Origin of the sequence: Domibacillus sp. 8LH (assembly GCF_038806185.1) — a bacterium.
GTDB classification, from domain to species: Bacteria; Bacillota; Bacilli; order Bacillales; family Domibacillaceae; genus Domibacillus; species Domibacillus indicus_A.
Window position 1 is genome coordinate 1 of the sequence record NZ_JAVJNG010000026.1, and the last position, 48,449, is coordinate 48,449.

Genomic DNA, 48,449 nt, shown 5'->3' on the forward strand with positions numbered 1-48,449 from the left:
CAACTAAATAACACAAAACCTTCCAACGCATGATTAAAAGAAGGTTATTTGTCATGCTTGTTTTTAGTATATCATGCGATTTTCAAGATTTTTATTGAAAAATATTGACAAACTATTAGCTGGTTTAGTTTAACAAGAAAATTAACAATACTCTCTAACAAGGCTTTCTTCTAAGTCAGTTATCGAAAGGAGCCTTTTACTTAACAATTCCGGTCAAGTGCTGACTAATTATGCAGGTACACCTGTTAAGTAAAAAACTATTTGTTTTTCCATTTATCCATTAGTAAATATGAAAATGTTTATCAGCTAATACATGAAACCGCACTCCCTCAATTGTCATAAACTATACAAAATCTTCGTTATTATACACACAAAGAGCAACTCTTTTACCACGATTTTATACCAAAAAAAGCGCCGGCTCTTCTAATAGAAAACCAGCGCTTTTTTGAGTGTATCCCAATCTTATCTTTTTTGAATTTTCATCATGGCATTCGCATTTTTCTGGAACTCAAAAGGCACCGGAATTTCTTCTACATAGTGTCCCTGTTCCTCTAATCCCGAGATCATGTCATCCAGGTGCTTATACCGGTTACCGGACAAATCAACAAGTGGGAAAAGCCGAATTTCTTTTTTAGCCACCCGCAGTAATTCTTTGATCACCTCGAGATGAAACGACTGATCCAGCCGATCACCATATGTAAACAAAAAATGAGCAGAAAGAATAAGGTCAAATTCATCGTCTTCAAATGGAAGAACTGGCAGTTCAGCCGGGACATAGTGCTCCGGATCAGCTTTCATTCCAGCTGCACACTCATCAAGAGCTCGTTTTCGGTGCCGGACAAGGTCATCGATATCACGAAAATAGTTAAACACATAATCTTGTTTAACTTTCTCCATGCCTTTCATCACATGTTCAATATCTTTCTTCCCCTTGCCAGTAAGTGTGTCGGCCGGGTAATAATACGCAATATCACAGGCTGTGACGTCCAGCCCTTTTTGACGTCCGATGGCTGTAAAGGAACAGGCGCCTGCCGGGCAGTCCAGCACTTTTTGTCCTTGCAGCTCTTCTATGGAAAGATCAAACATCGACATATACTCTTCAAATGTCCGTCCAATAAATACAATCCGCCCTAAGTCCAGCCCTGATTTTGTCACCGGATTCCTCCCTTTTCCTTTATCCCGCACTCGGTGCTTTTTGTTTCAGCTTTGTCATCCATATGGAGCATAAAATTTATTGGTTATTCAGCATATCAAACACCTGCTCCACGTCTTTATCGCCCCGTCCGGAAATGTTGACAATTACACTTTCTTCTTTCGGCAGTGTCGGTGCCAGTTTCATCACATACGCGACTGCATGCGCACTTTCAAGAGCCGGGATAATGCCTTCTGTTTTAGATAGATGCAAGAAGGCTTCTAACACTTCTTCCTTGTTGACCGCTACATAATCGGCGCGGCCTTCTTCTTTCAAGTGGCTGTGTTCAGGGCCGCTTCCAGGATAATCAAGTCCAGCCGCGATGGAATAGGTCGGCATCGGATTTCCTTCCTCGTCCTGCAGCACTAAGCATTTAAAGCCGTGCAGCGTTCCCGCTGTTCCTTTCGTTAACGTAGCCGCTTCACTTGGTTCCACGCCGATTAGGCGGACATGTTCATCAGATAGATATTCTGCAAAGGAGCCGATCGCGTTGCTTCCTCCGCCTATACACGCAATGACCGCATATGGCAGGCGCCCTTCTTTTTGGAGAATTTGTTTCCGGCTTTCTTTACTGATGACTGACTGAAAATGTCGCACCATCATCGGGAAGGGGTGCGGTCCTACAGCGGAGCCGAGCAGATAAAATGTATGATCATAGTTTTGGACCAGATCAGCAAATGCTTCATCTACCGCGTCTTTTAAACGCCCCTGTCCTTTTGAGACAGCCACCACTTTAGCGCCTAACAACTCCATTCGAAACACATTTAACGCCTGCCGTTTTGTGTCTTCCGCCCCCATATAGATCACGCATTCCATCCCGAACATGGCACAAGCTGTAGCCGTTGCCACACCGTGCTGCCCCGCCCCGGTTTCCGCAATGACCCGCTTGGCGCCCATTCGCTTAGCCAGCAGGATTTGTCCAAGTACATTATTGATTTTATGGGAGCCGGTATGATTTAAATCTTCACGCTTTAAATAAATTTTGGCACCGCCTAATTCCTTCGTCAGCCGCTCCGCATAATAAAGCGGACTTTCACGCCCGACGAATTCTTCTAAATACTCTGTAAATTCTCTTTGAAATTCGGGATCATCTTTATAGGTGTAGAATTCTTTTTCGAGTCTGTCCAGCACAGCCTGAAGATTTTCCGGTACAAAGCTGCCTCCAAATTCTCCGAAATATCCTTTTTTCACTTCTGATCCATTCATTACAAACACTCCTTCATTCCAATTTTAAGTATAAAAAAAGGCTTCTCATCCTATAAAAAAGGACGAGAAACCCGTGGTGCCACCTTTGTTCGTTTATTTATAAACGCGCTCGATGTACAGAAACCAGCAAGACTGGCTCGATACATAGTCTCTTTTATCGGTGAGACGCTCCGCCCCGGCCTATTCTCTTGTTCAGCCAGGTTGCTCAGAAGCCCATTCAACAAAATTTCCACGCTGATTTCCACCACCCATCAGCTCTCTGAAGTGTCCGTTTTGCTTACTTTTCTTCGTCATCGCAGCGAATATTTACAAGTGTTTTCCATTTGTTAATTTCTATCATTCTATTATAAACCGAAGGACGGGTCAAATACTTTTTGCTTTTCATTGGCTGGAATTTTTCTTTTTCCACACAAAGGTTACCGCGCTTTGAGAGGGCAGTGTATAAGTAAATGACTTTTCTCCGTCTCTTACCTGGAATTGCTGCTTCTCTTTACTTGGATTGGAGGCAATCAAAACCATAGAGCTGTCCGGATTTTGATAAGCGACGGTTTCGATCGCTCCCTTATACGTATCCGAGCCAATGCGGAGCGCGCCTGGCTGTACAAATTTACTGGCGTGCCCAAGCACATAATATTCAATGTTTTTCGTTACTTCCCTGGTTTGCTGGTTGATGGTGACGACCCCGCGGCACTCCTGGCATCCTCCATTTGCCGGACCGCTGTTTTCATCCAGCGCCACATTCCACATCAGCACACTTTTTGCCCAGTTTCTCGGACTTTCGATCATTAAATGGCTCATTTGCCAGCTTAAATTTTCACCGAAATCCCGGCTCCACTCTCCGCCACTGCATTCGCTCACATGCAGGTTCTTATTCGGAAAACGGACATGTACCTCGTTCATGGCATCCGGGCTGCCTTCATAACAATGAAACGCCGCACCGTCTGTATAGCGGTTTGCTTTTTCATTGCTAAATAGGAAAGACGTATACGCTAAAGCATCTTTCCAATTATGGTCGTACGCAATAATGTTCGTATCGATCCCGTTTGCTTCAAAAGCCGGCCCCAGGTACTCACCAATAAAGGCCGCCTGTTCTTCTGCTCCCATGCTCATCGTTGGATAATCCGGAGATGTATGGCCCGGTTCGTTTTGAACCGTTATACTGTCGATTGGAATTCCTTTTTGCGCATACGCTTGAATATAGCGGATAAAGTATTCCGCATACGCCAGATATATTTTTTCGTTCGTGTAATCCAAATACCAGCCATTGTGTATACGTTCACCATATTTCATCCAGGGCGGGGCTGTCCAGGGTGTTCCCATAATATTTAATTGGTGCTGCTTGTCTAAAATCGACCGCAGCACGGCGGTTACATCCTCGTCTTTTTCGATTGAAAAATGGTTCAGGGAAAAGTCCTGCTCTCCATCTGTATCGTCATACGTATAAGTGCTCGGGTTTCCCTGTTCATCTACAGAAAAGTCGGATGATCCGATTGTATGGCGAATGTGCGTAAGATTGATTCCCTTATTCGTAAATAAGTCTTCCAATAGCGCTTCTCTCGCCTCTTGATCCAATTTCTGATTGATTAAATAAGCGGATGACCCCGTCAGCGCCGCCCCAAATCCGTCCATCGTCTGATAGGTTTTTTGTCGGTCAATCACAATGAGCCGCTCATTTGATTTTTCTGCAGCTGAAAAAGAAAGCGGCGGCTGTTTCGTTAATAAGCTTGTTTGATCACCTGTTGTCAGCCAGGCAGAAACCGTCGCTCCTGTTTCCTCTTTCTGATGGTTTTCTTCGGTTGATCCCCACTTAACAAACAAAACGACTAGCAGTACACATATGAGTAAGATGAAAAGCGCTCTCCTTTGATACTGGTTCATTTCTCTTCACCTCCCTAGAAAAATTCCCCACCCGGTGGTATCCGGTGTGGGGAAAAGGAAATCAGTATTCATCGTTTATTGGATGAACGCACGCTTTCATGGTGTTCTTTTTCTATTTTGCTGCGTCGCTTATTGGTTAGCTGGCACCTTAATGCTGCCTGTTAAGCGAATGTCTGTCGACGAGCTTCCCACATAAACCGGCACGCTGCCTGAAGGCATTACCCAGTCATGTTTTTCTTCGTCATAGTAAGAAAGTGCTTTTGAATCAAGCTGAATGGTAACTCTTTGCTGCTTGCCTGGCTCTAATTCAATCTTTTGGAATCCAGCAAGCTGCTTCGGTGCTGTTTCTACATCCGTCGGCAATTTGCCTGTGTATACCTGCACCACTTCTAAACCGGCTTTGTCGCCTGTGTTGCGTACGTTTAATGATACTTCAAACGTTGTTTCTTTGTTCTTGCCTGAAGACTGTACTTTTGTTTTTAGATTTTCATAGCCAAACTCTGTGTACGATAAGCCATGTCCGAATGAGAAAGCTGGCTTAATCCCGTACCCTTCAAATCCTCGGTATCCAACAAAAATACCTTCTGAATACTTCGATACATCGTCTACACCAGGATATTGTTCATCAGATGAAACAGGCGTTTTGTCTTCATCTACTGGGAACGTAACCGGTAATTTACCAGATGGGTTAACATCTCCAAACAGAACATCTGCAATAGCATTTCCTTGTTCTTGTCCCGGGTACCAGGCTTGAACAATAGAATCAACGCTGTCTTTCCAGTCTCCCATTTCAACAGCCATGCCGCTTTCGTTGACAACGACAACATGTTTATTGACTTTCACTACTTCTTTAATCAGCTGTTCCTGGTTATTTGGCAGTTCCATATCAGAACGGTCAATGTTCCCTTCACTGTCATATGTTTTAGTTACAATGACAGCTGCATCTGATTTTTTCGCCAGTTCAACGGCTTTTTTGATATTTTCATCTACTACGTCATCAGCCGCTTCCCATCCAAAGCGTAATTTCGCACCATTGTCACGGCCAGGGTTGTACGGATAATCTGTTTTGTATTCAATTTTCAGGTCATACTTTTGATTGGCATCCAATGTAACCGTTTTTTCTACCGTGCCAAACGTTTCTCCCGTATTGTCTATGACCAGCTTTCCATCCAGATAAACTTTACTTGAGCCGTAGCTTGAAGTAGAAAGCTTGTATTCACCTGACTTTGGTACCTGAATAACGCCTGTGTATCGCGCTGACATCATGCTGTTTAAGCTTGTTGGAAGCTTATCGAGTTTTGTTGACTGCGCATTAAAGCCTTCATAATTATAAAATCCTAGGTGAAGATTGACCTGCTTGGCTGTATGCTCATAAGCAGGATTGCCTTCCATTTTGGCATTAGACCAGTACTCTGCTTTCAAGCCGTTTTCTTCTGAATCTGCAGATGGTGTCAAGAATGAAGATGGTACGGCATTTGGTCCAGGCAGCAAGTCTCCTGCACTAATTGGATCCGTTCCGGCTGCATATTCTACTTTTACATCCTTGCCTGCCCGGTTCTTGATTCCTTCCAATGGGCTGACTGTGTACGTTGGATTGACAAGCGAGCTTCCGCCGCCAGCCGCAGAGGCATTATCGGCATCTGGACCGATGACTGCAATCGAATCTAGTTTATCTGTATCCAGCGGTAATGCCTTGTCGTCGTTTTGAAGCAGAACCATAGACTCTGCCGCAATTTGACGGGCAATGGCACCATGCGCTTTGGCATCAATCTTATTGTTTTGTGCCGGATTATCAAATAATCCTTTATCAAACATTTGATATAAGATGCGATATGTACTTTGATCAATCGTTTCTTCACTTACTTCTCCGTTATGAACGGCCTGTACGAGTTTGTCCCCCCATAAACCGCCAGGATCTCCTGGTGTTTCTAAATCCATTCCCGCTTTAATCGAGTTTGACGTACTTACGTTGGCTCTGTAATCACTCATGACAAACCCTTCAAAGCCTAATTTATCTCTTAATAGATTCGTCAGGATCTCTTCCTTATCACATGCATAAACACTATTGACTTTATTAAAGGAACACATCACACTGCCCATCTCGGCATCTTTAATCACACTGGCAAACGGTTTCGCGTAAATTTCATTGATCGCACGCTCACTTGCCTGTGAATCGCTGACAAAGCGGCTTAATTCCTGATTGTTTAGCAGATAATGCTTGGCTGTTACTAATACGTTATTGCTTTGAATGGCTTTAACATACTCTGTTGCCATTTGAGACTGCAGGTATGGATCTTCTCCTAAAGATTCAAAATTTCTCGATCCAAATGCATTTCTGGCAATGTCCAAGCCTGGGCCAAGGAGTACATTATGGGTTGTATTAAATGCTTCATCCCCAAGCAAATCTCCGTACTTTTCGGCTGTTTCTGTATTCCATGTTGCAGCAAGCCCGATTGCAGCCGGCATTGCTGTTGATTTTTTATCTTGTACATCCGGGTTGGCAATTCGAACACCGACAGGACCATCTGCCATCGTCAGGGCAGGAATCCCGTATTTCTCGACTCCGTCATTGTAAAACCCGTAGTAGTTGTTTAAATTACCCGTGATAAAGTCCACTTTATCTTCGAGTGTCATTTTGTCCACTAACTGGTTCGCTCTTTCTTCAGCGGAAAGAGCTTTGTCCATCCACGGAAGCGTGTCTGCTTCTGCAGATGAAGCGAGTGGTACAGCTGCTGTACTCAGTGCCATCGTCAAAGCGAGACCGAGCATAGCGGGCTTTTGTTTTTTTCTTAAAAAGCCGATCATTTCTTCAACTCCCTCTTTTATTTCAAACAAAGCGGCTTTGTAACATTTCTCTTTACTTTTGCGCTTCGTTCCTTGAACACCAACATCATAACGAATATAAAAAAGAAGACCATAGAGAGAATGTTTTAATTTCGAGATAATAAAAAAGAAGCGTTTGGGGCTACAAAAAGGAGATTATTTGAAAAAGACAGCCGCTATTTTTCTTTTGTTTATATTTGGATAAAATCGCTCGCCGCCTTTGTAATAAGCTTGAAATAAAGCTCTAATTTTAGGATCATAACAGCCTCTTTCTCCTTTAAAAAGCGCACTGATCCAGCACCGTGTGAGAAGCATTTTTCAAAAAGCACGGGCAGCAAGAAGACATAACACAGCTTCTTCCTCCTTCTGCAGGCATCACCGCTGAAGAAAGGAATAGTTTATGGTAGATTATGAAAGGAGCAGATAAAAAGGAGAGATTACTTGCGACAAATCGATTTTACAAACGGAAATATTTTCAAGCAATTGTTTTTCTTCTCGACGCCTGTTATGGCAGCGAATCTGCTGCAGGTGTCTTACCAGTTTGTGGACTCCTTATGGGTCGGCAACCTGCTTGGCGCGAATGCACTGGGAGCCGTCAGTATTGCCAGTACGGTGATCCTGACCGTCCTCTCTTTTATTCTCGGGATTAACAATGCCGCCCTCACCATATTATCTCAGCAGCGGGAGAGCGAGAGTACTGCAGGGTTAAAAAGCTACCTCAATGCTTTTGTTGTTCTTTTAACGTGCTTATCTCTTTTGATGGGTGCTGCAGGATATTTGTATGCGGAAGAGATGTTAAAGTGGCTGGACACGCCAACTGAGATGATTCCTGACGCTGCTGTATACTTGCAGATTAACTTTATCGGTATTCTTTTTTTGCTTGGCTACAATTTTATCAGTACAGTGCTGCGGGCACTCGGAGACAGCCAGACGCCGCTTTACTTTGTTTTGGCTGCTGTTCTTTTAAATATTGTGCTCGACCCTGTGTTGATTTCCGTCTTCGGGCTCGGCATAAACGGCGCTGCCTGGGCAACCGTCATTTCGCAGGGACTGGCTTTCATCATGGGTGTTGCGTATACACTCCGGGGGAAAGCCGTGCCTTTTTCCATTCCGGTCCTTCCAAAAAGAGAAGAGGTTCTGCTTATTTTAAAGCTGGGCATACCAGCCGGCTTACAAATGACGGTTATTTATGCAGGGGTGACGGCAATCATGACGGTCGTGAATTCCTTCGGAAGCGCGATGCTGCTGCAGGGTTCGGGGCGGCGCAGCGCTTAGACAGCTTGATTACGCTTCCGGCCATGGCACTCGGAACAGCTGTCAACAGCATGGCCGGACAGAATATAGCGGGCCATCACTGGAACCGTGTTCGCCAAATTGCTCTTTACGGTGCTCTTTATAACTTCATTACCATGCTGGCCATTGCTGTCATTGTCTTTTTGCTGGCACGGTTTGCAATCACCTTATTTATCCAGGAGGAAGAAGCCGTCGAGTTCGGCACCTCTTACCTAAAGACAATCGCTTTTTTCTATCCATTTATCGGGCTGAATTTTATTTTAAATGGGATTGTGCGGGCATCCGGTGCCATGTATCAGGTGCTTGTCCTGAATATCCTCTCTTTCTGGGTACTGCGTTATCCGCTGACCTATCTTTGCTCGGCTTTTTGGGGAGAAAATGGGATTGCCCTGGGGATGGGAATTGGCTTTGTGATCAGCAGCGCCTTCTCTTTTGGCTATTACCGGTTCGGCAAATGGCGCCGAATTGATTTGTTTGCCTCCAAATAAGCCTGTATGAAAAAGAACCTGCACTCCTCGGGAGGCAGGTTCTTCCGTGTTTACTGCATAATATTTGAAGCCGCACCAGGCCGTCTGGCTACTTTCTTTTTCGGGGTCTTTTCTTCTTTTTCTTCTTTTTCTTCTTTCGGTTCTGCCGCCTCTGCTGCTTCTAAAGATACCGTCTCTTCATTTTCTTTTTCCTTGCCCTTGCTGCTTTTTTCTTTTACGGCAGGCGGATCTGTTTTAGCCGTTTCGCTTTGAGTGATTGTTTTTGAATTTAAATCATTTACAAATTTCAGCTCGACAATATCTTTATTTGCGATCGGTTCTGTTTTCTTTTTCGCCGCTGGTTCTTTTTCCACTGTGACTCCCGGCGTTTCTTTTATTTCCTGTCCAATAACGGGCTTACTGCTGTCCTCCTGTCCGGTGGAGAGCTGCATCCGCTCCGCTTGATTGCGGGTCAGCATGGCATTTAATGTGTTGATAATAGCAGGATCAAAAATGTCGGTGTTTCCGAAATGGGCAGCCAGCTGAATAATCAAGTATTTCACTGATTCATTCGGATTTTTTTGCCCTGCGGCCCAGTCCCCAACAATATCGGGGCAGGCGGAGCTTGCAGTTTTTACATAGATGGTCGGCTTTTTGTCTTCCTGCATATGGATCCCTCCCCTCCTTCTGCCGTGCCTTTTTTATGAGACAGGGGCAGTCAATTCATCCATATAGATGTCATTAAATGTATTTAATCCGTTTACGTTCATGTCCACTGCATATTGCGGTGGGATCCACAGCAGCTTAAACCGTTCTTTCTTGGCAATCGCCATTAATTTGCTGTACAAGTGATCTTTTAGCAGAATCGAGCCGCCTCCATACACGACCGCAATATGAATTTCTTTGGAACGCATATTATTTACGAAGCTCTGCACATCCTCTGCAATATCAAACGATAAGTTCTCCAGCGGTTCTCCGTTTAAATCCGTTAAAATATCTTCTTTAAAAGCATGAGATTTTGATTTGATAATTTCAGAGATGTCCTGTCGTGTATACGACTTTTTCTCTTTCCAGATACTCACGACCGACTCAAGTGCAACGCCAAGCCCGTACTCCAGACCTTCACTATGTTTTAATTCGTACCCGTTTGTAATGATCAGCTCGGTCGTCCCGTCGCCAATATCAATATGCATTAAGTTTTTATCCTGAAAATATTGACCGTCTAAATCCGGCTTCATATTATACTGCTTAATAAACTCATCAAACATATCCCCGGAGCGGTAGTTTCCTTCTCCGTCTTCAATAATTTCGAATAATGGCGGCGTTCCTTCGGCGGACACACCTACATATCCAAATGTAACTTTCACGACTACTCTTAAATCACTTTTAATGTTTACAGTGACCATATGCGTTCCTTTTTGGAACCGCTCTTTAAAGATTTTTGCGTTTACTTCATTATAAACAGAAGCCGGCAGGCATGTGGACATGTTAACCGTTACTTCTAACACATCGTTGTTTTCAATTGCTTTCTTTTCTGAAAAATGCTCTTGTACTGTTTTTACGGCTACAATGCCGAGTGTATTGATAATAGGCAGATCCTGTTCATGCTTTTTTCCTTTTTCTAAATTCATATTCTTTACTTTACTGGCGGCTACCCCTGCCATTGCCGCATGCCCTACCAATACTCTTGTATTGTCTGCGAGCTTTATAGCCGGACTTGAAATCGTAATGTCAATATTGTTATGCAGTTCGTTTATTGCTTCTATCAATGTGGTTTTCTTTTCAGACCGTGGTTTGGAAATGCGGGCGAAAACATTCGGGTGCTTTACCGGAATTCCGTTTATAACCAACTTGTGTTCGCTGTTTCCATTATCGTTTGAAACAATCAAATCATACGTTTTCTCCATTTTAATCTCTCCTTTTTAGTAAGTAGGCCAATAGAGATAAGCAGCGTGTTTCTTTTTAAAAATTAAGAGAATAATATAGGATATTACGCAACACTAGTAATTATTCTTTTAAATTACCGTTCTATGAAATTTTTTTTAAAAAAAGAATGATTTTTTTATAGACTGAGCAGCTGCGCGCTGTATTGTCCCGTGTATAAAAAGAAAAAAGCTGTTTTGAACACAAAAACAGGGCTGCTCCAGAAATCGATGTTCATCGACTTTTGGAGCAGCCCTGTTTTCTTATTTCCAGACATCTTTTGCAATATGTACAATGTGGCGTACCTTTGCCATTATGCTTCTTCTGTCAGCAAATTTGTCAAACTCAAGAAATAAACCATCGATATGAAAACCGCCGAGAATCACTTCAGCTGCTGTGTACGTTGAGCGGCACATGTAATAAAAACCTCCATTCATATGGGCAGGTTTATGGTTATTCATCGTGTATTTGCTGAAAAAATCACCCAAACTTTTTCCCTGTTTGGTTCTTTTTGCTTCTCTCTTCTATCGCTTTTAAAAATTGATTAATATGATCTAATTCTTCTTCGTTTAAAGGAACACCATCCCAATGAAGCTCTCCAGTGAGCAGGTTTTTCGTATTAAAGCCTTCATTCCAGTCTTTTCTTTCTCTTTGGTCCGTTAAGCACAAGATGTAATCCACTGAAACATTATAATAGTGGGCAAACAATGTCATTTTTTCTAAAGAAGGCTGCCGGAACTCAGACTCGTATCCAGCATAGGTTGATTTTGCAACACTGACAATTTTAGCAGCATCATCCATGGTGAGATTTTTTTCTAACCGAAGTTCTCTTAATTTTTCTCCATATCCTATAATGGTAATCACCCCTTTTCGATTACTTATATAGATTGGCGTATCTTATTTTGCGTTTTTAAGAATAGGGAGTAAATGATTTTTAATTTCCGCTAATTTCTCCTCAATGAATGTCATATACATGCTGAACATGTTGATTTCCTCCGCTGTAAACATTCTTTTTGATTCGGAATACATCACAGAGTGGCCAATGATACGGCCTTTATAGGTAAGCGGCGAGCAGCAGACCGCTTGGTACCTATTTTTTAAAAGTGCTTTTTTATGGTTAAGAGAGATAATGTCTTCGCCTCTTTCCAGGTCCGGAATGGCAACGATTTGTTTGGAATATACAGGGATCTCATCACCATCTAGAATATCATTTACAGTGGATAAACCGCTGGAATATTCATTGTACCCTGGTGAAACATTAGTCACTGCTCCATTCCACATCTTCTTCTCATTTTCATCGTGTATGTATATGCCGCAGCTTAATTCTTTAAAATGATGCTCCATTAAAGAAGTGAACTGGTTTAACATAAATTTTGTTTGAAGTGCTGCCAGCTCATCCTCACCAATGATCCCTTTTTCATACAGACTAAAAAAAACCGTTGATAAATCCTGATGATTCTTTAATCTAGGTTCAATGTGGGAGAGGGTCTTTTTTATTTCTTTTCTATATATGAACTTTTCTAGTGATTGAGCAATGTTGATCTCGTCCATAAATCTCCATACCCTTTCATTAGTGTACATGATTTTTCAGAAAAATAAATTATTCAATATGTTTCTATAAAAGAAACATTGCTTTACCTACTTCAATTTAGTTCTTTTTCCAGTAAACAAATCAATTTGCCAGGTTCCATTATATTGAGGGCGGTGATTTATTTCCGTTATCGTGAGGGTACAATCCTGAACAGTGAAATCCACTTTCCCTCCCCCTCTTGTAATCGAGGCCGATAAACCATCCACTACTTGAAATAATCGATGCATCGGGCGCAGCCGCCATGGAAATGTATCAGGAAGCTCATGCTCTCCATGGTGATGGTAATAAATAATGTCGACAATATCTTGATGGACGGAGTAAAATTGTTTGGCAATTTCAGCCCCCCGATAAGCATGCAGTTTGCTGTCTTCAAAAACTTTTTTTGGATCGACTACATCGCCAATAGACAGAATAGGCTGTGATTTACCCAAGTCATGAAAGATAAAAGCCTGTACTAACTGATCTTTATCAATACCAATGATTTTTGCAATACCCTGTTGATACAAATTAGAAAGAAGTTTAAGGCAATTCACTACATGGCGGTACCCGCCATCCGGTATAATTCCTGTGATGGTAATCATCTTTGTTTCAGGATCATAAATATCATTATACTCTACTGTATTCTTCAATTTATATTCCACTCTAGTATTTGGAAGTGTTAAAGCAAAAGCCATATCGATTTCATTTTGTATGTCTACAATATCCGTTACATCTTTTCCCGTAACCAAAACGCCTTTTTTCACGCCTTCTTCCACTAAAGGAACGGCATTCATCGATAAAATCCTGTTTGTAAATGTTTTTCTTAAAACGTTTTTTCGCGCTTCCCCTGTTTTTAAAACTTCTTCTAATACCTTATTATTGTAATCGATAGGCAGGTGTACAAAGTTTGCTTCGTTATAAATATGCTTGCCTTCGTAGTCAACTTCTTCGAGCCCAAATAAGCGCTCCCCAGAAGGGTTAATATATTGAATCTTTAGTTCCTGGTCAATCAAAATAAGCGTTTCATCCATTGAACTTAAAATGTATTCTAAAAACTTCTCCTGAGATACTAAATTTTTCATCCCTTTCGCTCCTTTAAGCAAGCCATAATCTACTATGTTATATCGATTAAAAATATTTTTCTCTGGCTCTTTGGACTTGGCTGTTCATAATAAATCTATGATAATGACTGGCCGCTTTTCTTTACTATTTTTTACAGTGTGCAACAAATCCTCTATGTCTACATAAAAGTGAAGCTTCCATTCTATATCTTGGTTAGGCTTTATAAAAAGCAACACATCATCCGTTTCTCCATACACGTAGTGTCCAAAAGAATCTTTTGCCAGGCAGTACCGGGTTTTTTCCATGTTATTCTCCCCGAAAGTTCTCGAAACGAGAACTTTATTTTTATTATATAGGTTACCAAGGGAATATTAAACAGAAAATCACTCAAACATGTTAGAATCCCTGCAAATTAATGGCACAAGAATTCACACAAACGTACGAAACCGTTTTAGGGAATAGCGGGATTAGCTGCTTTATAAAGAGAGAAAGGGTAAATACCTGTTCGATCACTGATACACCCCTATCTTCAGAGTCGGGAAGTGACAATCTCCTAGAAAGGATAAAACCCAATAAGTAACAGAGGCATTTTTTATGGTCAAAGAAAAAGTAAATTTCTAACTTTCCCTAAACGAATAGGTCTATAAATATGTAAAGGATAATGAAAGGAAATTTATCTGTGAAGTAAAAATCGGTGTCAGTTTATCATCTTAGCTTAACAGCCATTTTAAAAAGCGTGATTATTTTTTAAAATAGAACACTTCTACATCATATTATGTTACTTTTTAATAAAGACCTGATTAAATAATTCTTATTTTTCTGAATACACAGCGATTATCTAAGATCCTTTTGCAGTTTCTTTTCAATTACAGCAGCTTCAGTGTATTACAACCTTATTAAACAGAAGGGTTTAATCACTAGATGAAATTGAAAAACCGCTATACTATTTAATTGGGAGTGAACTATATGAGTGAAAACATTTCAGATATCGATTATAAACAAGTAATTGAGTATGCCTTGGAACCATTAATTATTCATTCACAGCTAAAAATTATTGATATCAATCGTGCCGCAGAAATATTTTTTAGAGCCTCCAAAAAAGATATTATCGGAGCAAGTCCTTTAGATATTTTCAAAGATACATCCAAATCAGCAATAGAAAAAAGAATACAATCGGCTTACGAACAGCCAGCAAAGGTAATTGAAGAAACAATCTACAGAATGGATGGTACAACCATTGAGGTTGAATTATATTGTCACCCTGTATGGATAGGTGAGACAAAAGCGATTCAGACATATGTACGAGATATAACAGAAAGAAAAGCAGCGGAGAGTGAGCAAAAACGGATGTTAGAGCAAGTAAATGAGTTGTCTTCATCCCTCGTTCCTCTTTTAGATGGAATTGCTGTACTTCCTCTGGCAGGTTCTATAGATGAACAAAGAGCAACGCAAATATTAGAAAGTGTTCCGATAAAAGCACAAAAACAAAATATAAAATTCTTAATTATAGATTTCTCTGGTCTTTATAACTTAGATTCTGTCGTAACAGAATACATTTTTAAAATGAATCAAGTATTATCCATGCTTGGTGTACGTTCTCTCTTAACAGGGATAAGACCAGAAACAGCACAAATGGCCGTACAGATAGGAACAACTTTTAAATCCACCCCAACTGTTTCGACCGTCAAAGATGCCCTTCAGTTATTAGGCGTCGAGCATAATAAAAGCCTGCTAATTTAAATCAAAGAAAATAAGCGAATCTAAGTGAACAATGCAGTCAGCATTGCTTTTTTATTTTAAATTTATCCCTTGTTAAAACAGTACTCTATGTTTATTTAATAGTCCTATCATAAAAAAATGCAGGCATTATGATTTGCCTGCAAGTTAAAAACGCTTTAAGTCATCCCTCAAAAGGTATCAAGATTATCTAAATTGTTTTCCTTTGTGCCATCCGGTTCACTGCGAATAATTTCCCGCCCGTATCGCTCAAAAACGTCCACATGAGCGAGCCGTCCTGCTTTTGCTTCTTTCAGCGCTTCCATATAATCCAGCTCTCGGCCGTTGCTGGTTTTAAATGCTATAATATCTCCTTCCTCATTTTTCCGAACTGCGGTGATTTGTTCCTGGCCATCCGAAGAAGAATTTTGAATTACCTGGGAAGCCATCTGCTGACTTTGCTGTTTGTACTGATCGTATACTTGTTCAAACCGATCTTGTGACATGCCATCCCCTCCTTTTTGGATAGTATGGCGAGCTTCTGACTTTTTAATCATGACTCTGCTTAATGAAGGTCTATTTGGTTAAAAAGAACTTTCTTTTTCTGCCACGTCCGGTGCATCAATAAATGATTTTGTGCCACCTTTTCTGTAAAGCTGAGCAGCCCCAGATTATTATCGGTTTCCATGATCGATCCACCCGTTGTGGCTATATACTGGAGCGTTTCTTTCCATAAGCAGTTCTTGGGTACAGCAGCACCGGGTTCTTGGCAAACAATCCGCCCCTGCTCGTCGCAATAGCGGATGATGCTTTTCTTTTTTCGTTTGAATGCATTGATCCGGGCCACAGACTCCATCAGCCGGCCCCATACGCCTGAGAAGCTGGCGTTATTGATCGGGCTGCTCGTGCATTGCATAATATGCGCGCTTCGTCCGTCATTGGATTCGACGGCTGTGTAAACCGAGGAGGCGTAGTGAACATCTCCCGAAAGAATAAAGCAATGGTGCGGCGCCCAGTTAAAGATTTGCTCTAAAAAAGCCGTAAAACCTTGCCCATTGTACTTCCAGGCTTCGAAATCAAACAGCTCATGAACAGGAATGCCGATTAGCCGAAGAGAATTGGTGTATGTGTGCAAAGCGGATTCAATTAAGCCAATTCCATAGAGCGGAGCAGGTGAAGCGACCATTAACATTTCCCCTCTCTTCCAGCCGCTCTCTTTCAGCAACGCAGCAATAGCCGGCCAGGCGCTTTGGCGCACGAGCTCCGGGCTTTGCAATTTCTCCTGCATGATCCGGCCGACCCTCCCAGGAGCAGATGAAACCTCATACCCTCTTTTCGTCCGCGTGTCTAAAAAAACGGTTTTCGGCTCAGTAGGAGCGATAAAATGCCAGGATGGATAATTCCATAAAGTGTGCAGCCAGTTCCCATAGCTTTCCGATTCCACATCGAAGTGCCGGGCGTATCGCTTCATGGTTTTTAAAAACGGCTGATCAAACGAATCGGGTGCGTTTCCCCAGCCTTGAAAAGCCCAATACGCTCCTAAACCGTTGGCTACAACATGAGATCCAAGCGGCGAGTTTTTGACGTTTTCTTTCCATTCCTCTGACAGGTTCCAATCATCGGTGATGTCATGGTCATCAAAAATCATATAAGACGGGACATTCGCCATCAGGCGCCTTACGCGCTTTAACGAAGCAATGAACTCTCTCAGCTCTTCTGTTTGTTCTGCAAAACGCTGTTTATGCTGCAGAAGTTCCAAATCGTGTATTTTTTGAAAAGCGGGCTCTGTAGAAAACACAAAGTGAATCCGGTCATTCGCTAACTCTTCTTCAAAAACAGGAAGCCCCCCGTTTTCCTGAATATACTCCCATACTTGCGGGCCCCAGGATAACACGTATAGGGCTGCATATTCGGAAAATTGAATAAGATGATTATGTGACTGGTTAGATGTAAACCGGCATAGATGATCCATAATTAACTTTCTTCCATGAATTTTATAAAGAGAAGAATACCTTTCCAGGCGTTTATCTATTTTATGAAGCGGTTCTTCTTGGCCCACCAGCTGCCTGCCAAGAGACGTAATCACCGGGAACAGCGGGTCTGCCACATGATCCGCATAAATCTGGTCTCCCAGCAAAAAAAGTGCCTGCGGTCTTTTTTCCAATACATGAGCGGTTTCTTCCATATGCATATCTCCTGCCGCCAGGGCATCTTCGCCTTTTCCGTGAAATTTTCGGCATGAACCATATAAAACGCTTGTATGTTTTCCTTCCGAAATGAAAAAGGATGGATAGGGAAGATTTCCATAGACAAGTGAGTCCGCACCGGGGTCGAGCAGGCCAAAATGGCTCAAATCGACGGTGTCTGATCCCTTTGTAAAGAAAAGGTTGTAACCGAGGAGGGTTTGAAGTGGAAAAGTACCTGAGGCAGGAGTGATTTTAACCATATAAACAAACAACCGCTTTCCAAAACGGACACACTCCATCTCGCTTTGGCCGCTGATTAGTCCATCGTCTTTTCCTGATGGCTCGAGCTGGTACAGTTTTGCGCTGATCTGAAAAGGCTTGCTTGTGGCGATCCAGATAAAAACATTGCTTTGATCCACTCTTCTTAAAACAGGGCCAGATAAAATAATAGGAAGGTCCATCGGCCTCCATTCCTTTCTTTTCGGGCTGTTTTATAAGATATTCAATAGTAGAATAGAATGTGAGCTATCGGGGAAGACCTGTTTTTTCAGATGGATGGCTTTCATACAAAAAAGCTCCGCCTACGGCGGAGCTTCAGTGGGAGACTGATGGCATTCTGTGGACTTACTTGATTTTTCCTAAAGAGAGCCTCCTTCATCTCCTTCAATAAAGATTTCAACTTCTTCCCATTCACCTATATCGATGCTGCAAAACCACCGGGGCGCTCATACATGCTTCTGATTATCTTGATGGTTCAGCGGCTGGGATAATCTAAGTTTCTGTGTCCAATCTTGGCCCAAACGAAAAAGTCTGTTCCGCTGATGTGAGTGAAAATGGCTCATGGATGCCTCCTTAAAAGCTTTGCTTCATTACTTGATGAGAGCTGCGTATGCACTCTGTTTCGTCCATTTTGCTTGGCTCGATACAACGCTTGATCAGCCTGCTTGAATAAAGCCGTAAAAGAATGCGAGGCGCCTGGGATCAATCCGGCTGCTCCTATGCTGACCGTAACCCATGGGGCTGCCGGCGAGTTCTTATGTTCGATTCTTTCCTCTTCTATGCTTTGGCATAGCGCTTCTGCCCGCAAAAGAGCTTCTTCCGGGCTGCACCCGAGAAGCGCAATAAGGAATTCTTCTCCTCCGTACCGGCTGATACAAGCGCCGCTTTGCTCCATTGTTTTTTGAATGACACCCCCTACCTTAATAAGGCAGCTGTCTCCCTTTAAGTGGCCATAATGATCGTTGTAATGTTTAAAATAATCAATATCGATGATCATAAACGAAATAAAATGGCCGTTTTTCCGGGCATTCTCCCACTCTGTTTCTAAACGTTTTTCGATTCCTCTTCGATTAAGGAGGCCTGTTAAACTGTCTGTATGGGACATTTTCTCCAATGACTCATTGGCTTCCTTCAGCTTTCTTTCCATCATTTTGCGCTCCGTAATATCGACTACAACACCAATAATCAATGTTTCCTGCTCGTCTTCCTCCACCATTAAAGAAGACGTCACTTTTCCCCAAATCGTCCGGCCATCCTCGCAAATGTATCTTTTTTCAAGCTGGTAATACTCAATTTCCCCGCTTACAAGCTTGTCGAGCAGGTCATTATTCGGCAGAACATCTTTCGGGTGGCTAAAATCACGAAAAGTCATATTTAAGAATGCTTCTTTTTTGTATCCAAACATTTCAGTCATTTTTGGATTTACAAAAACAATTTTCCCGCCAGGCTCCATTAATGCGATGCCGACTCCTGACTTTTCAAAGATCAGCCGGAATCGATCGTGATTGTGCTGGAGTATGTCTTTTTGTTTTTGCTGCCGGTCATATAAAGCACCTGCTCCCCAGATAACGCCTATGTATATAAAAAGAATAATGAGTTCAGAAGCCCCGAATCCTTTCTGTGCAAAACCCTGCGGGTACGCAAATGCGAACCATACATTCCCTGCTAAAAAGAGTGCAGCCAACAAGCGCCCTTTATACAACTTGATTTTTGTCCATTTCGGCCCCACTTTATATCCCCCATATCGCTGACTTTCTTTTTCTGTAACTCTATTCCCAGCTTCTATTTTTGTACATAATTAACGACATTAAAGCCTGTTCTTCACCTATACATTTTACCACATTTATACAAAAATAACTAAGATGGCTGCTGTTTTAAGTATCCACTAATTTTTCCTCAAACGCCGGGCTCTTATCTTTTTCTGGCCCAAATCCATACCTTTCTTTCCCTTTCGTTTTTGTATAAATGTCCTGTAAACCGTTTAAACTGGTACTGTTAAATTCCCAAATTTCATATGATACAGCTCGAAACCATTTCTGCAGCCAGGCTCCCCTCGCCTGGCTGTTTTTTATGATTCGTTTTTCAAGTGAAAACTCCAGCCATTCACTTTTGTGCTTCAACGATCCGGTTCTCGTATCTTCCTTTTATTGAAAATTAAGTCTATGTATTATCTTTACTTATCATCCAACTGGTGTATAATAATGGAATAAATGTTAAGGGGCCCTAAATATGTTTGAATTATTTCTTTATATTATTGGATGTATCTATTTAATTTTCGTTGCTCTCTCTTAATTTCTGATTATGTTTTTGAAATGCGCTGTTTTCCTTCATACTCGGTTTGAAGCAAACTTCATTTTTTGAAAAGGAGGCGGCCTGATGGCTGGAGATGCTTTTTTTGCCATTTTTCCAATTTTGACTTTTTTCTTTTATATTGCTCCTATTGTATTTCTTATTTGGTTTCTCATTCGATTTCTTAAAATACAGCAGGAAAAGAATCAAATTTTAAAAACGATTTCTGACAAGTTAGACAAGCTGGTTAAATAACTAGGAAATCTTTCTTTTTATGTTACGCCTACGGCCTGCAAATGGAAAGAACCTCATTGCAGAGATTTTCATCAACTTCCTATTCATTCTATTTAACCTTCTCACTCCCTTTCTCTCATTCTCTTTATTTCTGCACTTATAAACTTTCCTTTTATTACTATATCCCCCTCGTGACAGGCCTTGTTCGGCGATCTTCTTTTCCTGACATAGCTATTTTGTTTTCTGCTTGATATCCGCCGCCCAATATCAGCAGCATATAGTTTCCTTCTGAAGATTAGGCGCATATGCTGATAAGAAATCACAATTCATAAAGGAGCGGTATTAATGAGCGATTCTTCCAAAAATCCGAAAATCCTGTCCGATAAGGTCATTGATCTACTTGTAAGCACGACACTTCAAAAAAACGGTGTGAATATCGAAAAAGCGAAAAGCAAACTGTCGGATGAGCAGAAAAAAATGTTTAAAGATCTGGTGGAAGACCTGACGAAGCAAGTGGATTCATTTATGAAAAAGCCGCCTGTCGACAAAAAAGAATCAAAATAACGATTTTGCCCTGAAGCCCCGTCTTTGGGGCATTTTTTATTTTCTAAAACAGTTACAGATGCCCTTTCCGAAAGACTGATAACTTCATATGGTATGGTATAACGCAAAAAAGGAGGGTTATAACTATGTCAAAATGCTATGACGATTACGAGTCCAACAGAAGAAAACGGAAGCGCCGTGAGGAAGAGAAAGATCGCAACAAGCACGAGGATGCGGAAGTGGTACAAGACGGAGTTCAAAAATCATTTGTGGATCAAGAATCAGATGAATTAATTTGGATTAAAGATTCCTGCAACGTTGAGGTGCACTCTACTGATACACAGGCCGCTGTATCTCTTCAAGTAGGCTTGCAGCTGGCGATTGCGCTCGTTGTCAGCATCACAATTGGCGACTCAGATGAAGGTGAGTCCGTTGCACAGGAGCTGTTCCAGCAATTTGATGCGGAGCAGACGAACAAACAAAAAGTGGTAATCGACAACTCAAAAGATGTCAGAATTACAACAACTGATACCGATCTGGCTGTTAACATCCAGGCACTTCTGCAAGTGCTTGTGGCACTAGTTGTTAAATTAGACGTCTTGTAACCAAGTTCAGTAAAAAATGAAAGAGGTGAACAACATGAGTGAGAAAAAGTGGAGAGCTTTGGATCATTGCGATGATGATAAACAAAAAGATGCGGACGTACTTCAAGAAGGAGATCAGTCCGTTTCTAACGATCAAGAGTCCTTCGAGTGGATTATTGTAAAGGATTCTGAAGATGTCGAAGTTCAAACAACAGATACGCAGGCTGCCGTATCATTGCAGTTGGGCATCCAGGTTGCCATCGCGGTTGTTCTCAGCATCACAGTCGGTGATTCAAATCAAACAAAAGCTGTGGTGCAGGACTTAAAGCAATTCATTAAAACAAAGCAAAAAAATACGCAGAAAACCGTGATCGAAGGTTCCAAGCATGTTAAAGTGACAACAACGGATACTGACTTGGCCGTGAACATCCAAGCCCTTCTTCAAATCCTCCTGGCTATTGTGGTAAAACTGGATGTTCTTTAATTGTTAAGCTTTATAGAAAAAGAGGCTGCAGACATCATGAGTCAAAAATTGTATGGTGTTCTCCTGCTTCCATATACTTAAAGATTTGCTCGATACAGGCGCACCTTCTTGCGCCTTTTTCCTTTGAAAAACGGCTGGAGTGCACGTGAATCTTTTTGTCATGCTCGGGCTGTCCTTTTATTACAGCCGTTTAGCCGGCTTTTATGAAACAAAGCGGCTTTGTTGAAAAGCCGCTTGCTTGCGTACCAACCCTTACCTTTTTCGAACCCTGAAGAACTTCCTTAAAAGCCAAGGACCTTGCGGGAAACCGAGCGTGAGCTGCCAGGCTCCGAGACCCTGCAGGCCATTTTGACGAACAGCAAGCATTTTAGCGCTGATGCTTCTCACATCTTCAAACCATACTTCATGTGTAATGCCCTGTTCATCCCTATATCGGAAAAAGGGTGTTTCATTTTCCCTTGAATATTGAATAGGAGACTGATATCTCATCGCTGTGGCAATGGCATCTTGATTGGAAATCGCCCGTGCTGCTGTACCAGGCGTGTATGGAACAACCCAGTCATAGCCATACAGCGGCATGCCTAAAATAATCTTGCTTAGCGGAAGCCGGCTGGACGCAAATTCAATCGTTCTTCTTACTTCGGTAATGGGAGCTCCAGGACCCGGTTCGCTGCCGGCGTGATGCCAGTCATAAGCCATGATAAACATGTAGTCCACTACCGCCCCAATTCCGCCGTAATCGTACCCTCTTAACCATGGAATATCTTCGCTTGTTTTAGCCGGGACCGCTACCGTCACAACAAACCCTGCCGGCTTCAATCGTTCGGACAACTGCCGAAGAAAGCCTGTGAAAAGATCACGGTCCTCTTCCCGCACCTGTTCAAAATCGATATTGACCCCGCCATATCCTTTTCTGGAAACGAGTGAAAAGATATTATTGATCAGATTTGTTCTTGCAGTCGGATTGTTTAATACTTGATGAGCAAGCTCCGGGCTGAAGCCTTGCGCTGTTAAATTCGTAACTGTTACAATGGGCGTCACGCGGTTTTGCCAGGTCGTTTGAACGGCTGTTACATCGTTTAAATCATTGGCGATATCCCCATTTGCCGCAAAATGATATTCAAAAAGAGAGATAATGGAAGCATATGGCGCAAAGTCCGTGATGAGTGCCTGGTCCAAAGCAGGGCTTCGAACCACATAAAAACTTAACGTAGTGGCTAAATAGGTAGATGTATTGGGTATTTGTATACGTGCACCAGCCTGCAGAGAATCCGGACCAACTGAAGGATTAGCGGCTCGCAGCTGTGCGACGGTTACATACGATTTTCTGGCAATGGTAAAAAACGTGTCTCCCGGCTGAACAATATAGGTGTATAAAGGGATCAGAAGTGCCTGCCCAGGCACCACATTAGTTTCGACCAGCCCATTAACCATTCGTAATTGATCAACTGACGTTCTGTATCTGCTGCTTACTTGAAATAAAGATTCACCGGATTGGACCTCGTGAATAAACATAATTTTCCCCCATTCACTATTTCCGCCTTTCCATAAATATGATCCGCAAACAGCGCTTATTCACTTGTATCACGGACCGCTCCTCTATTTTAAAAAAGGTTTTTCCTCTTATTTTTATAAGCAAAAAGATAAAATTGGCTTTTTTCAATTACAATCGTTTGCCTACTTATGTAGCATTGACGTTATAGATTGATTTGTTATAGTTTTAGCATGTTTTAAATAGGAAGGAACGCGTTCTGTGAAAAGTATTCGACGCCGCTTATTGTTATTGTTACTTATCTTCATTCTTCTGCCTTATTTTCTCTCTGTTTTTTTAATTTATGGCTATACAAAAAACAGTGTGGAGCGGCAGGAGCTTCAAAACAGCCGGGAGCAAATTCAAAGAAACGCCGAAGAGCTGGAGCAATACGCCGAAGATATTGTGAACCTGCCCTATATTTTATACCGTAATCCAGACTTGCTTCGAATGTTTGAAAACGGGTTTGAAGATTCGATTTACTTTGACTCTATGGCGATGGAAAAAAGCATCGAAACCTTTTATTTGATGCGAAAGGAAATTCGTCAGCTTCGCTTTTATATTGATAAAGATCAGGAATCCTTTACGGTTTACAATGCGATGATCAGCACACGTAAGCCGCAGCCTCGTTTTTTGGAACAAGATGTGATCAAGCAGCTCTATCAATCTAATGCCAAATATGTGATGGAGCCGCCGCATCCCATTCAAAACTATAACAATGCGGCCATCATTCCGGAGTCCGACCACACGATGGTCATGACCGTTCACCATAAAATTGTGGACGTTCCTTCAAACGAATTTCTCGGTATGATGACAATGGACATTGATTTAGCCGCTTATGCCCGCATCGTTCATAATCTGGTTCAGGAAAACGGCGCCTCTGTACTGCTGATTGATTCTCATGATCGTATTGTGTATGCCAATGATCCAGAACAGATCGGCACTTCCGTTTCTTCTAATTTAAAGAAGCGGTTAACGAAGACCAGCACTGATACAGACAAGGACATTCTGTTATCCAAAACGTTATCAGGACCGCTGGATCAATGGAAATTAGTGAAGATTATTCCGAGCCACGCTTTGTTTCACGATGCCCGAAAAACCGCTTATATCAATATAGCGGTCGGAATCGGTGTAGGCGTGTTAGGACTGCTGATGATCGGCTTGATCTCTTACCGGATTACCCGCCCGATTCAGCTTCTCAGCCGAAAAGTACGCTCTATTGAAGGCGGAAATATGGACGTCCCTTTTGATACGGGCAGAAAAGATGAAATTGGCCATCTGGAAACGCACATGAAAGAAATGATGAACCGCATTAACCGCCATATTGACCGTGAATACAAGCTTGAAATTGAAAATAGAAAAAATGAGTTCAGGGCATTGAAATCCCAGGTCAATCCGCATTTCTTATTCAATGCCCTGCAGTCCATTGGGGCGGTCGCGCTTCGTTCCCAATCTCCGAAGGTATACCAGCTATTGACTTCTTTGTCTCAAATGATGCGTTATTCCATTCAAGCCAACCAATGGGTATCACTTCGGGATGAAATGAATTATATAAACGCTTATCTCACTCTTCAAATGGAACGGTTTGGGCCCGATATACATCATTCCATTCAGATCAGTGAACAAGCACTGGATAAGAAAATACCAAGCATGACGCTTCAGCCGCTTGTAGAAAACTTTTTTAAACACTGCTATGAAGAAGGGTTTTATGAGGCCCGTTTAACGATTTCCGGACATATTCAAGGGGATGATCTATACCTCCGCGTTGAAAATGATGGGCCTGGTCTGACGGACACAAAGCTTCAGGCATTAAGACATCATATTTATGCTTCTCTTGGCAGCGCCATGTATTCGGGCAATCATATTGGCTTAAAAAATATCCATGATCGATTAGTGCTGCATTACGGGGCGGAAGCCGTCTTCATAGTCGATTCGAAAGACGGCCGGGGATTCTCAGTCGCCATACGCATTCCGGCCGAAACAACACGTTCCGAGGAGTAAATGAATAAAAAAAACGCTTTGATTCTTTTTTGCGAGGAGGATGAGGACAGTGAAAGCCTTAATTGCCGACGATGAATTTAATGTGCGTGACGTGATACGCCATCTCGGAAACTGGGAACAATACGGTATCACTCAGCTTATCGAGGCCTGCAATGGTGATGAAGCCAGAAGCATGATTGAAAAAGAAAAACCAGAGATCATCTTGACCGATATAAAAATGCCCCGAATGAGCGGCATCGAATTAATCGAGTGGCTCGATTCCATTTCCTATCCGGGCAAATTAATTTTTATAACAGGTTACAACGATTATTCGTTTATGCGAAAAGCTATCCAATTCAACAGCTTTGATTATTTATTGAAGCCTATTGAACCGGATGCTTTTAACCAGACGCTTCAAAAAGCGGTTGAGGCCTGGATAAGCGATGAAGAAAAACGGCTGTACGAAGAAAACGGTTTGTTTGAAGATGCCAAAAAACTGCAAATGAACCAGCTCGTTACGTCCGTTTGCGCAGGTGACGTTTCAGAAATAGCGCTTCTTCAGTCCTCTCTGCCGGCAGCAGAGGAATATGATATGACACTGCTTTCGTTTTATCACATGCATGACCCTTCCCCTTATATTCAGTCGCTCGCTGAGGAGCTCTCAAAACAACAGTGGGGAAATGCATTTGCGCTTCAAAACGACGCTGCCCTATGTGTCGTGCTCACCATACGAGGCCGCTGGCTGGCTGTGGAAGAGTGGATCAGCCAGCATTTTGATCTGCCCGTGCGACTTGTCAGCGAGCCTCTGGATTCATTTATAGAAATGCCTGGATTGTTTCAATCTCTGCAAAAATCAATGGACGAGCAGCATTTTAGAACGATCCACCGCTTAGATGATTTAGAAGCAGCCCGCCGCATAAAAGATATTATTGCTTATGTAGATACGTATTATATGGAAGAATTAAGTTTAGAGAAACTCTCAAGCCGTTTTTTCTTCAGCCGTGAGCATATTTCAAGGAAGTTTAAACAAGAAACCGGTATGCCTCTGTCTAAATACGTGAAAAAATTAAGGATTGATCAAGCCAAAAGCTGGCTTCAGAATACAGATGAAAGTATTTATTCCATTTCTTTAATGCTGGGCTACCAGGATGAGAAATATTTTTCCAAGCTGTTTAAAAAGGTCGTAGGCATGACCCCTTTTGAATATCGAAACAGTCAAGCATTACCACAAAATGAAACAAAAACATCCACTTTATCTTAATGAGGACCGGGGTAATAAAATGAAAAAAAGAACTCTTTCTGCCCTTTTAGCCGGACTATTGAGTTTGTCCCTGTCTGCCTGCCAGCCGGCTCCTCAAAAGGAAAGCGTGCATACAGACAGGGACGAACCCAGGATTACGTTAACGATCCGAAATCCAAAAGTAGAAATTTCTACACAGTTTGAACAAATGGCCATCGCTTATGAAAAGGGCCATCCCAATGTCAAAATAGATATTCATACGGTAGGCGGCTCTGTTGATGACTTTTCCGATTTAAAAGCAGAAATAGCTGCAGGCACAGGGCCCGATATTTTTACCAACAGCGGTTATGAAACAGCCAAAGAATGGCAGGACTATTTGGAAGACCTTTCTGACGAGCCATGGGTTAAGCACGCTTATGAAGAAGCGTTAACACCGATGACCTTCGACGGAAAAATACATGGAATGCCGATGAATTTGGAAGGCTACGGATTTATCTACAATAAAGATTTGTTTCAAAAAGCAGGCATTGACACCGTTCCAACAACACTGACGGACTTAATCGAAGCAGCCCAAAGGCTGCAAAAATCCGGTATTACCCCTTTTGCAACCGGCTATTATGAAGAGTGGAAATTAGGCGACCACTTAATGAACGTAGCATTTGCCCAGCAAAAAGATCCGGCCGCTTTTATCCAAAGCCTGAATAACGGGAAAGAAACCATTCAAAGCAACCCGGCATTTCACGATCTTCTCAATCTCTTGGATGTCACCTTAAAATATGGAAATCGCGATCCTTTAACGACGGATTACAACATGGAAGTGAACTTATTTGCTTCCGGGAGAGCCGCCATGATTCAGCAGGGAAACTGGATACAGCCGATGATTGATCAGCAGTCACCGCATATGAATATTGGCTTTCTCCCCATCCCCCTGAATGACCACACTAAAAGCAAGTTAGTGGTCAGTGTGCCGAATTATTGGGTGATCAATAAGCAATCGTCCCCTGCAGAAAAAAAAGCAGCAAAGGAATTTTTAAACTGGATGGTGTCCACGAAACAAGGCCAAATATTTATGACCGACCGCTTTAAATTTATTCCTGCCTTTAAACATATTAAAGCGGATCATTTAGGACCGCTGGCGGATGAAACTATCCACGCCTACAAAGAAGGAGATACCCTGCATGCCAATTGGTTTCACTTTCCGAGCGGGATTAAAGAAGAATTCGGCGCGGCTATGCAGCTGTATATTGGAAAGCAGCTGCCGCGCAAACAATTGCTCGATGAATTTCAAAAATCGTGGGAAAAAGCTTCAAACAGCTGATTTCCTTAAAACATCCGTTTTTTGTTTTCAAGTCGCTAACCTCATACTTTTTACTTACACCCCATCTTGATGGGGTGTTTTTTTCACGCTTCCTTTTTCCCGTACCAAATCAATTTAAGACGAAATCCTGATCAATCTATGCCATATCCAGAAAACCCGGACTCTCTTATACTTTTACTTGTATTACATACATGGCGGCACCGCTGCTTGTCACCCCAGCGGTGCCCCCTTTATCAAAACGTACAGGAGGAAGAAAAATGAAATTTCACAAGCTTGCCGCAAAAGCCAGCGTCGTATCGCTTAGTGCTGGTATTTTATTAGGAGGAATCAGCCCGCAGGCATTTGCCGCACCAAAAGATACGCTCGATCATAAGGAAACGTACGGCACTTCCCAAATTACCCGCTCTGACATGCTGGATATGATCAAGCAGCATGGCGATGCCAAGTATACAGTACCTCAGTTTGACGCATCAACAATAAAAAATATCCCCGCTGCTAAAAAAGTGGACGAGAACGGCAACTTGATGGATTTAGATGTATGGGACACATGGCCATTGCAGAACGCGGATGGAACCGTAGCAGAATATAACGGCTACCACATCGTGTTTGGACTCGCTGGAGATCCGAAAAACGGCAGCGACACATTCATTTACATGTTCTATAAAAAAGCAAATGAAAACTCAATTGATGCATGGAAAAATGCAGGAAGAGTATTTAAAAACGACGATAAGTTTAAGCCAAACGATCCATATTTAAAATATCAGGCAGAAGAATGGTCTGGTTCTGCAACGTTCACAGAGGATGGGGAAGTCCGCTTGTTCTATACAAACCGCGAGCCATTTACACCTGAATCCGGCCATTACGGCAAACAAACGCTGACAACTGCTCAAGTGAACGTGTCTGAAGAAACAGCTGGCACGCTGAAAATTGATGGTGTAGAAGATTATAAATCTATTTATGAAGGCGGAGACAGCAAAACGTACCAAACGGTTTCAAAGGCATTCGGTGAAGGAAACTTTGCAGATAACCATACGATGCGTGATCCTCACTATGTGGAAGATAACGGACATAAATACCTTGTATTTGAAGCAAACACAGGAACGGAGTACGGCTACCAGGGCGAGGAATCTCTTTATAACAAAGCTTACTATGGCGGCAGCGAGCGATTCTTCCAGGAAGAAAAAGCAAAGCTTCTGCAAAGCCCTAAAAAGGACTTGGCTGAGCTTGCAAACGGCGCCATCGGTATCATTGAAATCAACGACGATTATACAATGAAAAAAGAAATGAAGCCTTTAATTGTATCTAACACTGTCACAGATGAAATTGAGCGTCCAAACATCTTTAAGAAAGACGGCAAATGGTACCTGTTTACGAGTACACGCGGTTCTAAAATGACGATTGATGGCATTGATAACGAAGACATTTACATGCTTGGCTATGTAGCAGATTCTATTGACGGACCATACAAGCCGTTAAATAAAACAGGTATTGTATTGCATCAGGACCTAAACCCTCGTGATATTACATGGACATATGCGCACTACATTATTCCGCAAAAGAACAGCGACAACTTTGTTGTAACAAGCTACATGACAAACAGAGGCTTCTTTGAAGACCACAAGTCTACTTTTGCACCAAGCTTCCAGCTTGATATCGAAGGACCAAAAACATCCGTTGTAGAAAACGGCATTCTTGAACAAGGCCAGCTTACGATTAACGAGTAAAACCGCCTGTTTACAATGCTTTATAAGATTTACGAAAAAGAAAATGTCAGTTCATTTGGCATTTTCTTTTTTATTTTAAAAAAGTGTGGTGAGTGTAAATGAGTAAACATTTTTGGCAAAAAAAGCCTCCTGTTTGGATCTACCTGCTCCTTCTTGCCGTATGTACAGGCGGACTGTCAGTATATTTCGTTTCTTCCTCAACAGAACAGCCCACAACAGAAGAGCAAAAAGCACCGTCGTACCGGGCAGACTACCATTTTACCGCCCCTGACAAGTGGAAGAACGACCCGCAGCGGCCTGTTTATTTTAATGGGAAATATCACTACTATTATCTTTATAATAAGGATTATCCGAGTGGAAATGGAACCGAATGGCGTCATGCCACTTCAGAAGATCTGGTGCATTGGCATGATGAAGGCATCGCCATCCCGAAATACACAAATAAGAATGGCGACCCGTGGTCAGGCTCTGTTGTCATAGATAAAGACAATACCGCCGGCTTCGGCCAGAACGCTTTTGTAGCGATTGTTACACAGCCTTCTAAGAACGGTGGAAAGCAGGAGCAATTTTTATGGTACAGCACCGATCATGGAAAAACGTTCACCTCTTACAGTGACAAGCCGATTATGTCCAATCCGGGTACAAAAGATTTCAGGGACCCAAAAATCATCTGGGATGACGAGCACCATAAATGGATGATGGTAATGGCGGAAGGAACGAAAATCGGCTTTTATGAATCCGCCGACTTAAAGAACTGGCAGTACACGAGCGGCTTTTTTACGAAGGATATCGGCCTTATAGAATGCCCTGATTTATACATGCTGCGTGCGGATGATGGGACTGTTAAATGGGTGCTCGGAGCCAGTGCAAATGGAAAGTCGGCCGGCAAGCCCAACACGTATGCTTATTGGGTAGGAACTTTTAACGGAAAAGAATTTTCCCCCGGCCATAATGAACCTCAGTGGCTTGATTATGGTTTTGATTGGTATGGAGGGGTCACATTTGAAAGTGGCACGGAAAGCGATAAGCTGACAAGACGGTATGCACTCGCCTGGATGAATAATTGGGATTATGCCCATAATACGCCGACCTTGCAGGAAGGCTTTAATGGAATGGACTCAATTGTCCGTGACATTACGTTAAAGCATGCAGGCGATCATCAATATTATCTGGCTTCACAGCCAATTGAAGCATTAAATGAATTGACTGCTTCCACCGATTATTATGAACAAATTGAAGTCGATGGTGCTAAAACCCTTCCTGTATCCGGTGATGTGTATCAATTGGAAACCGACATTTCCTGGTCGGACCTTCAAAACACAGGCCTACGGCTGCGGGAATCCGCGGACCGAACCCGCCATGTGGATGTAGGAATTTTCACCGCTGGTGGTTACTCTTACGTGAACCGCGGCTTTACGGGACATCCTGATAAAACGAATCACTCTCTTGAAAGCAAGGCACCATTTGATACCGGCAAAAAGCAGGTGCATGTAAAAGTACTTGTTGATAAAACAAGTATTGAGGTATTTATCGATGACGGAAAAGTGGCTCATTCGAGCTTAATCTTCCCCCCTCTTACCGATAAAGGCATTACCCTTTTCTCTGAAGGCGGTAAAGCTGTTTTTAAACATGTAAAAATTCAGCACCTCAATTGATTCATCAAAACCCTTATAAGTTGCAAAAAATAACTGCATTACTTTTTTCATTTCACACAAAAAGACACCCTTTCGCTTTTGAAAGAGTGTCTTTTTTCTGTATTAGGACTTAGCTGATAATTTAAAACCTTGAATGATTGCGTCAATATCTTCCTCCCTAATATTAATAACCTCTCCTACATGCTTTGCCTGGACAAGTGCTTTAGCGCTGTACTCTGCCACTTCAATCCGATCAAACACTTTTAATAAATTTCCCCCGGTTACCACCGCATAACCGTTTTCCACTAACAGGACAGGGTTATTATCTGCAATCTTTTTCACGACAGCTTTATAATGATCGCTTCCTGTATCAAACGGAACTTTACCAATATCTCTTAACACAACATAAGCTTCCGGAATAATATGGGTATTGTAACTGGCTTCTGTAATGGCATATGCCATTAAGTATGGCGGTGCTACAAGAGCTGCGGAGGAGATTTCAGGATGCTCTTTATAAATTTTTTCGTGTAGTTCATAGAATTCACAGGGCTCTTTTAATGCTTCACATTTCCCCTCTTTTAGATGAACAATGTCTTGAGTAGAAATTAACTTCCGATCGGTATGAGCTGGAGTAACTAAGATTGAACCATCTGAAAGTTTAACCGATAAACTCCCCATTTTGCTCGTAATAAGTTTTCGGTCGTAAAGGCGATTTAAAAATTGAACAATAGCAGCCCGAGCTTGGGCTTCCTCTTCCGTTTGGCTATGCTTCTCTTGTACTGGCAGCTGCTTTGCCTCGCTGTCGTTTACCTTTTTCAGCTGCTCCTCTGTTAGTTCAAATGTTTTGCCAATAGTATTTGCGTTTATTTCAATACGTGCTAGATATTCAAGCATTTCAAATAAATGAAAGGCTTCGAACAGATTTGTTCCGCCCACCACTAATCCATGGTTTTCCATAATCACCGCATTTCCACCTTTAGCAAATTGAGAAGCAATGTTGTTTTTTAGCGCCTCGCTTCCCGGAATAGCATAAGCGGCGATTTCCATTGAGCCGGCAATGTGTTTATACGTATTCATGAATAGCTTTGTATTCGGTTTTTTGCGTGCCATGCTAAAGGAAACAAGTGCCGGCGGGTGTGCATGAACAATTGCTTTAATATCCGGCCTCACTTCATAAATCCCCTGATGAAAAGGCAATTCAACGGAAGGAGTGTGAATGCCTTCAGCGTTTCCATCTTTTTTTAAACGCATAATATCACGCACTGTTAGGTTTCCTTTGTCCACACCCGAAGGAGTGATCCACATATCACCATTTTCATCAATTAAAGAAAGATTTCCACCGGATATCGTCGTCATCTCATATTTATAAATCCGTTCCATAATACTTACAATTTGTTCAGCTGGGTGTATATTAGTCTTCATCAGCTCATCCCTTTCAATGTTTCTCTCCTAGAAGCGATTTCTTTAAATTTCTTCAACAAAGCCGCCTCTTTTTGATTGACTGGCCCATACTTTTTAATGTTAAATGAATGCCGTATTAACTGGCGCCCTGCTTGTAAACCCTTGACCTCTTTTTCGGCAATTAGTTGAATCAGCAAATTTCCAACAGCTGTTGCCTCAAAAGGTCCAGCAGTCCGCTTGAAGCACCAATATCTACGGCAATATGGATCATTCTCCCTTCCTCCTTAATGCTTTCAATCCATGCATGACATTTCGCTCGCTTCGCCCAAAAAAATCGTGTACTTGCAAATAATATTGATAAAGCTTTTCGTAAATAACACTGTTTTCCTCTGAAGGACTGATCATTGTTCCTGACGTTTTTGCCATATAAGATGCGGCTTCCTCCAGAGAGTCATATCCACCCTGTTTTCTTCCTGCTGCGACGGCAGCGTAAATAGCCGAGCCGCGGGCAATAACTTGCTCCGCATCTGTTATCTTTATATCGCGCTTTAATACATCAGCATAAATTTGCATAAGCAGCTTATTTTTCTTTGGCAGCCCGCCACATGCAAAAATATCCTTAATCTCTATATTTTCATTCTCAAAAGATTCGATAATTTTTCTTGTTCCAAAAGCAGTTGATTCAAGTAATGCCCGATATATCTCTTCTGGCTTTGTCGCTAGGTTTAAACCAATGATAGCCCCTGATAAATGACCATCCATGAGAACAGATCTATTTCCGTTCCACCAATCGAGTGCGATCAGTCCCGATTCTCCAGGATTTAAACGTGCTGCTTTTTGCTCTAGGTAATCGTGGATATTCATACCTTTAAGATAAGCTTCTTTTTTAGCATGCTTAGGAACACATTCATTGATATACCAGGCAAAAGCGTCTCCCACCGCCGCTTGTCCGGTCTCATAACTCACGGCACCCGGTACAATACCGTCTTCTACTACTCCGCAAATCCCTTCTAACACTTGCTTTTTTTCTGCAATAAGCATATGACAGGTTGATGTCCCCATCGTCATCACAAATTGCCCAGCATTCACTGCTCCTACCGCGGGCACTCCTGCGTGTGCGTCAATGATACACACAGAAATCGCTATTCCCGGATTTAATCTCAGCCTAGCAGCCATCTCTTTTGTTAAAACGCCTGCACATTCTGCTACATTTTTTATTTCTCCGCGTAATTTTGTCTCAACGACTGTCTCCAATCTTTCATCTACTGATTTTAAGAAAGAAGCAGAAGGATATCCTTCTCCATCATTCCAAAAAGCTTTGTAACCGCTGAGGTTACTACTTCTAACCAACTGCCCGGTCAGCTGCATTGTAATCCAGTCCCCTGCTTCAATAAACAAATCAGCAGCTTTATAAATAGAAGGATCTTCCCGTAAAACCTGTAACATTTTTGGGAACAACCATTCTGACGAAAATTTCCCTCCATATTGCTGCAGGATTGGTTCGTTTCTTTCTTGAGCAATCCGTGTGAAATCATCTGCTTCTTTTTGAGCGGCATGGTGTTTCCAGAGTTTTACCCAGCTGTGAGGATGCTTTTTCCATTTTTCCTGAAAGCACAACGGCTCGCCTTCTTTATCAACAGGTAAGAGGGTGCACGACGTAAAATCAATGCCAATGCCAATCACATCTTCTTTATTGATCCCGCTTTGCTTCATTACTTCTGGAACAGATTTAAATAATACATCCAAATAATCTCGGGGATGTTGAAGCGCCCAATCCTTTTCAAGTTTTACCCCATCAGGAAGTGATTCGTCGATTACTCCGTGGTGATAAGGTGTGACATGAGCCGCTGCTTCACTTCCGTTTTCTACGTTTACAAGCACTACTCTCCCTGATTCTGTCCCATAATCGATACCGATTGTATACTTAGCCACATTTACAACCTCCTTTTTTCTATAAAGTAAAACCCCTCTCACGAGTAAACGTTGGCCGGAGAGGGGTCAAGTTATAGTTACATTAGATTAAAAATCATAATCTGCTGCGTTTTCTTTTGTGAAGTCTGTTGGAGGACCCATAATAACTGTTTTACCATCTTCCCAAAGTTCGATTTCACCCACACCTTCAACGTTTTGCCCGTTTTCTGGTTTCTCACCTTCAACCAAATCTTTTGCAAGAGCCACTGTTAAGTAACCTAGCTTATCTGGCTCCCAAAGAATGGCCACATCCAGTGCCCCATCTTCTAGATAAGGAGAAGAATCTTTCGGCAGCGCCGTACCAACAACCGCAATTTTATCTTGAAGTCCTTTTTCTTGAATCGCCTGAGCTGCGCCAAGTGGTGCTGGTGTTGAAAATGCCATAATACCTTTTAAATCCGGATTAGATTTAATCAAATCCAATGTTTTTTGATAAGCAACTTGCTGTTTTTCATCAGTTGCAATTTTATCTGTAACGAGTTCGATGCCAGGATAGTTTTCTTCGAGTTCTTTCTTGGCTGCATCAATCCACGTGTTTAAGTTTGCTGCCGACAATCCACCTGTTAAAATAGCAATCTGGCCTTCTTCAGTGCCCATTTGTTCAACAAGTGATTGAGCAATGTGTCGACCGTATGCCTCGTCATCAATTTGGTGAACAGATAGCTCAACCAGGGACTGATCTGCCGGCGTATCCCAGTCCATTACAATAATCCCCTGGTCTTTTGCTTTTTTAAGGACCGGTGAAAGGGAAGCCGCATCATTTGGAGCGACCGCAAGAACGTCTACATTTTGGCTAATTAAGTCCTCAATAACCTTTACCTGCTGTGCAGCATCCGGCTCAGTCGGTCCTGTGTAAACCACTTCAACGCCAAGGTCTTTTCCTGCTTGAATAGCGCCGGCTTCTGATGCATTAAAGTATGGGATACCAATCAGCTTTGGTACTACAGCAATTTTCACTTCCCCATCATCACCGCCGCCACTGTTGCTTTTCGTACTTTCATTTCCAGCGGCACCTTCCTCTGATACGCACCCTGCCAATAACCCTCCTGCTAAAATAGCAGTTGCAAACAACCCTGTAACTTTTTTCATCGTCCATCTCCCTTTCTGAAGTTAGTAGTACGCTTTATTTGATCTGACTTATTCAGGTAAATCCTTTTGTTGTTATGCAGCTGATAATTGTTTTTGTTTTTTTTCGTCCAACTTTGATTTCACAAAGTTAATGACAAGCACTCCTACTAAAATAACCCCCATCATTACGGTTACAATTGAACGAGGAACTCCAAGAAGATTCAACCCACTGGACAACATTTGGAAAATAATCACTGCATATATAGTGCCCATGACTTTTCCATAGCCTCCTTGAATTTCAGTCCCTCCCAGAACAGCTGCTGCTACACTTTGCAGAAGATAGGATGAACCCAAATCTACTTTTACTGTATTGTAGCGAGAGGTCATGATAATTGAAGCGATCGTCGCCAGCAAAGCCGCGTATAAATACACTTTCATTAAAACCCGGCTGTTGTTCACGCCTGAAAACAGTGAAGCGATTGGGTTGCTTCCAACCATATAAACGCTTTTTCCCCATCCTGTTTTCGTTAATAAAATACCGGTAACAACGGCGAAAATAATAAAGATAATCATCGATAACGGAACAATTCCCATATAGTATCCATTTCCGATTAAACTGTAAGCTTCACTAAACCCAGAAATCGAGTTTCCTTTTGTAATGCTTAATATAATGCCTTCAAATAAAACCATTGTGCCCAGTGTCACGAGGATTGGTGACACCCCGATTTTTGAAATAATAAATCCATTGAGAGATCCGCACAAAAGACCGACTACTACACCTGCTAAAATAGCAACAATCATTGGATATCCGTTGCTCGACATCGTTGCAATCGCCACCCCTGATAGGGCTGCCGTATAGGTGATGGATAAATCAATCCCTCCTGTTACAATGACCACCATCATTGCAAGTGCAATTAATCCAAACTCAGGAAGCTGAAACATCATGTTATTTAAGTTGTTAGAAGACGTAAATTCAGGAACTGTGATACTCATTAAAATAAATAAGGAAATGGCAATGAGGCCTAGTATATTTTCTTTAGTCAGTGATATCTTTTTCATTTTTTCACCTCTTTCTTATGCTTCTACTTCGATTTTTGACAGCTTCTCTTGAGAGCGTTTGTATTGAATATGATCATAAGAAACCGCTAACAAAATAATGATTCCAGTAAACACTTTCTGCCAGAATGTATCAATTCTCGCCAGAATCAGTCCATTTTGTACAATACCGAGAAGTAGAACACCTAAAATTGTTCCCATTACCGTGCCTCTTCCTCCCATAATATTGGCTCCTCCCAAAACAACGGCTGCAATAACCATTAATTCAAGACCAAGCATTCCATTAGGATCAACGGCTTTTGTGTATGCAGTTTGGGCAATGGCAGCAATTCCTGCTAAAAACCCCATATAAGAAAAAACGAAAATTTGAACTTTATCAAAGTTAATTCCTACGCGGACAGCAGAATCCTTATTTCCACCAATCGCCATTACCTCCCGCCCAATTAATGTGTATTTCAGCAAATACCAGGTCAATAACGCTACCGCAATAAACATAAGAATAACAATTGAAATTCCAAAAACCTCGAAGCTTGAGAATTTCAAGAAAACACTTGGAAAGCTGCTGCTGTTTAGGTACTGCCCATTGGTAATGTATAAAACTAAACCATTGATGATACTCATCATACCGAGTGTTACTACAATCGCCGGAATTTGAATTTTTGCTACTAAAATTCCATTTATCGCACCTAGTATAATGCCAAGCAATGGTCCAATTAAAAATAATAGAAGAATGGAAATCGGGCTATCTGGCATCATAATCATTATTTTTCCTAAAATCACACATACGGCGCTTGTGACAGCTGCAACCGACACATCAATCCCACCGGTAATAATGACCATTGTCATTCCGATAGCCAATATGCCGAGAACAGCATTTCCTTTAATCACGTCCAGTAAGTTGTCTGCTGTAAGAAAAACAGGACTGATAAATGCAAGTATAATACTGAGCAAAATGACAATCATGGCAATACTGACTTCTTTTGACTTTAAAATACTATTCATGCCGGAGCCTCCTCTTCATAAAGCTCTTCTGCTTTAGGACCAAGCAGTGCGTAGTTCATAATATTTTCTTGTGTGGCTTCTTCGATGCCGACTTCTCCTGCTATTCTTCCATGCCTCATAATTAAAATCCGGTCGCTTACAGCAAGAACTTCTGGCAGTTCGGATGAAATCATAATAATCCCCATCCCTTCTGCAGCCAGTTTTCTCATCAGCTTATGAATTTCAGATTTTGCACCAATATCAATTCCGTTGGTTGGTTCATCAATAATTAAAATTTTAGGTTTTGTTGAAAGCCATTTTCCGATAACTACCTTTTGTTGATTGCCACCGGATAAATCTCCTGCTGCGCGGTTCGGAAGCGCGGGACGGACATCGAGTGTTTCAACATAATGCTTGGCTAGCTGGACTTCTTTTTTTCGATCAATTAATTTAAATTTATTGCGAAGCTGTTTTAAAACAGGAAGTGAAATATTATTAATGATAGACTGTCGAAGAACAAGCCCTTGCGTTTTTCGACTTTCCGGCACATAAGCAATCCCCTTCTTCACCGCATCTTCAGAGGATTTAATGACAACTGTTTCTCCATTTATTTTCAGCTCTCCTTTATAAGGACGATTCACCCCAAAGATTGCTTGGGCGAGTTCTGTTCTCCCTGATCCGACCAAACCGGTAATTCCAAGAACTTCTCCCTCTTTTAGTTCAAATGTAATATCTTTAAAGTTTCCTTCTTTAGACAACCCCTTTACTTCCAGTAACGTTTTGCCTGTCTTGACTTTTTCTTTGTTTTTCTCATAAAGAACCTGACGCCCTACCATCAGCTGAATAAGTTTATCTTCGTTTAATTCTTCGGTATCGTAAGTGCCTACATATTTTCCATCTCGCAAAACCGTAAAACGATCCGAAACAGTGAAAAGTTCTTTTAATTTGTGACTAACAAAAATAATAGAAATGCCTCGATTTTTCAGATCATCAATTACTTTATATAGCTTTTCTACTTCACCTGAGGATAAAGAAGAAGTCGGTTCGTCCATAACAATAAGTTTTGAATCAAAAGCCAATGCTCTGGCAATTTCAATAAGCTGCTGCTGGGCTATGCTCAATTTCTCAACCGGTGTGTGGACATCTATTTCAACCCCTAGCTCTTTCAGCGCTTTTTTTGCTTTATCTTCCATTTCATTCCACTTCATTTTTTTCCAAGGTTTTTTATCGCTGTCCCGTCCGATATAAATGTTTTCTGCTACTGACAAATTTGGAAATAAGCTTAAATCCTGATAAATGATTGAAATACCTTTTAAAGTTGCATCAATTGGCTTTTGAATTTCAGCTTCCTTTCCTTCAAAGTAAAATGCTGCACCCGGATCCGGCTTGTAAATGCCAGCTAAAATTTTAATTAAAGTTGATTTTCCAGCACCGTTTTCTCCAATTAGTGCATGTACTTCTCCTTTTTTAACTTCAAGCATTACATTATCCAATGCTTTGACGCCTGGAAATGTCTTACTTATATTTTTCATTTGAAGTAAATAGTCTTTCACTGCTTTCACCTCTTTAGCTAAATATAGGAAATTCTTTTTATTGAAGCTGGGTTCGATAACCATTTAGTCCGTGTTCTTGGCAAAAAGCTGTTACTTCTTCCAATGTCGGAAGGCCTTTTTGTGCTCCAGGTTTCGTTACTTTCATGGCTGCTACAATGGCCGCAAACTGAGCTGCTGATTCCAGCGCTTCTCCTTCTGCCACAGCACAAGCTAATGCACCTGCGAATGAGTCTCCAGCTCCCACTGTATCAACTGCTTGGACGGGAATAGGATCTACAAAGAATGTTTTTCCTTTTTGATAAACCAGCGCTCCTTTGCTTCCCAGCTTGATGATGCTGTTTGAAACACCCAACTGATGATCAAAATACACCCCTGCTTTGTATGCGCTTTCTATTGAGTCAATTTTGATTCCCGTCAGCTCGTAAGTTTCCTGGGCATTTGGTGTAATGACATCTGCATACTGAAGAGCTTCTATTGTTACACCTGCAGCCGGTGCTGGATCGAGAATCACAAACATTTCTTTTTCTTTTGCCAGCTTTACGGCTTGAAGAATCGTTTTAGATGGAATTTCCATTTGAATAAGAAGCACGCTTCCTGCTTCGACATCTTTAAATTTTTCAATGATGTCTTCTTCTCTCAGTTCATCATTGGCTCCCTTGATAACGAGCATTGTATTTTCAGCAGTTTTGTCAATGGTAACCAGAGCACATCCAGTCGCTTTACTCTCCGTGTATGTTAGCAGCGAAATATCTACATTATTCTCTGTCAATGTTCGAATCACTTCCTGTCCAAATGCATCACGACCAACCGCTCCGATTAACTGAACCTGTTTGCCAAGCTTTGCACAGGCTGTTGCTTGGTTTGCTCCTTTCCCGCCACTAAACATTTGCATGCTGTGACCAAAAACGGTATCTCCGTGAACAGGATATTGATCCGTTGTTGCGACAATGTCCATATTAATACTTCCTACCACAACAATTGACTTCATATCATTCCCTCTTTTTGTGGGTTTCTTTGTTCAAGAAAAGTGTTAAGCTGCTGAACAGCTTCTTTTAAAGAAAGCTCTTTTTTAAATAAGCAAGATGTTCCGCATACAAGCATATCTGCTCCGTTTTTTATAACCTCAGGTATGGTATGAAATCCGATATTACCATCCACTTGGATTTGGATGTTATATCCTTCTTTATCAATTAACTCCCGTAGCCTTTGAATTTTTTTGTACATAAGCGGAATGAATTTCTGCCCAGCAAAGCCTGGATTCACTGTCATGACTGTTACATAGTCTACAACATCTAATACATATTCAAGTTCTTCAACTGGTGTTGAAGGATTCAGAGCCACTCCTGCTTTTATTCCTTTGTTTCTCAAGTTCTGCAGTATCCTTTGCAAATGAGTAGCTGCTTCTGCATGAACGGAAATCATATCAGCTCCTGCTTCAATAAACAGATCAATATGGTCTTCTGGTTTCATGACCATTAAGTGAACATCAAATGGCTTATCTGTGAACGGCCTGATTTGTTTAATTAAATCCGGTCCCATTGTAAAATTTGGAACAAATAAGCCGTCCATTATATCCAGGTGAAAAAAATCAACTCCTGCCTGATCTAGTTCTCTGACAGTGCTTTTTAAGTTTCCCATGTCCGCACACATAAGTGATGGTCCAATTGATGTCATAATCATAATCCCCCATATTCATACCTGATTTTTCAAATCACTGGTTAATAAAGCGTTTTAATTTGTTATCTATACTATATTGAAAGCGTTTACCTTTGAGTAGGAGAGAAAATTCGGATAGGGGTGAATTTATTCGGTACATTTTCATTTTTTGAAATACAAACAAAAAAAGCCCCATTAGGAGCTTTTCAACCGTATTCATGCATTTCTCTAAATTCAGAAGGTCTCTTTCCTGTCCATTGTTTAAACAAACGGCTGAAATACTTTGTGTCTTGATAACCTACTTTCGCGGCAATGTCGTAAACTTTCAAATCGGTATGAATAAGCAATTCCTTCGCTTTCTTAAGACGCTCATTTGTCACGTAATCTAAAACAGTTTCCCCTGTCTGGTTTTTAAAATATTCACAAAAGTACGTTGCATTTAAGTGCACATGGGCTGCAATTTGCTTGATAGTAATGCCTTGCTCAAGGTGCTCCTGTATCCAAACTTTGGCTCTTTTTACTGGATCCCCCTGTTCATTGTGCGCAGCTTCCCTCTTGTCCCTCATTTTTTGCATCCATATTTCTGTGTCGAGTTTTAGCTTTTCAAAAGAAGAAGCTTCTTCTGTAATTTTAAATGCTTCCTGAATTAATTCCGGCAGTTCATTCAAACCATCCTCTTTAATCCAACAGTTAATAATCCTTATACATAAATAACGGACAGATTCTTGTATCAAAAATGGTGAAGATGCTTCCTTTAAAGAAGCAAAAAATTGATTGAATGCCTGCTCTGCTTTATCTTCTCCATGCTCCATTGCTTCTACCGTCTCTTCTGCCCATTTGTAAATAGCTGGGGGAACTTCTGTGATTTTATTATAAGAAATACGCTTCAATGATTCTGTTTTAAAAAGTTTATTGCCTCCCTGAACCATACGGAACTGGAGGGCTGAACGCAGCTCATCTTTAATATTAGTTAAAAGAGAGAGATCTTTAAATGGATCGCTCAAAGCGATAGAGATGGTAAAAGGCGTTGAACGCTTGACAGCTGATTTAAGCCTCAAACACTCTGGCTCAATGTTTTCCTTATCAGGGTCTTTGATCAATACCCAATAGGCATACTGACTGTTTTTCCACAGCCAATACTGACTGCTTTTTTGGGCTTCTTTAATTAGATCCTCAATTTTCTTATCCCACAAATTCCAATCTTCCGAGGATACAGCCTGCTTTTTAGCTAAAATCTGATCCACTCCAAGGTAAAGCAGATAGTAAGTCCCTTCTGGGAACTGACGAAACCACTCAAGGAAAGATAAATCTACACTGTCTTTTGAGGTGGCATCATTTAGCAGCTGAAGCTGACGTTCAACAGTCAATCTAACCAGCATTTCTTCCGCTTTCTCATATTTCTCCCGCTCTGCTCTAATTTGAATTACCTGTTCTTGTATATTGAGCAGAAGCTGCTTAAATTTATTCCGATCAATCGGCTTTAAAATATAATCCGTGGCCCCTTCTCTTAAAGCTGTTTGAACGTATTTAAAATCATCGAAACCACTGATAATAATAGAAAAAAAATCATTATTTTCTTTTTTTAGTTCTCTGACAAGCGTCAGTCCATCCATAAGAGGCATTTGAACATCTGTAAATAATACATCAATAGGCTGTTTTAATTGATGAATAGCCGTATAGGCTTCTTGTCCATCCGAGTAAACTCCTGCTATTTCCCAATTTTCAATTCCTGTTTTGATTAATCGCTCAATTCCTCTTCTAATTCTTGGCTCGTCATCAACAATGGCCACCCTAATTTTCTCCATTTTTTTTATTCAGCTCCTCTCGTTTCATAAGTATAGCTGCTTGATATGAATCAATTTTGGGAATACGCATGAGAATTTTCGTGCCTTCTTCTTCCTTGCTGGTAATTTCCAACTTATACTGTTCTCCAAAAATCATATTAATTCTCGCATTAACATTGATGACACCGAATCCTGAATCACGCCCAGCCAATGGGTCAGATTGAAGCCTTTCGTTTAACTGTTCCAATTTTTCAAAGTCGATTCCAGGGCCGTTGTCTTCAACTATTAACAGAATTTCATCATTTTCTTTATATCGTCTATCTTCTAAAATATGAATAAAAAGCGACAATTCTTTTCTTTTTTCAAGCCCATACTTAATCGCGTTTTCAACAATCGGTTGTAATACAAACTTGGGTACATAATAATTAAGCAGGCTGTTTTCTTTCTCAATGTTAAATTGCAGCCGATCTTCAAAACGAAATTGCTGAATTCGAAGGTAATCTTCGATATGTTGAACTTCATTCTGAATACTGACTAAACTATCTTTATTACTTAGTGAAAAACGAAGCATCCTTCCAAGCAATGTCAGCATTGTAACAACTTCGTCTATTTCCTCGTCTTCTACTGCCATACTGATTGTTTCTAATGTGTTGTACATAAAGTGCGGATTAATTTGGGATTGAAGAGCATATAACTCTGCTGTACGCTGCCTTAGTTCAATATCGTAATTTCGCTGAATCAATTCTCTGATTTCAGCAAGCATCGAACTAAAGCTTTTCGCTAGAATTCCTACCTCATCATTTGAATGTATTGGAATGTCGACAAGTAAATCTCCCTTTTCCACTTTTTTCATAATGCTCCCTAACTCATAAAGAGGCCGTGTAACCTTCCAAGCAAAAGAAATGGAGATAAAAGTTGTTACTAACGCAAAAACCATAAAAACAAAAATGGTTGCATTTCGAACAAGATCTGTTTTCTCTGTTAAATTTTTAATTGGCATGCTGTGAACCAGCACCCAGGCAAGTTCTCTGGATTCGCTTACACTGACAAGAGATTTTTCTCCATCCTGGTTTTTACGAAAGCTTCCATTCAAGATGGGATATTCACCAATTTCCGGATCAATAGAACCGATTTTTGACTTTTTTGTGTGATAAATAATATTTCCTTTTTTTGTCGCAATCCACATTGTTACGTTTTTTTCTTGCTGCAGTTCTGCAAGAAATTCTTCAAAGAAAGATACGTCAACGGCGATATAAATCGTTCCTAAGTTTTTTCTGTTGTCAAAATCGGTTATTTGTTTGACCAGCATAAAATAGGAAGGAGATCCTTCGAATGACAGATTTGCTTGATTAGGCAGAATAAGCTGCATTCCTCCTAAAGAACTCAGCGCATCTGCATAAGGAAGTGTTCCATCATTAAAGCCAAAATTTTTATAGGGAATAGTAGTACTTGCAAAGACGTGATTTTTAGACACTAGGAAAGCCCCTAAAATAGTTGCAGAGCTGTTTTGTAAATAGGTTCTTGTTAAATAGTTTTTTACAATGTATTCATTGCGCAGCTTTTTCGACTGGCTGCTTGCTGCACTATCTCGTAAAACAGTCATTACATCCCCTGACTGATAAATAAGGTCTGGAAAATATTCCATCTTCCGTATTTCGTTTTCAATCTTTTCATTTACTTGTTCTACGAGGCGAGGTACATATTCGCCTACTTCTTCTTGAATAGATTGCGTGTATTGATAGTAGGCAATAAACCCGAGAAATCCCATTGGGACAATTGTAAGTAATGTATATGTAAAGATAAGTTTCGTTGTCAGGGGAGAGGCTTTTATTTGTCTGTTAAATATATGTTTAAAAATCATATTGATCCACATTTTCCTTTGTAAAATCGATCGGCTGACCCATAATTACCATATCACCATCATATTCGATATTTCCGATTTTCCTGATGCTTTTTCCATGATATGGCCACTCGCCATCCAATAAACTTTTGGCCATTGTAACCGTTAAATAACCTAGCTTTTGCGGACTCCACAGGGTAATAGTTTGGGCTGATCCTTCTTTTAAATAGTCCCTCATTAAATTAGGGGTTGAGGTACCGACAAAAGCTATTCTCTCTGTGTTGCCGAGGTCTTTTAGTGCTTGGGCGATTGCTGGTGGAGTAACGGTTGACAGCCCGATCATTCCTTCTAAGTTTGGATAATTCTTCAATACTTTTTTTGTAACATTGTATGCTTTGTGAATATCTTCATTTGTATATTCAATTTTCACCAGCTTCATCTTTGGATAATATTCTCTCTGATGAAGTTGCAGCCAAGCTGTCCACTCATTTAAATTTGCTGCATTTGGCGATCCTGTTAAAATGGCATATTCTCCTTGTTCCTGCATTTCCATAGCAAGTAAGTCCATAAGATGACGTCCCATTATTTCAGGATCAATCATATTAATGAAAAATTCTCTTTGTTTTGGATCTGTATCTGAGTCCCATGTTAAAACTTTAATACCTTTTTCCTGCGCATCTTGCAGTACGGAACCCAGTTCTACGGGATCGTTTGCAGAAACTGCAATTACATCAACATGCTGATCAATTAAGTCTCTAATCACTTCGGCTTGCTGTTTAGGATCAGGTGAAGAGGGTCCTTTAAAAATTACTTTCACTTTTAAATCTTCACCTGCTTCCATCGCTCCTTCTTTAACTGCAACAAAATAAGGAATTTCTTCTACTTTAGGAACTAATGCAATTGTATAAATCTTTGACTTCTTATTTTCGTTTATAGTCTCTTTAGAAAGTCCTGGCTCGGTATCATTGTAGATGACTTCATACTTCTTTTGTACGTTGCACGATGTGAGTAATAAAAGACAAAATAGAAGGATAAATAAAACTAGCTTTTTATACATATCTTTATGAACCCTCTCTTTAATTAAATAAGTGTGTGCTCAACTCATTGGTAAGCGTTTTCAAATAAACGACCGTAAAATGCTGCTATTCTTTATTGAAAAAACAAAGTCTCTAATTTTCTAAGTAATAGTCAAGGAGTTAATTGCACTACTTTAAAAAATGCAAATTATCATTTATAAAAAATGCTACTCTTTTGCCTATATAATAAAAAGTTTATATCAAGCAAGAAACTATGCTTATTGTACTAATTTTAACTAGATAATTAGTACTTCTATTATAATTCTCTTCATTTTTAAAAATTCCTTTTGGGCTCACTCTTTTATCTTTAGAAGGTTATTTTATTAAGTATATAATTTATGACATATTCAATTAAATGTCTAATTCTTTTTTTACTATATGAAGCGGACACCTGACAAACGGCTTATTCGCTATAACTTTTAGCTATAAGTACTTATCAAAATTAAGCGTTACACTATAACTATATACCCGTGGTATGATACGAACACAACCAAAAAGAAAAAGGTAACCAGACACGGAGAGGAAGAAAAAATTGCATAAAGTAAATGCTTCTGATGTTGTAGCGGCAAGCCGCTTCAACAAATTTCATTTAGTTGTTTTTTTATGGTGTGTATACGCCATTGCATTTGATGGTTTTGATATTGCTATGTACGGGATCGGTCTTCCATTAATGATGGCTGATTTCGGCTTAACGCCGGTTGAAGCTGGCAGTATTGGAAGTTATGTATTGGTCGGCATGATGGCCGGTGCCTTTATATGTGGGCCACTTGCCGACACAATCGGACGCAAAAAAGTTCTGGCCATCTGCATGTTTTTATTTAGTGTTTTTACTTTTCTCTCAGGCCTTGCGCCAAATGCGACGGTCTTTACCGTCATGCGTGTCATTGCAGGAATCGGGATGGGTGGTTTGATGCCTAACGTGATTGCCCTGATGACTGAGTATTCCCCGAAAAAAAACCGGGCACTTATCGTAGCCACCATGTACTGCGGTTATTCGGTTGGAGGCATTTTAGCGGCACTGATTGGGATGTCCGTTATGCAGGATGTGGGCTGGAGAGTGCTTTACTGGCTTGGCATTATTCCATTATTCACCCTGCCTCTATTCTTAAAGAAATTTCCGGAATCTCTGTCGTATTATATCTTGCGCGGACAGGGAGATAAACTTGCGGACATTTTAAATCGTGTTCATCCTGGCGGAAATTATAAAGAAACCGACGATTATGAATATGCAAGCGCAAAAGAAAATGCAAAAGGATTTCCGGTCAAGAAATTATTCATCCATCATCGTGCGTTGAGCACATTTGCTTTTTGCCTTGCTGTGTTCAGCTGTTTGCTTATGATTTACGGCTTAAATACATGGCTGCCAAAAATTATGCAGGAATCCGGCTATGCCCTGTCATCCAGCCTTTCATTTAGCTTAGTGCTTGGCGTCGGCCAAATAGGCGGTTCTCTATTAGGTGGATATTTTATCGACCGTGTAGGACACCGGAAAGTGTTGATTTCCATGTATTTGCTTAGCGCTGTTTGTTTTATTGCCCTGAGTTTTACATCTAATATCCTGCTTTTATATGCTTTAATTGCGCTTGGCGGTGCCTGTACGGCGGGAACACAAAATTTATCAAACCCTTATATTTATGAGTTTTATCCAAAAGAAGTACGGGCAACTGGCGTTGGCTTCGCCGTTGGGATCGGCCGGATCGGAGCAATTGCAGCACCGATATTGATCGGTTTTTTACTGGCCACCAGTCTGGCACCACAAAATGCTTTTATCATGTTTGCTGTTCCGAGTCTTCTTGGAGCCCTTGCTTTTACTCTGGTTCGTGAAAAATACGGAAGCTTTGACCGGCTGGAGACACTTCAAGATCAAAGAGCAGGCTGAACAATCATGACAGCAGCTATATGCCATTAAAAGAAATGAAAATAAAAAGGATGACCTTAGTCTACAGACCCGAAGACTTAAAGGTCGTCCTTTTTTAGCTGGCTGGCCAAAGATGCCGATCCACACTTTAGACAGGACAGGTGACAAAAGATTCTTTTCTCCAAAAGCCCCATTAAATCATGAAATTTTTAACTCCTCGCTGCATATAAACCTCATATGATTTAAAATTTACTTTCAGAGGGCAGGGATGACGATCTTTCTTCGCAAATTTATTTCCATTCTAATTGGAAGCTTTTTTATTGCAGTGGGCATTAACTTCTTCCTTGTTCCCTCTGAGCTGCTGGACGGCGGAGCGATTGGCATCGGGCTCGTTTCTCATTACGTGACAGGAGTACAAGTGGGACTAGTCATTATTTTAATCAATATACCGATTTTTATTTTTTCCTGGTTTTACAACCGCTCTTTTTTTTATAACAGTCTCCACGGCATGCTTTTTTCGTCTTTTATGATTGATTTATTTTATCCTCTGCACGCTATTGGGGAACAATTTAACATTCCCATTGTGTTTGCCATTCTTGGAGGGATTATGGTCGGTCTTGGTATTGGCTGTATGCTCTGGTTTAATACAAGCGTCGGTGGAACAGATCTCCTGGGTCTCATGTTTGCGAGACACAGAAATTTAAACCCAGGCGTCATCATTTTTATGATTGATTTTCTTATTGTTTCTATCGGAAGTATGATTATTTCAGATGGTTCCATTTTCTTATCCTGCCTCACTGTCACATGTGTTGGCATTACCACGAGCTTGGTGTCGGCAATGAAACAGGAGGAACAGTAACGGTTTATATTTTGCTGAGCTAGAAGGTATCTTAACCACTTTTTGAGACAACAAAAAAGAGGACAAGCTTTCGCTGTCCTCACTGTTTGCCTGGCGGCGTCCTGCTCTCACAAGGGGAAACCCCCAACTACCATCGGCGCTGAAGAGCTTAACGGCCGTGTTCGGGATGGGAACGGGTGTGACCTCTTCG

Annotated in this window: 39 protein-coding genes, 1 rRNA gene, 1 pseudogene and 1 other annotated feature; of the genes and pseudogenes, 13 read left to right on the forward strand and 28 right to left on the reverse strand. The window is 41.2% G+C overall.

The window, feature by feature from the left end:
• Positions 1 to 462 precede the first annotated feature (462 nt).
• From RG959_RS20060 to RG959_RS20075, 4 genes are all read right to left on the reverse strand, one after another.
• Entirely contained in the window at positions 463 to 1,092 is a 630-nt protein-coding gene (locus RG959_RS20060) for a class I SAM-dependent methyltransferase (protein WP_342798662.1), read from the reverse strand.
• 139 nt (positions 1,093 to 1,231) lie between these two features.
• Positions 1,232 to 2,398 carry a tryptophan synthase subunit beta gene (gene trpB, locus RG959_RS20065; protein WP_342798624.1) on the reverse strand — a complete coding sequence of 389 codons (1,167 nt, stop codon included), beginning with the start codon at positions 2,396 to 2,398 and terminating at the stop codon, positions 1,232 to 1,234.
• A gap of 55 nt (positions 2,399 to 2,453) precedes the next feature.
• Positions 2,454 to 2,701 (reverse strand) — a binding site (T-box leader).
• Between the two features lie 78 nt (positions 2,702 to 2,779).
• Positions 2,780 to 4,276, reverse strand: a complete 1,497-nt coding sequence (locus RG959_RS20070; protein WP_342798625.1) for a glycoside hydrolase family 30 protein — start codon at positions 4,274 to 4,276, stop codon at positions 2,780 to 2,782.
• Between the two features lie 129 nt (positions 4,277 to 4,405).
• Entirely contained in the window at positions 4,406 to 7,081 is a 2,676-nt protein-coding gene (locus tag RG959_RS20075) for a glycoside hydrolase family 3 C-terminal domain-containing protein (protein WP_342798626.1), read from the reverse strand.
• 459 nt (positions 7,082 to 7,540) lie between these two features.
• Here RG959_RS20075 and RG959_RS20080 point away from each other — a divergent pair.
• Positions 7,541 to 8,880: pseudogene (locus RG959_RS20080) on the forward strand (MATE family efflux transporter).
• A 50-nt stretch (positions 8,881 to 8,930) separates the two neighbouring features.
• Here the strand turns inward: RG959_RS20080 and RG959_RS20085 are convergent.
• The 7 genes from RG959_RS20085 to RG959_RS20115 form a co-directional block, all read right to left on the reverse strand.
• Entirely contained in the window at positions 8,931 to 9,527 is a 597-nt protein-coding gene (locus tag RG959_RS20085) for a hypothetical protein (protein ID WP_342798627.1), read from the reverse strand.
• A 33-nt stretch (positions 9,528 to 9,560) separates the two neighbouring features.
• Positions 9,561 to 10,766 (reverse strand): ParM/StbA family protein, encoded by a 1,206-nt coding sequence (locus RG959_RS20090; RefSeq protein WP_342798628.1) that lies wholly within the window; start codon positions 10,764 to 10,766, stop codon positions 9,561 to 9,563.
• Between the two features lie 279 nt (positions 10,767 to 11,045).
• A complete protein-coding gene (locus RG959_RS20095; RefSeq protein WP_342798629.1) occupies positions 11,046 to 11,198 on the reverse strand; it encodes a hypothetical protein in 153 nt (50 codons plus the stop codon).
• A 64-nt stretch (positions 11,199 to 11,262) separates the two neighbouring features.
• A complete protein-coding gene (locus RG959_RS20100) occupies positions 11,263 to 11,646 on the reverse strand; it encodes a helix-turn-helix domain-containing protein (protein WP_342798630.1) in 384 nt (127 codons plus the stop codon).
• Positions 11,647 to 11,679: 33 nt separating this feature from the next.
• Positions 11,680 to 12,333 (reverse strand): GAF domain-containing protein, encoded by a 654-nt coding sequence (locus tag RG959_RS20105; protein WP_342798631.1) that lies wholly within the window; start codon positions 12,331 to 12,333, stop codon positions 11,680 to 11,682.
• A gap of 87 nt (positions 12,334 to 12,420) precedes the next feature.
• A complete protein-coding gene (locus RG959_RS20110; RefSeq protein WP_342798632.1) occupies positions 12,421 to 13,434 on the reverse strand; it encodes a PAS domain S-box protein in 1,014 nt (337 codons plus the stop codon).
• Positions 13,435 to 13,518: 84 nt separating this feature from the next.
• Complete coding sequence (locus RG959_RS20115) at positions 13,519 to 13,719, reverse strand: hypothetical protein (RefSeq protein ID WP_342798633.1); 201 nt, start codon at positions 13,717 to 13,719, stop codon at positions 13,519 to 13,521.
• A 661-nt stretch (positions 13,720 to 14,380) separates the two neighbouring features.
• On the opposite strand from RG959_RS20115, the gene RG959_RS20120 reads away from it, so the two are divergent.
• The gene (locus RG959_RS20120) at positions 14,381 to 15,154 is read left to right on the forward strand and encodes a PAS domain S-box protein (protein ID WP_342798634.1); all 774 of its coding nucleotides are present in this window, start codon (positions 14,381 to 14,383) and stop codon (positions 15,152 to 15,154) included.
• A 167-nt stretch (positions 15,155 to 15,321) separates the two neighbouring features.
• On the opposite strand, the gene RG959_RS20125 is transcribed toward RG959_RS20120, so the two are convergent.
• The 4 genes from RG959_RS20125 to RG959_RS20140 form a co-directional block, all read right to left on the reverse strand.
• Positions 15,322 to 15,636 (reverse strand): DUF3892 domain-containing protein, encoded by a 315-nt coding sequence (locus RG959_RS20125; RefSeq protein WP_342798635.1) that lies wholly within the window; start codon positions 15,634 to 15,636, stop codon positions 15,322 to 15,324.
• A gap of 59 nt (positions 15,637 to 15,695) precedes the next feature.
• Entirely contained in the window at positions 15,696 to 17,777 is a 2,082-nt protein-coding gene (locus tag RG959_RS20130) for a metallophosphoesterase family protein (protein WP_342798636.1), read from the reverse strand.
• A 377-nt stretch (positions 17,778 to 18,154) separates the two neighbouring features.
• Positions 18,155 to 19,324, reverse strand: coding sequence for a sensor domain-containing diguanylate cyclase (locus tag RG959_RS20135; RefSeq protein WP_342798637.1), 1,170 nt, complete (start codon positions 19,322 to 19,324; stop codon positions 18,155 to 18,157).
• 145 nt (positions 19,325 to 19,469) lie between these two features.
• Complete coding sequence (locus tag RG959_RS20140; RefSeq protein ID WP_342798638.1) at positions 19,470 to 19,715, reverse strand: hypothetical protein; 246 nt, start codon at positions 19,713 to 19,715, stop codon at positions 19,470 to 19,472.
• A 256-nt stretch (positions 19,716 to 19,971) separates the two neighbouring features.
• Between RG959_RS20140 and RG959_RS20145 the strand changes: the two genes are divergently transcribed.
• The 4 genes from RG959_RS20145 (at position 19,972) to RG959_RS20160 (ending at position 21,729) form a co-directional block, all read left to right on the forward strand.
• The gene (locus RG959_RS20145; protein ID WP_342798639.1) at positions 19,972 to 20,139 is read left to right on the forward strand and encodes a hypothetical protein; all 168 of its coding nucleotides are present in this window, start codon (positions 19,972 to 19,974) and stop codon (positions 20,137 to 20,139) included.
• 324 nt (positions 20,140 to 20,463) lie between these two features.
• A complete protein-coding gene (locus RG959_RS20150; RefSeq protein WP_315691899.1) occupies positions 20,464 to 20,682 on the forward strand; it encodes a spore coat protein in 219 nt (72 codons plus the stop codon).
• A 125-nt stretch (positions 20,683 to 20,807) separates the two neighbouring features.
• Positions 20,808 to 21,266, forward strand: a complete 459-nt coding sequence (locus RG959_RS20155; protein ID WP_342798640.1) for a spore coat protein — start codon at positions 20,808 to 20,810, stop codon at positions 21,264 to 21,266.
• Between the two features lie 34 nt (positions 21,267 to 21,300).
• Entirely contained in the window at positions 21,301 to 21,729 is a 429-nt protein-coding gene (locus RG959_RS20160) for a spore coat protein (RefSeq protein WP_251273508.1), read from the forward strand.
• 252 nt (positions 21,730 to 21,981) lie between these two features.
• On the opposite strand, the gene RG959_RS20165 is transcribed toward RG959_RS20160, so the two are convergent.
• Complete coding sequence (locus tag RG959_RS20165) at positions 21,982 to 23,244, reverse strand: glycosyl hydrolase family 18 protein (protein ID WP_342798641.1); 1,263 nt, start codon at positions 23,242 to 23,244, stop codon at positions 21,982 to 21,984.
• Positions 23,245 to 23,482: 238 nt separating this feature from the next.
• Here RG959_RS20165 and RG959_RS20170 point away from each other — a divergent pair, with 238 nt between their 5' ends.
• The 5 genes from RG959_RS20170 (at position 23,483) to RG959_RS20190 (ending at position 31,177) form a co-directional block, all read left to right on the forward strand.
• On the forward strand, positions 23,483 to 25,261 hold the full coding sequence (locus RG959_RS20170) for a cache domain-containing sensor histidine kinase (protein ID WP_342798642.1): 1,779 nt from the start codon (positions 23,483 to 23,485) through the stop codon (positions 25,259 to 25,261).
• 49 nt (positions 25,262 to 25,310) lie between these two features.
• The gene (locus RG959_RS20175; protein ID WP_342798643.1) at positions 25,311 to 26,501 is read left to right on the forward strand and encodes a response regulator transcription factor; all 1,191 of its coding nucleotides are present in this window, start codon (positions 25,311 to 25,313) and stop codon (positions 26,499 to 26,501) included.
• Positions 26,502 to 26,520: 19 nt separating this feature from the next.
• On the forward strand, positions 26,521 to 27,798 hold the full coding sequence (locus tag RG959_RS20180) for an ABC transporter substrate-binding protein (protein WP_342798644.1): 1,278 nt from the start codon (positions 26,521 to 26,523) through the stop codon (positions 27,796 to 27,798).
• A 257-nt stretch (positions 27,799 to 28,055) separates the two neighbouring features.
• On the forward strand, positions 28,056 to 29,522 hold the full coding sequence (locus RG959_RS20185) for a glycoside hydrolase family 68 protein (RefSeq protein WP_342798645.1): 1,467 nt from the start codon (positions 28,056 to 28,058) through the stop codon (positions 29,520 to 29,522).
• 98 nt (positions 29,523 to 29,620) lie between these two features.
• Positions 29,621 to 31,177 (forward strand): glycoside hydrolase family 32 protein, encoded by a 1,557-nt coding sequence (locus tag RG959_RS20190; protein ID WP_342798646.1) that lies wholly within the window; start codon positions 29,621 to 29,623, stop codon positions 31,175 to 31,177.
• Between the two features lie 102 nt (positions 31,178 to 31,279).
• Here the strand turns inward: RG959_RS20190 and RG959_RS20195 are convergent, their stop codons facing one another.
• The 11 genes from RG959_RS20195 to RG959_RS20245 all read right to left on the reverse strand — a co-directional run bounded on the left by RG959_RS20195 (position 31,280) and on the right by RG959_RS20245 (position 45,523).
• Positions 31,280 to 32,578 (reverse strand): class II aldolase/adducin family protein, encoded by a 1,299-nt coding sequence (locus tag RG959_RS20195; protein ID WP_342798647.1) that lies wholly within the window; start codon positions 32,576 to 32,578, stop codon positions 31,280 to 31,282.
• 246 nt (positions 32,579 to 32,824) lie between these two features.
• Positions 32,825 to 34,489 (reverse strand): ribulokinase, encoded by a 1,665-nt coding sequence (locus RG959_RS20200; RefSeq protein WP_342798648.1) that lies wholly within the window; start codon positions 34,487 to 34,489, stop codon positions 32,825 to 32,827.
• Between the two features lie 87 nt (positions 34,490 to 34,576).
• Entirely contained in the window at positions 34,577 to 35,617 is a 1,041-nt protein-coding gene (locus tag RG959_RS20205) for an autoinducer 2 ABC transporter substrate-binding protein (RefSeq protein ID WP_342798649.1), read from the reverse strand.
• A 72-nt stretch (positions 35,618 to 35,689) separates the two neighbouring features.
• The gene (locus tag RG959_RS20210) at positions 35,690 to 36,655 is read right to left on the reverse strand and encodes an ABC transporter permease (RefSeq protein ID WP_342798650.1); all 966 of its coding nucleotides are present in this window, start codon (positions 36,653 to 36,655) and stop codon (positions 35,690 to 35,692) included.
• 15 nt (positions 36,656 to 36,670) lie between these two features.
• Positions 36,671 to 37,654: an ABC transporter permease gene (locus RG959_RS20215; RefSeq protein ID WP_342798651.1), complete on the reverse strand. Its 984-nt coding sequence runs from the start codon at positions 37,652 to 37,654 to the stop codon at positions 36,671 to 36,673.
• Positions 37,651 to 39,186: a sugar ABC transporter ATP-binding protein gene (locus RG959_RS20220; protein WP_342798652.1), complete on the reverse strand. Its 1,536-nt coding sequence runs from the start codon at positions 39,184 to 39,186 to the stop codon at positions 37,651 to 37,653. Before RG959_RS20220 ends, RG959_RS20215 begins: the two co-directional genes overlap by 4 nt.
• 37 nt (positions 39,187 to 39,223) lie before the next feature.
• Positions 39,224 to 40,174: a ribokinase gene (gene rbsK / locus RG959_RS20225; protein ID WP_342798653.1), complete on the reverse strand. Its 951-nt coding sequence runs from the start codon at positions 40,172 to 40,174 to the stop codon at positions 39,224 to 39,226.
• Positions 40,171 to 40,860 carry a ribulose-phosphate 3-epimerase gene (rpe, locus tag RG959_RS20230; protein WP_342798654.1) on the reverse strand — a complete coding sequence of 230 codons (690 nt, stop codon included), beginning with the start codon at positions 40,858 to 40,860 and terminating at the stop codon, positions 40,171 to 40,173. Before rpe ends, rbsK begins: the two co-directional genes overlap by 4 nt.
• 188 nt (positions 40,861 to 41,048) lie before the next feature.
• Entirely contained in the window at positions 41,049 to 42,632 is a 1,584-nt protein-coding gene (locus RG959_RS20235) for a response regulator transcription factor (RefSeq protein ID WP_342798656.1), read from the reverse strand.
• 1 nt (position 42,633) lies between these two features.
• Positions 42,634 to 44,487 (reverse strand): cache domain-containing sensor histidine kinase, encoded by a 1,854-nt coding sequence (locus RG959_RS20240; RefSeq protein WP_342798657.1) that lies wholly within the window; start codon positions 44,485 to 44,487, stop codon positions 42,634 to 42,636.
• On the reverse strand, positions 44,477 to 45,523 hold the full coding sequence (locus RG959_RS20245; RefSeq protein WP_342798658.1) for an autoinducer 2 ABC transporter substrate-binding protein: 1,047 nt from the start codon (positions 45,521 to 45,523) through the stop codon (positions 44,477 to 44,479). Before RG959_RS20245 ends, RG959_RS20240 begins: the two co-directional genes overlap by 11 nt.
• Positions 45,524 to 46,074: 551 nt before the next feature.
• On the opposite strand from RG959_RS20245, the gene RG959_RS20250 reads away from it, so the two are divergent.
• Positions 46,075 to 47,421 carry an MFS transporter gene (locus RG959_RS20250; protein ID WP_342798660.1) on the forward strand — a complete coding sequence of 449 codons (1,347 nt, stop codon included), beginning with the start codon at positions 46,075 to 46,077 and terminating at the stop codon, positions 47,419 to 47,421.
• A 247-nt stretch (positions 47,422 to 47,668) separates the two neighbouring features.
• Positions 47,669 to 48,259, forward strand: coding sequence for a YitT family protein (locus tag RG959_RS20255; protein WP_342798661.1), 591 nt, complete (start codon positions 47,669 to 47,671; stop codon positions 48,257 to 48,259).
• 88 nt (positions 48,260 to 48,347) lie between these two features.
• Here the strand turns inward: RG959_RS20255 and rrf are convergent.
• Positions 48,348 to 48,449: ribosomal RNA gene (gene rrf, locus RG959_RS20260) — 5S ribosomal RNA — on the reverse strand; the annotation flags it as partial.

Coding starts and splice junctions, on each gene's coding strand:
- RG959_RS20060 (WP_342798662.1), bottom strand. CDS start 1,092: ATGTCGATGTTTGATCTTTCCATAGAAGAGCTGCAAGGACAAAAAGTG.
- trpB (WP_342798624.1), bottom strand. CDS start 2,398: ATGAATGGATCAGAAGTGAAAAAAGGATATTTCGGAGAATTTGGAGGC.
- RG959_RS20070 (WP_342798625.1), bottom strand. CDS start 4,276: ATGAACCAGTATCAAAGGAGAGCGCTTTTCATCTTACTCATATGTGTA.
- RG959_RS20075 (WP_342798626.1), bottom strand. CDS start 7,081: ATGATCGGCTTTTTAAGAAAAAAACAAAAGCCCGCTATGCTCGGTCTC.
- RG959_RS20085 (WP_342798627.1), bottom strand. CDS start 9,527: ATGCAGGAAGACAAAAAGCCGACCATCTATGTAAAAACTGCAAGCTCC.
- RG959_RS20090 (WP_342798628.1), bottom strand. CDS start 10,766: ATGGAGAAAACGTATGATTTGATTGTTTCAAACGATAATGGAAACAGC.
- RG959_RS20095 (WP_342798629.1), bottom strand. CDS start 11,198: ATGTGCCGCTCAACGTACACAGCAGCTGAAGTGATTCTCGGCGGTTTT.
- RG959_RS20105 (WP_342798631.1), bottom strand. CDS start 12,333: ATGGACGAGATCAACATTGCTCAATCACTAGAAAAGTTCATATATAGA.
- RG959_RS20110 (WP_342798632.1), bottom strand. CDS start 13,434: ATGAAAAATTTAGTATCTCAGGAGAAGTTTTTAGAATACATTTTAAGT.
- RG959_RS20115 (WP_342798633.1), bottom strand. CDS start 13,719: ATGGAAAAAACCCGGTACTGCCTGGCAAAAGATTCTTTTGGACACTAC.
- RG959_RS20120 (WP_342798634.1), top strand. CDS start 14,381: ATGAGTGAAAACATTTCAGATATCGATTATAAACAAGTAATTGAGTAT.
- RG959_RS20125 (WP_342798635.1), bottom strand. CDS start 15,636: ATGTCACAAGATCGGTTTGAACAAGTATACGATCAGTACAAACAGCAA.
- RG959_RS20130 (WP_342798636.1), bottom strand. CDS start 17,777: ATGGACCTTCCTATTATTTTATCTGGCCCTGTTTTAAGAAGAGTGGAT.
- RG959_RS20145 (WP_342798639.1), top strand. CDS start 19,972: ATGGCTGGAGATGCTTTTTTTGCCATTTTTCCAATTTTGACTTTTTTC.
- RG959_RS20150 (WP_315691899.1), top strand. CDS start 20,464: ATGAGCGATTCTTCCAAAAATCCGAAAATCCTGTCCGATAAGGTCATT.
- RG959_RS20155 (WP_342798640.1), top strand. CDS start 20,808: ATGTCAAAATGCTATGACGATTACGAGTCCAACAGAAGAAAACGGAAG.
- RG959_RS20160 (WP_251273508.1), top strand. CDS start 21,301: ATGAGTGAGAAAAAGTGGAGAGCTTTGGATCATTGCGATGATGATAAA.
- RG959_RS20165 (WP_342798641.1), bottom strand. CDS start 23,244: ATGTTTATTCACGAGGTCCAATCCGGTGAATCTTTATTTCAAGTAAGC.
- RG959_RS20180 (WP_342798644.1), top strand. CDS start 26,521: ATGAAAAAAAGAACTCTTTCTGCCCTTTTAGCCGGACTATTGAGTTTG.
- RG959_RS20185 (WP_342798645.1), top strand. CDS start 28,056: ATGAAATTTCACAAGCTTGCCGCAAAAGCCAGCGTCGTATCGCTTAGT.
- RG959_RS20190 (WP_342798646.1), top strand. CDS start 29,621: ATGAGTAAACATTTTTGGCAAAAAAAGCCTCCTGTTTGGATCTACCTG.
- RG959_RS20195 (WP_342798647.1), bottom strand. CDS start 32,578: ATGAAGACTAATATACACCCAGCTGAACAAATTGTAAGTATTATGGAA.
- RG959_RS20205 (WP_342798649.1), bottom strand. CDS start 35,617: ATGAAAAAAGTTACAGGGTTGTTTGCAACTGCTATTTTAGCAGGAGGG.
- RG959_RS20210 (WP_342798650.1), bottom strand. CDS start 36,655: ATGAAAAAGATATCACTGACTAAAGAAAATATACTAGGCCTCATTGCC.
- RG959_RS20215 (WP_342798651.1), bottom strand. CDS start 37,654: ATGAATAGTATTTTAAAGTCAAAAGAAGTCAGTATTGCCATGATTGTC.
- rbsK (WP_342798653.1), bottom strand. CDS start 40,174: ATGAAGTCAATTGTTGTGGTAGGAAGTATTAATATGGACATTGTCGCA.
- rpe (WP_342798654.1), bottom strand. CDS start 40,860: ATGACATCAATTGGACCATCACTTATGTGTGCGGACATGGGAAACTTA.
- RG959_RS20240 (WP_342798657.1), bottom strand. CDS start 44,487: ATGATTTTTAAACATATATTTAACAGACAAATAAAAGCCTCTCCCCTG.
- RG959_RS20245 (WP_342798658.1), bottom strand. CDS start 45,523: ATGTATAAAAAGCTAGTTTTATTTATCCTTCTATTTTGTCTTTTATTA.
- RG959_RS20255 (WP_342798661.1), top strand. CDS start 47,669: ATGACGATCTTTCTTCGCAAATTTATTTCCATTCTAATTGGAAGCTTT.